The organism is Citrobacter sp. wls829 (assembly GCF_005280825.1).
Taxonomy (GTDB): domain Bacteria; phylum Pseudomonadota; class Gammaproteobacteria; order Enterobacterales; family Enterobacteriaceae; genus Citrobacter; species Citrobacter gillenii.
This window is the reverse complement of the sequence record NZ_SZWP01000075.1, coordinates 1-57,671: the sequence shown is the minus strand read 5'-3', so window position 1 is coordinate 57,671 and position 57,671 is coordinate 1. Positions and strand designations below refer to the sequence as shown.

50 protein-coding genes, 1 other RNA gene and 1 pseudogene (1 of these 52 running past the window's edge) are annotated in these 57,671 nt (G+C 53.6%); 26 read left to right on the top strand and 26 right to left on the bottom strand.

Annotation, left to right across the window (positions count from 1 at the left end; all coding sequences use genetic code 11):
• Both aroH and ppsR read right to left on the bottom strand, forming a co-directional pair.
• Positions 1-164: the 5' portion of a 3-deoxy-7-phosphoheptulonate synthase AroH gene (gene aroH / locus FDW88_RS16835; RefSeq protein WP_096757239.1), read on the bottom strand. Its footprint begins 883 nt before the window's first position; only the first 164 of its 1,047 coding nucleotides appear in the window; the start codon lies at positions 162-164; its stop codon lies off the left edge, out of view.
• A 155-nt stretch (positions 165-319) separates the two neighbouring features.
• Positions 320-1,153, bottom strand: a complete 834-nt coding sequence (gene ppsR, locus FDW88_RS16830; protein ID WP_096757238.1) for a posphoenolpyruvate synthetase regulatory kinase/phosphorylase PpsR — start codon at positions 1,151-1,153, stop codon at positions 320-322.
• Positions 1,154-1,482: 329 nt separating this feature from the next.
• Here ppsR and ppsA point away from each other — a divergent pair, with 329 nt between their 5' ends.
• Positions 1,483-3,861, top strand: a complete 2,379-nt coding sequence (gene ppsA / locus FDW88_RS16825) for a phosphoenolpyruvate synthase (RefSeq protein WP_117343008.1) — start codon at positions 1,483-1,485, stop codon at positions 3,859-3,861.
• A 93-nt stretch (positions 3,862-3,954) separates the two neighbouring features.
• Here ppsA and fadK read toward each other — a convergent pair whose 3' ends face one another.
• From fadK to FDW88_RS16800, 5 genes are all read right to left on the bottom strand, one after another.
• Positions 3,955-5,580, bottom strand: a complete 1,626-nt coding sequence (fadK, locus tag FDW88_RS16820; protein WP_137362996.1) for a medium-chain fatty-acid--CoA ligase — start codon at positions 5,578-5,580, stop codon at positions 3,955-3,957.
• An 81-nt stretch (positions 5,581-5,661) separates the two neighbouring features.
• Positions 5,662-5,955 carry a ferredoxin family protein gene (locus FDW88_RS16815; protein ID WP_137362995.1) on the bottom strand — a complete coding sequence of 98 codons (294 nt, stop codon included), beginning with the start codon at positions 5,953-5,955 and terminating at the stop codon, positions 5,662-5,664.
• A complete protein-coding gene (locus tag FDW88_RS16810; RefSeq protein WP_137362994.1) occupies positions 5,952-7,241 on the bottom strand; it encodes an FAD-dependent oxidoreductase in 1,290 nt (429 codons plus the stop codon). Before FDW88_RS16810 ends, FDW88_RS16815 begins: the two co-directional genes overlap by 4 nt.
• A gap of 58 nt (positions 7,242-7,299) precedes the next feature.
• Complete coding sequence (locus FDW88_RS16805) at positions 7,300-8,235, bottom strand: electron transfer flavoprotein subunit alpha (protein WP_137362993.1); 936 nt, start codon at positions 8,233-8,235, stop codon at positions 7,300-7,302.
• Between the two features lie 21 nt (positions 8,236-8,256).
• Entirely contained in the window at positions 8,257-9,021 is a 765-nt protein-coding gene (locus tag FDW88_RS16800) for an electron transfer flavoprotein (protein ID WP_115258645.1), read from the bottom strand.
• 507 nt (positions 9,022-9,528) lie between these two features.
• On the opposite strand from FDW88_RS16800, the gene FDW88_RS16795 reads away from it, so the two are divergent.
• Positions 9,529-10,419: an AraC family transcriptional regulator gene (locus FDW88_RS16795; protein ID WP_137362992.1), complete on the top strand. Its 891-nt coding sequence runs from the start codon at positions 9,529-9,531 to the stop codon at positions 10,417-10,419.
• Between the two features lie 53 nt (positions 10,420-10,472).
• Here the strand turns inward: FDW88_RS16795 and FDW88_RS16790 are convergent, their stop codons facing one another.
• The 7 genes from FDW88_RS16790 to FDW88_RS16760 form a co-directional block, all read right to left on the bottom strand.
• Positions 10,473-11,624 carry an acyl-CoA dehydrogenase gene (locus FDW88_RS16790; RefSeq protein WP_115258643.1) on the bottom strand — a complete coding sequence of 384 codons (1,152 nt, stop codon included), beginning with the start codon at positions 11,622-11,624 and terminating at the stop codon, positions 10,473-10,475.
• Between the two features lie 13 nt (positions 11,625-11,637).
• Positions 11,638-13,233 (bottom strand): acyl CoA:acetate/3-ketoacid CoA transferase, encoded by a 1,596-nt coding sequence (locus FDW88_RS16785; protein ID WP_137362991.1) that lies wholly within the window; start codon positions 13,231-13,233, stop codon positions 11,638-11,640.
• Between the two features lie 156 nt (positions 13,234-13,389).
• Positions 13,390-14,148, bottom strand: a complete 759-nt coding sequence (gene aroD, locus FDW88_RS16780; protein ID WP_096757228.1) for a type I 3-dehydroquinate dehydratase — start codon at positions 14,146-14,148, stop codon at positions 13,390-13,392.
• A 35-nt stretch (positions 14,149-14,183) separates the two neighbouring features.
• Positions 14,184-15,050 (bottom strand): quinate/shikimate dehydrogenase, encoded by an 867-nt coding sequence (ydiB, locus tag FDW88_RS16775; protein ID WP_115258641.1) that lies wholly within the window; start codon positions 15,048-15,050, stop codon positions 14,184-14,186.
• Positions 15,051-15,071: 21 nt separating this feature from the next.
• Positions 15,072-16,307: an MFS transporter gene (locus tag FDW88_RS16770; protein ID WP_137362990.1), complete on the bottom strand. Its 1,236-nt coding sequence runs from the start codon at positions 16,305-16,307 to the stop codon at positions 15,072-15,074.
• Between the two features lie 239 nt (positions 16,308-16,546).
• Positions 16,547-17,758 carry an MFS transporter gene (locus FDW88_RS16765; RefSeq protein ID WP_117343015.1) on the bottom strand — a complete coding sequence of 404 codons (1,212 nt, stop codon included), beginning with the start codon at positions 17,756-17,758 and terminating at the stop codon, positions 16,547-16,549.
• Between the two features lie 47 nt (positions 17,759-17,805).
• Positions 17,806-18,162, bottom strand: a complete 357-nt coding sequence (locus FDW88_RS16760; RefSeq protein ID WP_137363037.1) for a YdiL family protein — start codon at positions 18,160-18,162, stop codon at positions 17,806-17,808.
• A 272-nt stretch (positions 18,163-18,434) separates the two neighbouring features.
• Between FDW88_RS16760 and FDW88_RS16755 the strand changes: the two genes are divergently transcribed.
• On the top strand, positions 18,435-20,810 hold the full coding sequence (locus tag FDW88_RS16755; protein WP_137362989.1) for a glycoside hydrolase family 3 N-terminal domain-containing protein: 2,376 nt from the start codon (positions 18,435-18,437) through the stop codon (positions 20,808-20,810).
• Positions 20,811-20,813: 3 nt separating this feature from the next.
• Here the strand turns inward: FDW88_RS16755 and rprA are convergent.
• Together rprA and ydiK are read right to left on the bottom strand one after the other, a co-directional pair.
• Positions 20,814-20,921, bottom strand: an RNA gene (gene rprA / locus FDW88_RS16750) — antisense sRNA RprA.
• 185 nt (positions 20,922-21,106) lie between these two features.
• Positions 21,107-22,216, bottom strand: coding sequence for an AI-2E family transporter YdiK (gene ydiK, locus FDW88_RS16745; RefSeq protein ID WP_117343020.1), 1,110 nt, complete (start codon positions 22,214-22,216; stop codon positions 21,107-21,109).
• Positions 22,217-22,429: 213 nt separating this feature from the next.
• On the opposite strand from ydiK, the gene FDW88_RS16740 reads away from it, so the two are divergent.
• The 3 genes from FDW88_RS16740 to FDW88_RS16730 all read left to right on the top strand — a co-directional run bounded on the left by FDW88_RS16740 (position 22,430) and on the right by FDW88_RS16730 (position 26,159).
• On the top strand, positions 22,430-25,486 hold the full coding sequence (locus FDW88_RS16740; RefSeq protein ID WP_137362988.1) for an FAD-binding and (Fe-S)-binding domain-containing protein: 3,057 nt from the start codon (positions 22,430-22,432) through the stop codon (positions 25,484-25,486).
• A complete protein-coding gene (gene menI / locus FDW88_RS16735) occupies positions 25,483-25,893 on the top strand; it encodes a 1,4-dihydroxy-2-naphthoyl-CoA hydrolase (protein ID WP_137362987.1) in 411 nt (136 codons plus the stop codon). The genes FDW88_RS16740 and menI overlap by 4 nt, the downstream gene beginning before the upstream one ends.
• A 77-nt stretch (positions 25,894-25,970) precedes the next feature.
• Positions 25,971-26,159, top strand: coding sequence for a YdiH family protein (locus FDW88_RS16730; protein ID WP_135912127.1), 189 nt, complete (start codon positions 25,971-25,973; stop codon positions 26,157-26,159).
• 68 nt (positions 26,160-26,227) lie between these two features.
• On the opposite strand, the gene FDW88_RS16725 is transcribed toward FDW88_RS16730, so the two are convergent.
• Complete coding sequence (locus FDW88_RS16725; protein ID WP_137362986.1) at positions 26,228-27,079, bottom strand: Vmh family MBL fold metallo-hydrolase; 852 nt, start codon at positions 27,077-27,079, stop codon at positions 26,228-26,230.
• A 122-nt stretch (positions 27,080-27,201) separates the two neighbouring features.
• On the opposite strand from FDW88_RS16725, the gene FDW88_RS16720 reads away from it, so the two are divergent.
• From FDW88_RS16720 to FDW88_RS16685, 8 genes are all read left to right on the top strand, one after another.
• A complete protein-coding gene (locus FDW88_RS16720; RefSeq protein WP_115258632.1) occupies positions 27,202-28,077 on the top strand; it encodes a LysR family transcriptional regulator in 876 nt (291 codons plus the stop codon).
• 498 nt (positions 28,078-28,575) lie between these two features.
• Entirely contained in the window at positions 28,576-28,944 is a 369-nt protein-coding gene (sufA, locus tag FDW88_RS16715; RefSeq protein ID WP_115258631.1) for a Fe-S cluster assembly scaffold SufA, read from the top strand.
• A gap of 8 nt (positions 28,945-28,952) precedes the next feature.
• On the top strand, positions 28,953-30,440 hold the full coding sequence (gene sufB / locus FDW88_RS16710; protein ID WP_096757217.1) for a Fe-S cluster assembly protein SufB: 1,488 nt from the start codon (positions 28,953-28,955) through the stop codon (positions 30,438-30,440).
• A 16-nt stretch (positions 30,441-30,456) separates the two neighbouring features.
• Positions 30,457-31,203: a Fe-S cluster assembly ATPase SufC gene (gene sufC, locus FDW88_RS16705; protein ID WP_137362985.1), complete on the top strand. Its 747-nt coding sequence runs from the start codon at positions 30,457-30,459 to the stop codon at positions 31,201-31,203.
• Complete coding sequence (sufD, locus tag FDW88_RS16700) at positions 31,178-32,449, top strand: Fe-S cluster assembly protein SufD (RefSeq protein ID WP_117343023.1); 1,272 nt, start codon at positions 31,178-31,180, stop codon at positions 32,447-32,449. The genes sufC and sufD overlap by 26 nt, the downstream gene beginning before the upstream one ends.
• A complete protein-coding gene (gene sufS / locus FDW88_RS16695) occupies positions 32,446-33,666 on the top strand; it encodes a cysteine desulfurase SufS (RefSeq protein WP_137362984.1) in 1,221 nt (406 codons plus the stop codon). Before sufD ends, sufS begins: the two co-directional genes overlap by 4 nt.
• Positions 33,667-33,678: 12 nt before the next feature.
• Positions 33,679-34,095 (top strand): cysteine desulfuration protein SufE, encoded by a 417-nt coding sequence (gene sufE, locus FDW88_RS16690; protein WP_115258627.1) that lies wholly within the window; start codon positions 33,679-33,681, stop codon positions 34,093-34,095.
• 123 nt (positions 34,096-34,218) lie between these two features.
• Positions 34,219-35,220 carry a L,D-transpeptidase family protein gene (locus FDW88_RS16685; protein ID WP_115258626.1) on the top strand — a complete coding sequence of 334 codons (1,002 nt, stop codon included), beginning with the start codon at positions 34,219-34,221 and terminating at the stop codon, positions 35,218-35,220.
• Between the two features lie 69 nt (positions 35,221-35,289).
• Here FDW88_RS16685 and lpp read toward each other — a convergent pair whose 3' ends face one another.
• Positions 35,290-35,526, bottom strand: coding sequence for a murein lipoprotein Lpp (lpp, locus tag FDW88_RS16680; RefSeq protein ID WP_003029373.1), 237 nt, complete (start codon positions 35,524-35,526; stop codon positions 35,290-35,292).
• 308 nt (positions 35,527-35,834) lie between these two features.
• Positions 35,835-37,256, bottom strand: a complete 1,422-nt coding sequence (gene pykF / locus FDW88_RS16675; RefSeq protein ID WP_137362983.1) for a pyruvate kinase PykF — start codon at positions 37,254-37,256, stop codon at positions 35,835-35,837.
• A gap of 572 nt (positions 37,257-37,828) precedes the next feature.
• Between pykF and FDW88_RS16670 the strand changes: the two genes are divergently transcribed.
• Genes FDW88_RS16670 through FDW88_RS16660 form a run of 3 tightly spaced genes read left to right on the top strand, consistent with a single transcriptional unit; the run spans position 37,829 to position 40,346 of the window.
• Positions 37,829-38,851 (top strand): methionine ABC transporter ATP-binding protein, encoded by a 1,023-nt coding sequence (locus FDW88_RS16670; RefSeq protein ID WP_137362982.1) that lies wholly within the window; start codon positions 37,829-37,831, stop codon positions 38,849-38,851.
• Positions 38,844-39,512 (top strand): methionine ABC transporter permease, encoded by a 669-nt coding sequence (locus FDW88_RS16665; RefSeq protein ID WP_096757209.1) that lies wholly within the window; start codon positions 38,844-38,846, stop codon positions 39,510-39,512. The genes FDW88_RS16670 and FDW88_RS16665 overlap by 8 nt, the downstream gene beginning before the upstream one ends.
• Before the next feature lie 21 nt (positions 39,513-39,533).
• The gene (locus FDW88_RS16660; RefSeq protein WP_096757208.1) at positions 39,534-40,346 is read left to right on the top strand and encodes a MetQ/NlpA family ABC transporter substrate-binding protein; all 813 of its coding nucleotides are present in this window, start codon (positions 39,534-39,536) and stop codon (positions 40,344-40,346) included.
• Positions 40,347-40,433: 87 nt separating this feature from the next.
• On the opposite strand, the gene ttrA is transcribed toward FDW88_RS16660, so the two are convergent.
• From ttrA to ttrB, 3 genes are read right to left on the bottom strand one after another with little or no spacing between them, the layout of a single operon-like run.
• Positions 40,434-43,505, bottom strand: coding sequence for a tetrathionate reductase subunit TtrA (gene ttrA / locus FDW88_RS16655; protein WP_137362981.1), 3,072 nt, complete (start codon positions 43,503-43,505; stop codon positions 40,434-40,436).
• Complete coding sequence (ttrC, locus tag FDW88_RS16650) at positions 43,498-44,520, bottom strand: tetrathionate reductase subunit TtrC (RefSeq protein ID WP_137362980.1); 1,023 nt, start codon at positions 44,518-44,520, stop codon at positions 43,498-43,500. Before ttrC ends, ttrA begins: the two co-directional genes overlap by 8 nt.
• On the bottom strand, positions 44,521-45,255 hold the full coding sequence (ttrB, locus tag FDW88_RS16645) for a tetrathionate reductase subunit TtrB (protein ID WP_217439024.1): 735 nt from the start codon (positions 45,253-45,255) through the stop codon (positions 44,521-44,523).
• Positions 45,256-45,434: 179 nt separating this feature from the next.
• Between ttrB and ttrS the strand changes: the two genes are divergently transcribed.
• The 9 genes from ttrS to ydhT all read left to right on the top strand — a co-directional run bounded on the left by ttrS (position 45,435) and on the right by ydhT (position 54,456).
• Positions 45,435-47,216, top strand: coding sequence for a tetrathionate respiration histidine kinase TtrS (gene ttrS, locus FDW88_RS16640; RefSeq protein WP_137362979.1), 1,782 nt, complete (start codon positions 45,435-45,437; stop codon positions 47,214-47,216).
• Entirely contained in the window at positions 47,191-47,775 is a 585-nt protein-coding gene (ttrR, locus tag FDW88_RS16635; protein WP_137362978.1) for a tetrathionate respiration response regulator TtrR, read from the top strand. Before ttrS ends, ttrR begins: the two co-directional genes overlap by 26 nt.
• Before the next feature lie 93 nt (positions 47,776-47,868).
• The gene (fumD, locus tag FDW88_RS16630) at positions 47,869-48,078 is read left to right on the top strand and encodes a fumarate hydratase FumD (protein WP_096757203.1); all 210 of its coding nucleotides are present in this window, start codon (positions 47,869-47,871) and stop codon (positions 48,076-48,078) included.
• A 509-nt stretch (positions 48,079-48,587) separates the two neighbouring features.
• Positions 48,588-49,214, top strand: a complete 627-nt coding sequence (locus tag FDW88_RS16625; RefSeq protein WP_096757202.1) for a ferredoxin-like protein — start codon at positions 48,588-48,590, stop codon at positions 49,212-49,214.
• Between the two features lie 120 nt (positions 49,215-49,334).
• Entirely contained in the window at positions 49,335-51,437 is a 2,103-nt protein-coding gene (locus FDW88_RS16620; protein WP_137363036.1) for an aldehyde ferredoxin oxidoreductase, read from the top strand.
• A 10-nt stretch (positions 51,438-51,447) separates the two neighbouring features.
• Positions 51,448-52,125 carry a YdhW family putative oxidoreductase system protein gene (locus FDW88_RS16615; RefSeq protein WP_115258619.1) on the top strand — a complete coding sequence of 226 codons (678 nt, stop codon included), beginning with the start codon at positions 51,448-51,450 and terminating at the stop codon, positions 52,123-52,125.
• 64 nt (positions 52,126-52,189) lie between these two features.
• Positions 52,190-52,858, top strand: a complete 669-nt coding sequence (locus FDW88_RS16610; RefSeq protein WP_096757199.1) for a 4Fe-4S dicluster domain-containing protein — start codon at positions 52,190-52,192, stop codon at positions 52,856-52,858.
• A complete protein-coding gene (gene phsC / locus FDW88_RS16605) occupies positions 52,855-53,640 on the top strand; it encodes a thiosulfate reductase cytochrome B subunit (RefSeq protein ID WP_117343030.1) in 786 nt (261 codons plus the stop codon). The genes FDW88_RS16610 and phsC overlap by 4 nt, the downstream gene beginning before the upstream one ends.
• Before the next feature lie 3 nt (positions 53,641-53,643).
• A complete protein-coding gene (gene ydhT / locus FDW88_RS16600; RefSeq protein WP_117343031.1) occupies positions 53,644-54,456 on the top strand; it encodes a protein YdhT in 813 nt (270 codons plus the stop codon).
• Positions 54,457-54,465: 9 nt separating this feature from the next.
• Here the strand turns inward: ydhT and FDW88_RS16595 are convergent, their stop codons facing one another.
• The 4 genes and pseudogenes from FDW88_RS16595 to FDW88_RS16580 form a co-directional block, all read right to left on the bottom strand.
• On the bottom strand, positions 54,466-55,143 hold the full coding sequence (locus tag FDW88_RS16595; RefSeq protein WP_137362977.1) for an amino acid ABC transporter permease: 678 nt from the start codon (positions 55,141-55,143) through the stop codon (positions 54,466-54,468).
• Complete coding sequence (locus FDW88_RS16590) at positions 55,133-55,918, bottom strand: amino acid ABC transporter permease (protein WP_137362976.1); 786 nt, start codon at positions 55,916-55,918, stop codon at positions 55,133-55,135. Before FDW88_RS16590 ends, FDW88_RS16595 begins: the two co-directional genes overlap by 11 nt.
• Positions 55,918-56,736, bottom strand: a pseudogene (locus tag FDW88_RS16585) (amino acid ABC transporter ATP-binding protein). Before FDW88_RS16585 ends, FDW88_RS16590 begins: the two are co-directional and overlap by 1 nt.
• A 1-nt stretch (position 56,737) precedes the next feature.
• A complete protein-coding gene (locus FDW88_RS16580) occupies positions 56,738-57,571 on the bottom strand; it encodes an ABC transporter substrate-binding protein (RefSeq protein ID WP_115258614.1) in 834 nt (277 codons plus the stop codon).
• Positions 57,572-57,671: the final 100 nt, after the last annotated feature.

The window sequence follows — 57,671 nt, the reverse complement described above, 5'->3', positions numbered from 1 at the left end:
ACCAGCAAACGAGGATCTTCGCCATTCAGTATTTTTTCTATCCGGCGTCGGGAATCCGTCACGTGATGAGCGACAGAGGACGACACAGGATGCCGTTGCGCCAGCTCAGCGGGAGTGACCAGATTGTCAATACGCGCAGTACGGAGTTCATCAGTTCGGTTCATTACGTGTCTCAGAAATTTGTTGCTTCAACGGCAGGACTACCGGGAAGTGATGCGCATCACGATAAACCAATCCCTGCTGATTTCAAGTGCGAGGCGTGTCACACCTCGCAAGCCAAAGTTTATGCTAACAAAAAATGAACCATTGCACTAGCATTCTAGTACATGCGACGATTTAGTCCCATAATATCGAGGATCTTGGTGGCAATTTCTTCTACCGAATAGTTGGTACTGTTGAGCCATGGGATCTTGTTTTTACGGTATAACGCTTCAACTTCGGCTACTTCCATGCGGCACTGACGCAGCGAGGCATAACGACTGTTTTCTCTACGCTCCTCGCGGATCGCCGTCAGACGTTCTGGATCAATGGTCAGACCAAAAAGTTTGTGTTGCAGCGGTTTTAGCGACGCGGGCAGTACCAGGTTATCCATATCATCGGCAATAAAGGGGTAGTTCGCCGCCCGAATGCCAAACTGCATCGCCAGATACAGGCTGGTTGGCGTTTTACCGCAGCGGGAGACGCCGAGCAAAATAACCTGCGCCTGATCGAGGTTGCGCAACGAAATACCGTCATCGTGGGCGAGGGCGTAATCAATGGCGGCAATGCGTGCGTCGTACTTATTGAGGTTGCCGGGATTCAGTCCGTGCGTGCGATGAGCGATTGGAGTCGGGTCGAGTTTCATCTCATGTTGCAGCGGTGCGACCAGCGCCTGGACGATATCCTGACAGAAGCCCTCGCTTTGCAAAATGATTGCGCGAATCTCCGGCAATACAATGGAGTAGAACACTAACGGGCGTACGCCCGTTTGCTGGTAAATGGCGTCAATCTGGTCTTTCACCGCGCGGGCGCGGCTCTCATTTTCAACAAACGGCAGCGTAATACTGCTGATCGTAACCGGAAATTGCGACATCACTGCGTGGCCCAATACCTCTGCGGTGATGGCCGTGCCATCAGAAATATAAAATACGTGACGATCAACAGCATTATCCATTTTGCTCATCCTGGGGGCAGATATAATTCTCTGAAAGCATAAATTAAAATGCGTCAGAAGCGAATATTGTTGTCGCCATTTTATAAAATGAAACGGTATTTTTATATTTACTGAAAAGTACATTTCATTTTTCGGAACGAATGTTTAGACCGACTGTTTTTGTGGTGATCCCGTGCCGCTCGCGGGTTTGCGCAAATGCGGAAACAATCTGAAAAAATAAAAAATAAAGTTGCTTGAACGATTCACCGTTTTTTTCGCCGCGGTAAATATGCCAAGATAATTACGCAAAATTGAGTTTCCTAACCTCGTTCATATATAAGGATTGTTCGATGTCCAACAATGGCTCGTCACCGCTGGTGCTTTGGTATAACCAACTCGGCATGAATGATGTAGACAGAGTTGGAGGCAAAAATGCCTCCCTGGGTGAAATGATTACTAACCTTTCAGGTATGGGTGTTTCCGTACCGAATGGTTTTGCAACGACCGCCGATGCGTTTAACCTGTTTCTGGAGCAAAGCGGTGTAAACCAGCGCATTTATGAACTGCTGGATAAAACGGATATCGACGATGTCACCGAGCTTGCCAAAGCCGGGGCGCAGATCCGCCAGTGGATTATCGACACTCCTTTCCAGCCTGAGCTGGAAAATGCCGTCCGTGATGCCTACGCGCAGCTTTCCGCGGACGATGCCCATGCCTCTTTTGCCGTGCGCTCCTCCGCCACCGCAGAAGATATGCCTGATGCTTCATTTGCCGGTCAGCAGGAAACGTTCCTCAACGTCCAGGGCTTTGATGCCGTGCTGGTGGCCATCAAGCACGTCTTTGCTTCGCTGTTTAACGACCGTGCAATTTCTTACCGTGTGCACCAGGGTTATGACCACCGCGGCGTAGCGCTTTCTGCTGGCGTTCAGCGGATGGTGCGATCCGACCTGGCCTCTTCGGGCGTCATGTTCTCTATCGACACAGAATCTGGCTTCGATCAGGTGGTGTTTATCACCTCCGCATGGGGCTTGGGCGAAATGGTGGTGCAGGGTGCCGTTAACCCGGATGAATTCTATGTGCACAAACCGACCCTGGCGGCTAACCGTCCGGCTATCGTGCGTCGCACCATGGGTTCGAAAAAAATCCGCATGATCTACGCGCCGACCCAGGAACACGGCAAACAGGTGACGATCGAAGATGTGCCGCAGGAACAGCGCGATATTTTCTCACTGACGAACGAGGAAGTGCAGGAACTGGCGAAGCAGGCGGTGCAAATCGAGAAGCACTACGGTCGTCCGATGGACATTGAATGGGCGAAAGACGGTCACACCGGCAAGCTGTTTATTGTGCAGGCGCGTCCGGAAACCGTTCGTTCTCGCGGCCAGGTGATGGAGCGTTATACGCTGCATGCGCAGGGCAAAATCATTGCTGAAGGCCGTGCTATCGGCCACCGCATCGGTGCGGGTCCGGTAAAAGTCATTCATGACATCAGCGAAATGAACCGCATTGAACCTGGTGACGTGCTGGTTACTGACATGACCGACCCGGACTGGGAACCGATCATGAAAAAAGCGGCGGCGATTGTCACCAACCGTGGTGGTCGTACCTGTCACGCGGCAATCATCGCCCGTGAACTGGGGATCCCGGCGGTAGTAGGCTGTGGTGATGCAACCGATCGCATCACGGAAGGCGAGAATGTGACCGTCTCCTGTGCCGAAGGTGACACCGGCTACGTGTATGCCGATATGCTCGACTTTAGCGTTAAGAGTTCCAGCGTCGAAACGATGCCGGACCTGCCGTTGAAGGTGATGATGAACGTCGGTAACCCGGACCGTGCATTCGACTTCGCTTGCCTGCCAAACGAAGGTGTCGGGCTGGCGCGTCTGGAATTTATCATCAACCGCATGATTGGCGTGCATCCTCGCGCGCTGCTGGAATTTGATGACCAGACGCCGGAACTGCAAAACGAAATCCGCGGAATGATGAAAGGTTTTGATTCGCCGCGTGAATTCTACGTCGGTCGTCTGACCGAAGGGATCGCGACGCTGGGTGCGGCGTTCTATCCAAAACGCGTCATTGTGCGGATGTCAGACTTTAAGTCCAACGAGTATGCCAACCTGGTCGGCGGCGAGCGTTACGAGCCGCATGAAGAGAACCCGATGCTGGGCTTCCGCGGGGCAGGCCGTTACGTGGCAGACAGCTTCCGCGACTGCTTCGCACTCGAATGTGACGCGGTGAAACGTGTGCGCAACGAGATGGGACTGACTAACGTTGAAGTGATGGTGCCGTTTGTGCGTACCGTGGCGCAGGCCAAGGCAGTGGTGGAAGAGCTGGCTCGTCAGGGTCTGAAGCGCGGTGAAAACGGGCTGAAGATTATCATGATGTGTGAGATCCCATCCAACGCCTTGTTGGCTGAGCAGTTCCTTGAGTACTTCGACGGTTTCTCTATCGGCTCGAACGACATGACGCAGCTGGCGCTGGGGCTGGACCGTGATTCCGGCGTGGTGTCTGAACTGTTTGATGAGCGTAACGACGCGGTGAAAGCGCTGCTGTCGATGGCGATTCGCGCGGCCAAGAAACAGGGTAAATACGTGGGTATTTGCGGTCAGGGCCCCTCTGACCACGAAGACTTCGCGGCCTGGCTGATGGAAGAGGGGATCGACAGTCTGTCGCTGAACCCGGACACCGTCGTACAGACCTGGCTGAGCCTGGCGGAACTGAACAAGTAATACCCTGCCGGATGGCGGCGTAAATGCCTTATCGGCCTACGGTCAGCATTATTCGTAGGCCGGATAAGGCGCGAGAGCGTCGCCATCCGGCATTCATACCTTGCTCAGGCGCTGAATAATATCCTGACGAAGTTGATACTTCTGAATTTTACCGGCGGCGGTGCGCGGTAATTTATCGACAATCACCAGATGTTCTGGATATTTGTATTTTGCTACCCGCTTGCGGCTAAAGAAGGCCACCATCGATTCCAGCGACAGCGAGTGATGTGGCGGTTTAAGCACCACGTAAGCGCACGACCTTTCCCCTAAACGCTCGTCCGGCATTGCCACCACGCAGGCATCGTGAATATGCGGATGCTGCAATAAAATGTCCTCAACCTCACGGCTGCTGATATTTTCGCCACCGCGCACGATAATATCTTTCTTACGTCCGGTAATCTTAATGTAGCCCGCCTCGTCCATGCGGCATAAGTCACCGCTGTAGTACCAGCCGTCTTGATCCAGTGCTCTGGCAGTCATTTCGGGTTCATCAAGGTAGCCCATAAACACGTTCGGCCCGCGCGAGGCTTCTTCGCCCTCCACGCCAGGTGGCAGCGTATTACGTGCCTCGTCAACCACTTTAATTTCAACGCCCGCAGCGGCGTAGCCGTCGGTATTCATCATGTGGGAAAGCGAATCATCGAGATTCACCACTGCATGCGGTGAGCTTTCGGTCGAGCCGTAAACACTTAACAACTTAATGCCGCGCTGCTGACACTCGCGGGCAATTTTCTGCGGAATGGTGGTGCCCCCGCATAAGAAAAAGCGTAACGATGAGAGGTCGTAAGGCCGTTTTTCCACGCAGCACAGCATGTCATAGACGAAGGGCGTGGCGCCGAGGACGCAGGTACAGCGCTGTTGCTCCAGCAGTTCAAGACAGGCTGTTGGGGTAAAAATATCCAGCAGCACGCTGCGTGCGCCGATTAAAAAGGGGGCCGTGACGCCGTGCAGAAAACCGGTGGCGTGCCCCAGCGGTGCAGGCATTAAAAAAACATCCTGCCAGTTGAGGTTAAGGCGGGCGCAGTAGGCGCGTTCGCTGGCGAGAATGTTGTTATGGGTCAGCATTACTCCTTTTGGCATACCCTCTGTGCCGGAAGTGAACAGCACGGCGGCTAACGCGTCGGCGTGCACGCTAACGGTGTGGGTTAACGGGGGGGAGGTCAGAAGCTGGCTTAGCGCCAGCGAAGCAGTTGCCGGGGCCAGTTTATCCACGGCGATAATTTGTTGCAGGTGCGGCAACTGATTCTGTAAGGGCAGGATCAGATCCACCGGGCGAGTCTGTTTAAACAGGGTTGGCGCAAAGAAGAGCTTCGCCTTACATTTGTTTAGCACCCATACCAACTCTGCTTCGCGCCAGGCAGGCAGTAGCGGTACGGAAACGGCGCCGGTTTTCAGGCAAGCCAGATAAATTACGGTAAATTCACACCAGCCCGGCAACTGGAAGGCCACACGATCGCCGGGTTGAATGCCGCTGGCTAAAAACCAGGTGGCCAGGCTGCTGGCGGCGCGGTCGAGTGCGGCGTAGGTGTAGGCATCGCCGTGATTATCGACCACGGCAATTTTATCCGGTACGGCCCGGGCGGTCTGGCTCCAGTAATCGCCCAGTGAGGCATCACCCCACAGTCCTTGCTGTCGCCAGGCATGACGACGCTCGGCGTTAAACGTTAATCTGACACTCATTGCTTTGTCCCTGGATGATTGCGGCATACGTCTTGCCGGACGGCGACTGGGCCTTATCCGGCCTGCAACTGGCAATATCCGTTATCCATAACGAAAATCGATGCCAAAAGTGCCGAGCGGGTACGTCCATTGTTCAAGTATTGTTTCGCCGCACAGCACCCGACAGGTTCCGCACTCCAGACATCCGGCGGAATCGAAATGGATATTTCCGGCCTCGTCCTGCTTGTACAGCCCGGCGGGGCAGGCATAGAGCAGTTTGTGAAACTCGTTCAGATCCGGGTGGGTGGCCAGAATAATGTGCGGATGTCCTTCATCAACGTTGAATTTATTGACGCCCAGCTTGACGTCAACGTTCACGGTGTTGTCCTGGTTCATAACGCGGTCGCTCCCTTAATGCCGTCTTTCAGTAAGTTCATTAACCCAATGCGTTTTACATGGGGCATGATCCTTTTGCGCATTGGGGGCGTCGGACGTCCGTCAACGGTGAATATTTCGCTCATAATATCCGCCACCATGCGCGGGTACTGGGTGAACAGACGTGGGTTTTCCATCAGTGCCGGGATCTTGCGAAAATGCTGTAACTCATGCATGACGCAACCCTGCTCGAGGGAGCGATTGTATTCCATCAAGCTGTTGGCGGAGAAATCCTGGCGTTCTTTCGCCGCGATAGCCGTTTTCGCCGCCGCCTCTGCGGAGGCAATGGCCAAATCCATGCCACGGATCGTATACCCCAGATTCAGGCAGAAGCCGGCGGCATCGCCGACGATCATCACACCGTCATCGACCAGTTTAGGCACCATTGCCAGGCCGCCTTCTGGCACCATATGCGCCGAATATTCCAGCAGTTCACCCCCGGCAATCAGCGGACGAATGGTTGGATGCTGCTTAAAGTCTTCCAGCATTTGTGGAACGCTCTTCGTTGCGTGGGCGATATCGCCCAGCCCACAAACCAGGCCCAGAGAAATTGAATCCTGATTGGTGTACAGAAAACCACCGCCCATCAAGCCGTTTGACGGGGAACCGGCAAACAGCCAGGCCGCGCCGTCGTTGCCCGAAAGATTGAAACGGTCTGCAATGACCGCGGGCGGCAAGCCAATCAACTCTTTAACGCCGACGGCATAGTGGTGTGCTGAAGCGGGCGGGACCATGCCGAGCGAGCGACCGAGTAGGGAGTTGACGCCGTCAGCGAGGATGACGATGTTAGCCTCCAGAACATCGTCACCGGCCTGAACGCCCGTGACCTTATTACCTTCGCGGAGTAATGCATCGACGCGTACGCCTGGAATAAACTGCGCGCCAGCCTGTTCGGCTTTATCCATTAGCCACGGGTCAAAACGGCTGCGTAAAACCGTGTACGAATCCTGCGTTGCGGCCGTGTTTTTTTCACCATGAAAATCGAGCGTGACGGCGCTTTCTTCGGTTAGAAAGGAGATTTTTTCGCGCGTCACTTTGCGTTCGACAGGCGCTTCCTCGGCAAATCCTGGCATGATGCTTTCAAGGCTGTGTGCATAGAGACGCCCGCCGGTCATGTTCTTACTGCCTGCACTGTTTCCGCGCTCGATGACCAGTACGTCCAGTCCGGCTTTTGCCATTACGTAGCCAGCGACCGCTCCCGCCACGCCTGCACCAACCACAATGGCATCAAATTTTTCATCTGACATGCTTATGCTCCCTTCCCGCCGCGAGCGCAGCGGGAGATGTGGATTAAATGAGGGGGGGTTAGCGGCTTAACTGTTCGATCAGGGCCGGCACAACTTTGTAGATATCGCCCACCAGGCCGTAATCGGCATAATTAAAGATCGGCGCTTTTTTATCTTTGTTGATGGCGACGATGACTTTTGCACCATTACCGCCGACCATATGCTGGATTTGTCCGGAGATGCCCAGCGTCAGGTACAGGTCAGATTTCAGCAACACGCCGGAAACGCCAATGTAGCGTTCGCGCTCCATCCAGTTTTCGCCTTCAGCAATCGGACGGGAACAACCGACCTCTGCGCCCAGCACGGCCGCCAGTTTATGTACCATCTCCAGATCGGCTTGTGCCACCAGACCGCGGCCGACGCCCACCACGCGTTTGGCTTTGCTGAGATCCACGCTGCTCAGGGGTTTGGCGCGACGCTCCTGACACATAATTTCATGGCGAGGGGTGATGTACGGCGCAGCGGTAACAGGGCAGGTGTGTGCCGGGTTGGCCTCGCTCGACTCCAGTACGCCGGATGTAAGCGTGATAATGGCCAGCGCGCTATTGAGCTTTTCTTTGCCGAATGCCAGACCGCCATACATGCGGTGTTCAACGAACAGTGCGCCAGCATCAAGACTTACTGAGGTGGCGTCATTCACCATCGCCGCATTGAGTTGAATGCTCAGACGCGCGCCAAGGGATTTCGCGCGCTTGGTGGCGGGCATCAGCAGTAAACCGTTGTGATTTTGCAGCAGCGAAGTGAAGGTTTCGGCATAGTTTTCAATGCGCTGTAAGCCGGAAGATTGCTCAAGCACGATAATGCTATCGGCCCCCAGCGGCAGAACCTGATTTGCCTGCTCGCTACCTTGCACAATGATATGGACCTGTTCACCCCATTGACGCGCGCCGGTCATTAATTCTGCGTAGCGTTCAGCGTTATCGCTAAATACCCAGACGTTGGCTAATTTACTCATAATGTTTTCTCTCCGTTGGGCTTAATTCAGGGCTTTTTTCAGGTGGTCGGCCAGTTCAGCAATGGCGTCCGCTGAATCATTTTCCAGAATGATGCGTTTACGCTCGGTTTGTGGCGGAACCGTTATTGCCACCAGTTCCGCTAACGGCGGCACAGGCGTCCAGCCAATATCGCTGGCCTGCCAGGGGGTGACGGCTTTTTTCCCGGCGCCAAGAATGGCTTTCATTGACGGAATGCGCGGCGTGTTGATATCTGACGTGACGCAAAGCACGGCGGGGAGCGGGAGTTCAAGCACTTCGATCTCGTTCTCAAGCGTGCGCTCGACCAGAATCCGCTCACCGTGACGTTCAATCTTGCTCACCGCGTTGACGACGGGCAACTGCAGGAGTTCGCCTACCAGCAAGCCCACCTGCTGTGCATAGATATCGCCCGACCCTTCGCCGAATAACATCAGGTCACATTCGATTTTTGTTGCGGCGCAGGCCAACGCCTGGGCGGTATCTCTGGGCAGTGCATGTTCCAGTTGCGCATCCTGGACCATAAACAGGCTGTCCGGCCCGCGGGACAAGACGTCTTTACGCACTTTGGAGTTTTGCAACAGCGAGCCGCCAACCGTTAAGGCGACGATCTCGTCACCTTCTGCAGCCAGTTGCGCTGCGGCTTCGATGGCGTTTAAGTCAAATTGGCTGATTTTGGCTTCGGCTCGGTCGAAATTAAGCGAACGCTCAGGGGTAACGACAATGTCCTGTTCTTCAGGGACCAACTTAAAGCAGGTGACTATTTTCATGGCATCTCCGGTGAATCATGTTCAGATGATGACGGGGAGCGTCATTATCGGCAGTAGGGAAAGTTGACTGAAATTAGTGTGCGGCAGGTGAGGGGCATTTTCGACGGGACAATCTGTTTTCGTTTCCAACAATCTTGCAAAAAAAAGTGTCGACCGGACGCTTTACTGATAAGCGCTGATTAAATGTCATGGGGGGCGGAAATAAACAAAAAAAACGCGCAGGATGTGAAAATTGCGAAATGCATCATGTTTTTAATCAACATATGATTATTTATGTTTCTGTTATGTGAATAGTTGACGGATAAATAATAACATTTGCGATTTTTATTAATTTTAAAACGTGAATAAACTGTGCGGATAATGCCTGTTGACTATGCGTACCATCTTGCACGAGGCCCCAATAATTTTGTTTCTTCAGGGTGAAATAACGTTGTATAACATGCTCAGTCCCTTTATTTCATCGCTATTATTCATCCAAAATTATCCGGTCTTAAGGTGGAGGTTGTCATGTATCAACGATGTTTTGATAATGCCATGGAAACCCTTTTTGAGCAGGGGAAAACCCCTGTGTTTTCACGCTTCGTCATCAGCGACGATCCGAACTGGGAGTCAGGCCACCATGTCCATGACAATGAAACCGAGCTCATTTATGTCAAAAAAGGTGTCGCCAGGTTCATTATCGACTCGTCACTGTATGTTGCCCACGCCGGCGATATTGTGGTGATAGAGCAAGGCAGGCTGCATGCGGTCGCGTCTGACAGCAGCGCACCGGCTACCACCTACACTTGCGCACTGGCAGGATTCCGCTTTAACGGCTGGCAGGATAACCAACTGCTGCAGGCGCATTCGTGCCCGGTTATCAGCGTCGGACAGGGAAAGGAGGTGATTAAAAGTATTTTTAATGAACTGAGTATTATGCTGCCACGAAGCAAAAATAACCCGACCTCGACGGCTTACGCAGCTTTCGCCTATGCGTTAACCGTGCTGTATTATGAAAATTTCAAAAATGCGTACCGTTCGGAGCAGGGATATATTAAAAAAGATATCTTAATTAAAGATGTGCTGGTGTATTTAAATAACAACTTTCGGGAGAAAATTACACTTGAACAGTTGTCAAGAAAATTTCGCGCCAGCGTTAGCTACATTTGTCATGAATTTACTAAAGAGTATCGGATCTCACCGATTAATTATGTTATTCAGCGGCGAATGACGGAGGCTAAATTTTCTCTGACCAATACCGAATCATCACTGGCAGAAATTTCGTGGCGAGTGGGATATGAAAATGTCGATCACTTTGCCAAACTCTTTCAGCGCCACGTAGGCTGCTCGCCCAGCGAGTATCGCAAGCAATTTAAAAACAATCTGCTTGAGCAGGAATGCCTGATGCCGGAGATCTAATTAGCGGTTTTCTGCGTGCCCGGTAAGTTTGACGCCTACCGGGCCATTAACGCTTACTTGTTCTGGTAATCTTTCAGGATCTGACGGCCCGCAACGTAAATCATGATTTCATCCGTGCCGCCGCCAATGCGCTCACAGCGTACGTCGCGCCAGAAGCGGGACACGCGAGCCTCATCGGTATACCCCAGTCCTCCCATAATTTGAATCGCGTCGTCAATCACTTCCATCGCCGTACGCGCGCAGTACAGTTTTGCCAGCGCAGCGCTGGTCCTCAGTGATTGCTTCTGATCGGCCTGCCAGGCGACCTTCAACACCATATTGCGCATGTTTTCGATTTTAACCGCCATTAACGCCAGTTTTTCCTGGATCATCTGGTTGTGGCCGATCGGCTTGCCGAAGGCAATTCGTTGATTAGCATAACGCGCGGCATCTTCGAAGGCACACTCGGCAAAGCCGGTACTGCGTGCGGCGTTGATCAGCCGCTCCATTTCGAAGTTGTACATTACGTTAAGGAAGCCCATGCCTTCTTCGCCAACCCTATCGCTTTCGTCAACTTCAACGTCGTCGAGGTAGACTTCGCAGGTGCTTAACATGTGCCAGCCGATCTTGTGCAACGGGTTCACCTTAATACCCGGTTTACTGGAATCGACCCACCACAGCGTAAAGGCTTTCTTCGGATCTTTTGGCTCCGGGTCGCGGGCCAGTACCAGCATGTACGGGTACTCTTTAGCACCGGTAATGAACGTTTTTTGCCCGTTGAGATACACTTTGCCGTTTTTTCGCGTGTAGCTGGTGGTGGCACTGTTGTTGTCAGATCCGGCACCCGGTTCGGTTAACGCCAGCGCATATGCGGGATCACCGGTTTCCATGGTGCTTTCCGCCGTTTTGCGTAACTGCTCGGCGGAACCAAAACGGAGCATGCTGTGAATACACTGCCCGTTAGTGATTAAAAATGCCGGAGCGCCGCATTTTGACACTTCCATCAGCGCCAGCATCTGGGTGACATAATCTGCCGGTATGCCGCCGAACTCTTCCGGCACGCCCAGCATCGAAATACCGTTATCCGCAAGGGCGCGCATAAACTCTTTTGGGTAGGTGGCGGTCTGATCGCAAGTGCGGAAATATTCTTCCGGAAAATGGCTGGTGATCAGTTCGCGAATGCTGGCAAGCAGCAGCTCTTGTTCTTCAGTTAACGAAAAGTCCATTAGGGTACTCCTTTTAATTGGCTGCGTCGGGCAAGACAAAACCCATGGGGGTATTGATAAATAATCTTTCGTCCATCAGTTTTAACTCAGGAGAAATAACCGGGGTGAAATCCATTTTGTCCAGAATATCGTCTTGCAAAGAAACACCGGGGGCAATTTCTACCAAATGGAGACCATCCTCTTTTAAGGTAAAGACGGCACGTTCGGTGATGTAACGCACCTCTAATCCGCGTTCGAGAGCAATTTTTCCACTGAAGGTTATTTCAGGTAATTCACTGACGAATTTTTTCACCCGACCTTCCTGGACAATATTCAGCTTGCCGTCGGCGACGTCTGTTTTCAGACTTCCGGCAGTGAGTGTGCCGCAGAAAATAATTTTCTTGGAAGTGGCGCTAATATCGATAAATCCACCGGTGCCCATAATCTTGCCATTGAATTTATGTACGCCGACGTTGCCGTGGCTGTCCACTTCAGCAAAACTCAAATAGCACACATCCAGACCGCCGCCGTGGTAGAAATCGAACTGGGTGGTCATATCCATAATGGCACGGGTGTTAACGTTGGCACCGAAGGCAATGCCTTGCGAGGTTATCCCTCCCACTGGGCCGGTTTCGACCGTCAGAATAAAGTCGTCGGCGCAGCCTTCTTCACGAGCAACCAGACCAATACCGTCAGCGATACCGACCCCAACGTTACCCACCGCGCCTTTGCGCATTTCGAACAGGGCGCGCCTGGCCACCAGTTTGCGCTGGTTGAGCGGCAGGGCGATTTGCTGGCTGTCATCAAGGACAAAGTCGCCGGAAATAAAACGGTTAACCGGCGCCCCGCCGTACAGTTGGGTCTGATCAGGGTCAACCACCACGATGTCCACCAGATAGCCCGGGATCCGCACCGCTTTGGGGTGTAAGGTGGCTTTCTTGACCATTTTTTGTACCTGCATCATGACGATGCCGCCGTGGTTATGCACGGCCTGGGCAATCACCAGCGCATCGAGGTACATCACCTCATCCTCAAACGTGGCGTAGCCTTCGCTGTCACAGGTGGTAGCGCGAATGAAGGCGATGGTGGGCGCGATGGCCTTGTAGTAGAGGTACTCCTTGTTGTCTATCTCCACCAGTTTGATCAGATCGTCGGTGGTTACGTCATTGAGCTTGCCGCCCTGCTGGCGGGGGTCAACAAACGTGCCGATCCCAATATCACTCAGAATACCTGGCTGGTGGGCTGCGGCTGCACGCAGCGTTTGCGTCAATACGCCCTGAGGATAGTTATAGGCGGCGATTTTATTTTGTTCAGCTAAATCGGAAATGCGCGGTGATTGCCCCCAATGTCCGCATAGCGCCCATTTGACCAATCCTTCTTGTGCCAACGGGCTAATACCCCGGTCGGCGCGATCGCCCAATCCCGTCGGACTAATTAGCGATAAATTACGCGGAGTTTGACAGATTTTATATTTTTCGGCCAGTGCGCTAATTAATGTGGTGGCCTCCAGAATACCGCCGCCGGCGCCTAATACGCAGAGCGTGGCTTCATCAGGAATATAATCAACTGCATCCGCTGCCGATAATACCGGCACCCGACCGTTAATACGTTCAGGTCTGTTAAGTTTCATATAAACTCCAGGTTACACGCGTGAGGCTGCCTATCGTTTTATTCGATAAAAGAAATTTATTTATTTTAAAAATAACTAACCGTCTGCCCGATATTCAAAATAATATGAATAACAGGGCAGGGAGGTTATTTAAAACAGTACAGAAATATTTTGTTATTAAGCCTGATGCAAAATGGTCAGTACGCTGCGCAAATCGGAAACCGAGATCTGCCCGGGCGCGGAGGCTTTTTTCACCGCACCAAAGGTCGCCGCAGAACCAAAAACTTCACCCGCCAGTCGCGAAATTACGCCGGTTTTGGCCATCGACATAGTAATGATTGGGCGGTCGGCGTAGTGCTCCTGCATCTCAAGCGTAGCGCTAAGCAGCGTCAGGACATCCGTCTTGTTTTGGGGCATCAGCGCAATTTTCGGGATATCTGCGCCCAGCTCCTGCATTTTACGCAGCCGCTGGATAATCTCTTCTGCCGCCGGTGTTTTGTGGAAATCATGATTCGACATAATCACCAAGACCTGCTTCGCGTGCGCATGCTCGACGGTGGCTTTGACCTGTTCATCGCCGGTGAACAGCTCCAGATCGATCATATCCACCAGCCCGCTATCCACCGCCGCACGGTTAAGCGCAATATAGTCTGCAACAGACAGCGCCTGTTCACCGCCTTCTTTGGCGCTGCGGAAGGTGAAAAGTAGCGGCTTATCGCTCATCACGTCGCGGATCGTGCGGGCCGCTTCCAGCACCGCGTCAATGGAAGAGACATCGGCAAAGTGGTCAACACGCCATTCCAGGATGTCGAAGTCCGCGTCACGGTAGGCCAGCGCTTCGGTTTTTACCGTGGCGATGTCTTTACCCATTAACGAAACAATGATCTTCGGCGCACCCTCGCCAATCACGAGGTTTCTTACGGTTACGGTTTTCATTGATTACCCTTTAAAAATTCACAGATTGTTGCCCGTCAGGCGGCAAACCCCATAACCTGCTTAACGTATTCCAGCGGAAAATCTTTCCCGGTCCACAATTTAAACTGTTCAGCACCTTGCCATAACAACATGCCGTAACCATCAATGGTTTTGCAACCAGCACGCTGCGCCTGCTGCAGTAACTTGGTCATATGCGGATTGTAGACGCATTCGGTTACCAGCAGATCCGGGCGTAGGAGCGATTCATCGCTAACAATGGATTCGTTTTCCAGTGGTTTCATGCCGACTTTTGTGCCGTTGGTCAAAATGTCTGCGCTGGCCAGAGCCTCGGCGAAGGCCTGTTGGTCGGCCAGATCGATAACGGTCACCACACAGTCGGTGTTTTCATTCACGCGTTTGGCGAACTCAAGCGCCTTGCTAAAGAAATCATCCTGACGGTTAAACAGTTTAATCTCTTTAATGCCCTCAATGGCGGCCTGTGCGCCGATCGCGGTCGATGCACCGCCCGCGCCCAACAGTACCATGGTTTTGCCTTTTATATCGAAGCCGCTTTCCTTAATGGCGCGAATATGGCCGGTGCCGTCGGTGTTGTAGCCACGAAGATAGCCATTGTCATTGACGATGGTATTGATGGCACCGACCAGTTTAGCGGCCGGGGTTAATTCATCGACATATTCGCACGCCAGCTGTTTATTGGGCATCGAGACGCCGGTACCGCGCATCTTTAACGCTTTCAACCCTTCAATGGCACCCGCAAAGGTTGTGTTATCGACTTCAAATGCCATATAGGTAAACGGCAGTCCGGCTTTTTCCAGCGCCTTATTTTGCATTTCTGGCGACAGGCTGTGTCTGATGGGGTAGGCCATCAGGCCAATCAGTTCATATTTTGCAGTAACATCCATTTTTAACTCCTTGTGAACTCTTTATTGAAAATAACGTTCGCCCAACCGCACATCGTTTTTGGGTATATCAAATACGCGGTAGTAACGGATAAAGACGATAATGGCCGTGATAAATGCCAGCAGGGCAAAGACCAGATCGAGCAAAATAATGTATTGCAGGCCGATGTTAGACAGGTATCCGGTGATCAGCGGGATAATGAAGTTGGCAACGCCGCCCATCATCATATAAACGCTGGTGACTTTGGCTTTGCTCTTCGGGAAGAACTCCGACATCACCGAGACGCCCAGTTGTAAAATACCGCCAGCGGCAGAGAACCCGATGAGAAATGAGCCTGCGTTACAGACCAGCGGCGAGGGGTACAAATAGATCACCGCTGCTGTAATCGTTGCCAGCCCGGCGTTAAAGACGTTGGCCCAGATCGGACGGACTAATTTCTTCAACAGTGCAGCAAAAATAAACACGCAGACCAGGGAACCCATGCTGTAGTAAGAGATGGTTTTCAGCGCGTCGGCTTCGGCCATCCCGGCAAAGGCCATGGCGTATTTCGGCATCCACACCACGATGACGTAAAAGGTTGAAAATGCGGCCACGCCGAACATCACTGATGCCACACCTTCCAGCCACACCAGCGGCTTACTGTTCATCTGCGGCAGATCTTTCGCCACGCCTGCGTCCACCACTTGGCTGGGGAAGCGACTCTTGAGCAGCATTAAGGTAATCACCACGAACAGGATGCCCGGGACAATGACGGCATAGCCGTACCAGATATGATTCAATAACATGGTGCTGACAACGAGCGGGTAGATCATCTGCCCAAAAGACACCATCGCCTTCACCAGAATAACCGCCGAACCGGACGCTTTGGGGAAGCACTCCATTAACGCCGGATAGCCACCGGTATCCAGCGCGGAGTTGGCGACGCCCACACAAACCGCCAGAATAAAAGCAATCATCAGATTTGGGCTGGCGGGAATACCGAAGAAGAACAGCATATAAAGAATGACGCCTAATAGGATAATGGCCCGACGACCAAATTTATCGGAGAGTACGCCAAAGAATAAAATACTGACCAGACGGCCCAATCCAATACCGGAAATTAAATAGGCAATCCCCGCATTGTCGGTAGAAAATTTCTCTGCCAGGGAAGTCATGTTTTGTGCCAGCGTAATGACACTAATGCCATGCAGGAAATAACTGATATAAATACAGGTTATCGCCAGAAGAAATGGCGTATTAAAAGCCTTGCTCTGAGACATTTCGCATAACTCCTTGCAGATTTTAATAGGGTTCGTTTTCATCGTGATAATATTGATTGCGATGATGATGTCATTACTATACCGAGTGACGGATGCTGTACCTACATAGCATGACGCTTAAGTGACCAGGTATATTGCATAGCAAAGTGTGAAATTAATTCTTCCTGTTGCCGTTTTGCTGTTGTTTTAAATAGTCCGCAAATTATTTTGCAGACGGGGGGAACAATATTGCATCCGTGCTATTCGGCGAGTGGCGCCATTTTTAATGGATACTTTGTCGCCATGCGGCTGCGATAACCAATGAACAGTGCCAGCAAGAAGCCGATGGCAGCCATGCCGGTATCAAACCACATGATATGGGCAATGCTGGATTGTGAGAGTTTTGCCGTAATCAAGGGAATGGTGAAAGTGGCAATACTGCCCGCACTGTAATAGATCCCGGTGGCTTTCCCCTTGGCATGCGGGAAACGCGCCGCCATCAGCGTTAGCCCGATTTGCACCACGCCGCCAGCAGATGAAAAACCGATGACAAAAGCAAACGCGATCACCACCGTTGGTGTAGGGTGCAGGCAGACCGCCAGCAGAGCAATAAACGAGATGAAGGTGTAAAGCATTAACAGCGTCGGTGCGCGTTCGGCCTTCCTCGCCAGCGGGGCGGTGATCAGCACACACAGTAGCGAACCGCACGTGTAAACGCTCAACAGCTTGATGGATAACGTATAGGACATGCCAGCGACAAACTGACCGTACTGAGCCAGCCACTGGCTCACCAGGTAAAAGGTGGCCATTGAGATGTAGCCGTACAGGGTGTAGCTGCCAAGATCGATTAGGGAACAACGATGCGTAGCCATCGTTGTTTCGGGTGCTTCCTTGACGGTGGGTTGACGTCCCGGATGCGCAGGAAATCGGCAGCGAAATAAAAATATGCCGTTGGAAATCATGATGCCTGCCGCTAGCAGGAAGGACCAGCCAAACCAGCATTCGCCCCACACCAACAGGCTGATGACCATCGGCAACAGGAACTGGCCGCTGGAGACAAAGGCTTTAATCAGAATATTCGCGGTGCTGGGTGTGCGGGGAAATGCCTCCATCAGGCTGGGGTATGTTCCCGCATCGAGAAAACTGTTCGCCATCCCAGCTAAAAAACCAAACGCGTAGGCAATGTAAATATTGTGCGTATTGATAATACCCACGAAGAAACAGAGATAGCAGGTCATGCCGAGCAGGATAAACGGCCTTCGCCCATAGCGATCGGAGAGTAAACCCGCCAGTAATAAGACGCTTAATCGACCAATGCCGAGAGAAGAAATGACAATCGACACGCCTGCCGCATTGGTTTGCCACTGTTGTTCCAGTGAGGACATATTGAGGCTCATCAAAATGACCCCCATACCGTGTACCAGATAATTAAGGTACAGCCCTATCGCAGTGGAGAAATAGGTATTTTTCATAATGTGTTACTCAGCGAAGAGGCTAAAGGGTGTGGCGTCGCGGTTTCCTAGCACAAACGCTCGAGGTCATGGGCAAAAAGTTCAACTGCCGTCGATTGATAAATTTTCCAGTCGAGGAAATTATCGTCGTGATAGACCGCCTGAAAAGACATCAGGTCGGGGAAAAAACGCATCGTATTATTACCAATACGATTGTTGATTTTTTCGATGATGGCATTAATTCGCAATTTGCGCTTTGCTTTCATTTCTGCACAGCGCTGTACAATGCTCTCTGGTATATCACGATCACCATTTTCCCATTGTTGCCAGGCGGTAACATTGCCATCACCTGCAATATAAATCGCACTTTCTTCAATCGATAGCGCAAAAAGGTGGCGGAATGCCTGCAATTCGAATGCGTTCATCATGTCATCACTTAATAAAAACGGTGGAGTAGTAATAACATTACTGCGAATATTTCAACTTGAAGAGAGTCACAGTATCTTGTGCAATATTATTTGTTATTAATCTGTGAATACGACGGTGATTGACCTTTCAGGTCGCGAGTAAATCACCCCTTGCGGCCGATCACATTAACTAAATAACGTAATCCCACTGGCTATTTCCGCAATTGTTCACGTTGTCGCGCCTCTCGATACTTGTCAGAGCAATGGTTGATGGAGAGAGGGGAGTTACAATGATGAGTATTTACAAGGATGCAAAACGGCCGGTGCACGAACGCGTGACCGATTTGCTGGCGCGCATGACACCTGAAGAGAAGTTCGCACAAATGCATGCTTACTGGTTGGTGCTATCTGAAAAGGGCGACCACCGGGAACGCAGCGACATGAGTGACGAGTTTGCCGGTATGAGCGGTCAGGCGGCACTCACCGAGCGACTGAGAATGGGTGTTGGACAGATTACGCGCCCGCTGGGCACCCATATTGTTGAGGCAAAAACGGGCGTGCGGGCGGCGAATCGTTTACAAAAGATGTTAATGGAAGAGACGCGGCTGGGCATTCCCGCGCTGTTTCATGAGGAGTGCCTGGTGGGGTTGTTATGTAAAGATGCCACCCTGTTTCCCTCGTCGCTGAACTACGGTTCAACCTGGGATCCTGAACTGGTCAAGCGTGCCGCCAGGCTGATTGGCCTGGAGGCGCGTTCAACCGGATGCCGCCAGGGGCTGGCACCGGTGCTGGATGTCTCACGCGATGTCCGCTGGGGTAGGACGGAAGAAACCTTTGGTGAAGATCCATGGCTAGTGGGGGTGATGGCCTGTGCCTACGTGCAGGGCTTGCAGGGCGAAAAACGCGATGTGCTGGCGACGCTGAAGCATTATGTCGGGCATTCGTTCAGCGAAGGTGCGCGCAACCATGCGCCGGTGCATCTGGGATTCTGTGAGCTTAACGATACCTTCCTGCTGCCGTTCGAGATGGCGGTTAAATTGGCCAATGCCGGATCGGTAATGCCTGCCTATCATGATATTGATAACCAGCCGGGGCACAGTGACAATTATCTGTTAACCACCGTTTTGCGCGAGCAATGGGGATTTGATGGGATTATTGTGGCGGATTACGGTGGTGTGAGTTTGCTGCATCAGCATCATGGCGTGTCGCATGATGCTGCGCAATCTGCAGCGCTGGCCTTTAATGCCGGGTTGGACGTTGAGTTGCCGAAAGACGACTGCGCCCGCCATTTAGCTACGGCGGTTGAGCGTCGACTGATAACCATGACCAAAGTCGATGAGATTGTCTCCCGCATCCTGACGGAGAAATTCCGTCTTGGCCTGTTCGAACAGCCGTATACCGATGTGTCCGCGATTGACCTACAGTCCGATGAGGCACGCAAGGCCGCGCGTGATGTTGCCACGTGCTCGATAACGCTACTGGAAAATAACGGTATTTTGCCGCTGCAGGGCAGACCGCGCGTTGCGGTGATCGGCCCCACGGCGGACGACCCGCTGGCGCTGCTCAGTGGTTACAGCTTCCCGGTGCATCTGATCATCAGCGATATGGCTGACAGCGCCGTGCAGGTGACGACCCCGCTGGCCGCGCTGCGCCACTATCTGGGCGATGACCATATCGACTATGCGAAGGGCTGTCATATCATAGAGAAACGGTTGGCGGGCGCACCGGTGTTTCCCGGTGACAGCAGTGGTAAACCGATGCAGTCCTCCCCGGTCTCCACTGACCAACGTTTGATTCCTGAAGCGGTTGCCGTCGCCCGTCGCAACGATGTGGTGGTGTTCTGTGTCGGCGATCTGGCCGGACTTTTCCAGAGCGGCACGGTGGGAGAAGGCTCGGATACAGACAGCCTCACTCTGCCGGGTGTACAGCAACAACTACTGGAGGCTCTGGTGGCGACGGGTAAACCGGTTGTTGTGGTGATGACAGGCGGTAGGCCATACAACCTGCAGGGGCTGGAGGACCATGTCGCCGGGCTGTTAGTGGCCTGGGCGCCGGGTCAGGAAGGTGGCTGGGCTATTGCCGATGTGCTGACCGGACGGGCTGAGCCGCTGGGCAGGCTGGTGGTTAGCGTGCCGAAAAGCGCAGGTGCTATGCCCTATTACTACAATCACAAACTGAAAAGCGGCGGAACGCCGTTTGCGTTCCACTTTGGATCCCGCTATCCCTTCGGCTACGGCAAAGGCTGGACCGATTTTGCCTGTGAGGAGGTAGCAGCGCTGGCGAAGGATGTCCCGGTGGAAGGCGAGATTGCTTTGCAGGTAACGTTAAGTAACCGTGGCGAGCGCAGGGGAAGTGAAGTGGTGCAGGTGTATGTCCACGATAAAGTGGCTTCGATGGTACGCCCCGTTAAAGAGCTGAAAGCGTTTCAGCGCCTCACGCTGGAGCCCGGTGCACGCGCGACGCTGACCTTTTATGTGCCGGTGGATATGCTTAACTTCACCCGCCGGGATGGCAAACGCGTGGTTGAACCTGGCGAGTTCGACCTGATGGTCGGGAATTCATCTGCGAACATCTGGGCGAGCACGACGGTCAATGTGGTTGGTACGCTACAGATTATGCCGAAGAACTGGCAGATGATGAGCCGTTGCGTGGTGAGCTGCGAGTAAATGTTAAAAAAAAGCCCATCGTGGGAGATGGGCAAAGACTACACACAGCAATTCGTTGTTTCACTCAGGGGATTTCCATGCTTATAAATCAATGTGTTGATCTAAAGCCTTGAGACAATAGTAGGCATGTCGATTTTTCACGTCGATCAGATTCATCTCAATAGTTTAAAAACTGTAAAGAAATTGCGACACAAATGAGGGTTTTAAGGCATGAGGCGTGGGATTGGGGCAATGAGTGCTGAAGCATCAATAAGCAGCGTTAAACAATCAGGCGGCGATGCCGCCTGATTTCAGGGTTATTTGTTGTTTTCGATTTCAGCGATTTCTTCGAGGATTTCGTCCGGATCGTTACCTGGCGCCGGGGCTTCGTTCACCCAAGCGGAGAACAGACGCCAGGATACCGCCAGGACCACTGGGCCGATAAACAAGCCAATCATGCCGAAGGCAATTAACCCGCCGATGACACCCGACAGGATGAGGATCAGCGGTAAATCGGCGCCCATACGAATCAGCATCGGGCGGATTACGTTATCCAGCGTGCCGACCACGGCACTCCAGACCAGCAGCACCGTGCCCCAGGTGGAGTCCCCCGTCCAGTACAGCCAGATAATGGCCGGGATCAGCACCGGTAGAGGACCCAACTGCACCAGGCAGGACAGGATCATCAACACCGCCAGCAGCGTGGCGTACGGCACACCCGTTACCGCCAGACCAATACCCCCGAGAACGGCCTGCACCAGTGCGGTGACGACCACACCCAATGCCACCGCGCGGATCGCTTGTGCCGCCAGCAAAATAGCAGCATCACCACGCTTAGAAGCCAGGCGACAGGCGAAGTGCCGAATCCCTAATGCCACCTGCTCGCCGCGCCAGTAGAGCAGGGCGCTGAACAGCAGCATCAGGCCACAGTGCATCATAAAGCGACCAATATGCGCGGCCTGACCAACAAACCAGGTCGTTGTGGAACCGATATAAGGACGCACTTTGGCCATAATTGCCGCGCCGCCCATATCCAGCAGGCTGTGCCATGCGCCATAAATTTTGGCACCCACTAACGGAATACTGTTCAGCCACTCCAGGTCCGGCAAGGTCATATCGCCTGCGGTTACGGCATGGATCAACGGTCCGCTGCCATCAACAATACTGTTGACCAATAGCGCGATGGGAATGATAAACAAAAGGACCAGCAGCAGGGTCATTACCAGCACGGCCAGAGAACGGCGTCCCCATAACAATTTTTGTATGCGTATCAAGATAGGCCAGGTCGCAATGACCACGGTTCCAGCCCACGCAAAACCAAGGATAAAGGGCTGCACTATCCACAAACAGGCCACAATCAGGATGGCTAAAAACAGCACCGAGAGCAGCACTTGTGCGATATCCCTGGGCTGACGGAAATTTACCATAAATACTTTTTCACCTTTTCTGTACGTCAGGACGTTGACGCGACGTGAACGCTAAAACCCCACCCTATAATGATGAGCAATTTCAGCGGTTTTTAACAGGCAGATTCTGCCTTTAAATCTGCCGGGCGTATTAGAAAAAAATGTGATACAACAAACAAAGCAACACGCAAACGATTAAATTCACAACACAGACCGCAGGAAAGGGTCACTATAATGATTCCACAAATTTCTCAGGCACCTGGTGTCGTTCAACTGGTGCTTAATTTTTTGCAGGCGCTGGAGCAGCAAGGGTTTACGGGCGACACGGCAACGAGCTATGCCGATCGCCTGACAATGTCGACAGATAACAGCATTTATCAGCTTCTTCCTGATGCCGTGGTTTTTCCCCGTTCAACGGCGGATGTGGCGCTGATCGCCCGTCTGGCGGCAGAACCTCTCTTTTCCTCGTTGATTTTTACCCCGCGCGGCGGCGGCACGGGTACCAATGGTCAGGCGCTGAATCAGGGCATTATCGTGGATATGTCCCGTTATATGAGCCGCATTATTGAAATCAATCCGCAGGAGGGTTGGGTACGGGTCGAAGCCGGGGTGATAAAAGACCAGCTTAACCAGTATCTAAAGCCGTACGGCTATTTCTTCGCACCAGAATTGTCGACCAGTAACCGGGCAACGCTTGGCGGGATGATCAACACCGATGCGTCCGGACAGGGCTCGTTGGTATACGGTAAAACCTCCGACCACGTACTGGGCGTACGTGCGGTACTGATGGGCGGCGATATCCTTGATACGCAGCCGATGCCGGTGGAACTGGCTGAAATGCTCGGTAACACCAATACCACCATCGGGCGCATCTATAAGACCGTTTACCAGCGCTGCCGCGAAAATCGTCAGCTGATCGTGGATAAGTTTCCGAAGCTGAATCGGTTTTTAACCGGCTACGATCTGCGGCACGTCTTTAACGATGAGATGACCGAGTTTGATTTAACCCGCATCCTCACCGGTTCCGAGGGCACGCTGGCATTTATTACCGAGGCTCGCCTCGATATCACGCCATTGCCGAAAGTGCGGCGGCTGGTCAACGTCAAATATGACTCATTTGATTCCGCTTTGCGCAATGCCCCGGTAATGGTTGACGCGCGCGCGCTGTCGGTAGAAACCGTGGACTCCAGGGTGCTGAATCTGGCACGCGAAGACATTGTCTGGCATTCGGTTAGCGAACTGATTACCGATGTACCGAATAAAGAGATGTTGGGACTGAATATCGTCGAGTTCGCTGGTGACGACGAAGCATTGATTGATGAGCAGGTCAGCGCGTTGTGTGAACGCCTGGACGGTTTAATTGCCCGTCAGGAAGCTGGCGTTATTGGCTGGCAGCTGTGTACTGAGCTGGCGGGCGTGGAGCGTATCTACGCGATGCGCAAAAAAGCCGTCGGTCTGCTGGGTAATACAAAAGGGGCCGCCAAGCCGATTCCGTTCGCGGAGGATACCTGCGTACCGCCTGAACATCTGGCGGATTATATCACGGAGTTCCGTGCGTTGCTTGACGGCCACGGCCTGAGCTATGGCATGTTTGGTCACGTGGATGCCGGAGTGTTACACGTCAGGCCGGCGCTGGACATGTGCGATCCGCAGCAGGAATTGCTGATGAAACGCATTTCTGATGACGTGGTGGTATTGACGGCAAAATACGGCGGCCTGCTGTGGGGCGAACACGGCAAAGGATTCCGCGCGGAGTACAGTCCGGCTTTCTTTGGCGATGAATTGTACGGTGAACTGCGCAAGGTCAAGTCGGCGTTTGATCCGCAAAACCGACTGAACCCTGGTAAAATATGCCCACCGGAAGGCGTCGATGCGCCGATGATGAAGGTCGATGCGGTTAAACGCGGTACCTACGATCGCCAGATCCCACTGGCCGTAAGGCAGGAGTGGCGTGGGGCGCTGGAGTGTAACGGCAACGGGTTATGTTTTAACTTCGATGCCAACAGCCCCATGTGCCCGTCGATGAAAATCAGCATGAACCGAATTCACTCCCCCAAAGGACGCGCAACGCTGGTACGGGAATGGTTACGCCTGCTGGCTGACCGCGGCATCGATCCGGTTCGCCTGGAAAAAGAGTTACCGGAAAAAGGTGCCAGCTTGCGCACGTTAATTGCCCGCACGCGTAACAGCTGGCATGCGCGCAAGGGGGAGTACGATTTCTCGCACGAAGTCAAAGAGGCGATGTCCGGCTGTCTGGCGTGTAAAGCGTGTTCCACGCAGTGCCCTATCAAAATTGACGTCCCGGAGTTCCGCTCTCGCTTCCTGCAACTGTACCACACGCGTTATTTACGCCCGCTGCGCGATCACATGGTGGCAACCGTCGAAAGCTATGCGCCGCTAATGGCGCGTGCGCCAAAAACATTCAACTTCTTCATTAACCAGCCGCTGGTGCGTACGCTGGCCAAAAAGCATATTGGCATGGTGGATTTGCCGCTACTGTCCGCGCCGTCGTTACAACGTCAGCTGGTCGGGCACCGCTCCGCCAATATGACGCTGGAACAGCTCGAGCTATTGAGTCAGGAACAGAAAGCCCGCACTGTGCTGGTGGTCCAGGATCCGTTCACCAGCTATTACGATGCGCAGGTGGTAGCTGATTTTATCCGCTTGGTGGAAAAACTCGGTTTACAGCCGGTCCTGCTACCGTTCTCGCCTAATGGCAAGGCGCAGCACATTAAGGGCTTCTTAAACCGTTTTGCCAAAACGGCGAAAAAGACCTCTGAATTTCTCAATCGGGTGGCGACGTTGAACATCCCGATGGTCGGCGTCGATCCGGCGCTGGTATTGTGCTATCGCGATGAATACAAGCTGGCGCTTGGCGAGCAGCGTGGAGACTTCCATGTACTGTTGGTGAACGAGTGGCTGTCAACCGTCCTGGCCTCTCAGCAGCCTGCTGCTGTTGCGGGTGAGCCGTGGTATTTCTTTGGACACTGCACCGAAGTAACGGCCCTGCCGGGTGCGCCAGCGCAGTGGGCGGCCATTTTTGCCAAATTTGGCGCGCAGCTGGAAAATGTCAGTGTCGGGTGCTGCGGCATGGCGGGCACGTACGGTCATGAAGTGAAGAATCACCAGAACTCGCTGGGCATCTATGAGCTATCATGGCATCAGGCGATGCAGAGACTACCGCGCAATCGCTGTCTGGCTGCGGGATATTCTTGTCGCAGCCAGGTGAAACGCGTGGAAGGCACGGGCGTTCGCCACCCATTACAGGCACTGCTGGAGATTATTGGATGATCTGGAAACGTGAAGTTTCACTCGAGGCGCTCAATGCCATGGGTGAGGGAAATATGGTTGGTCTGCTTGATATTCGGTTTGAGCATGTTGGTGACAACACGCTGGAAGCCACGATGCCGGTGGATCACCGGACCAAACAGCCTTTCGGTTTGTTACACGGCGGCGCGTCGGTGGTGCTGGCTGAAAGCATTGGCTCGGTGGCCGGGTATTTATGCACTCAAGGTGATCAAAAAGTGGTGGGTCTTGAGGTCAATGCCAATCATATCCGCTCCGCGCGGGAAGGGCGAGTGAGAGGGGTGTGCAGCGCGCTGCATACCGGTTCTCGCCATCAGGTCTGGCAAATCGAAATCTTCGATGAGCAGGGACGGTTGTGCTGTACCTCGCGTCTGACGACCGCTATTTTGTGATGCATGTTGCGTTTGGTCATTATCTGCGCAGGGAAAGGTGCTATACTGTGCAGGTTTTGAACACAAGCGAGGATGATATGTCTACCCAATTAGACCCGGCCCAACTGGCAATAGAATTTATACGTCGTGATAACAGCGATCTTTCACCGGCTCAGTACCTGAAAAGACTGAAACAATTAGAGCTGGAGTTTGCTGATTTACTGGCGCTTTCTTCGACTGAACTCAAAGAAGAAATCTATTTTGCCTGGCGGCACGGCGTTCATTGATTCCAGTATGCTTATCGTGATGAAAACCCCGACACCTGTTCGGGGTTATTTTTTGCCTTAAATCGGGTTTACCATTTCATCTCGCCCGTATTGACCTTCGCACTCAGCTCCAGCGAGCTTTCGTCCGCAAGCCCTGGCCATGCCGCCTTCATCGTTTTAATCACATATGCAGACCCTTTTTTCGCGCCCAGCGCCTGCTCAAAAGCGTGCAAATAATCACCGGTGAAGCGGATCGCTTGATCGCCTGCCGGGCGTTCGCCGATGTAGTGACCGGGGATCACCTCGGTTGGGCGTAAGGTTTGCATTTCGCTCAGCACGTTGCGCCATGCGCGACGCTGTTCAGGAGACTGTGTGTCCGCAGTCCAGACATGAATACCGGAAGCCACGCCGGTGCCGCCGAGGATCGCCCGGTTAGCCGGGATCCAGACATAGGCCGCGTAATCATTTGAGCGGCGCAGTTCCAGCGTTTCACCATCAATGGTAAAGCGTGTCTGCGTCGTGACCTGCGGCACGATGAGCGTCGTTGGTGCGCCGTCTTTCATCTGCGGGCCCCAAAACTGCAGTTTGGCATCTTTGGTAGCACGAATGTGCTCCACGACGTGCGGTGTTGCCAAAATCTTTACCTCGGGAAAGGCGTTAACAATCGGCTGCAGACCAAAATAAAAATCCGGATCGCCGGAGGTGATCACGATGGCCTGCAGTTTTTTGCCGCTGTCGCGAATCATCTGCACCAGCTTTTCACCGTCTTTGGTGCTGAATTGCGCATCAAATAAAATGGCCTCTTTCGGGCCGGACACCAGCGTTGAGGATACCGGAAAAATAGCTTTTTCCTGGGGATTGTAGACGTCAAGCTGGAGTGGCGCGGCGAATACCGGCGAGGCAAACAGAGGTAACAGCAGGGCTAGGGCGTTCACTTTCATGGGGGATAACCTTTTGCAGATGAAATGTCTTTTTCTTGTTCTTTATTTTACGGATATTTGGATCTGTTAGAATTCCTCTATCAGGACATGCTGAGTTTCATAAAACGATCGGATGGGATGCAATGGACAGAGTCATGGCGGCAACGGTGTTTAACCACATCTGCGATTTGGGCAGCCTGAGCGCCGCAGCGCGCGCGCTGGGGCTTTCCCGTCCGATGGTCAGTCGCTACCTCGACGAGATGGAAAAATGGGCGGGTGCAAGGTTAATCCACCGTTCATCGCGTCGGCTGACCATTACGCCCGCGGGGGAAGAGGCGTTAGTGAAGACACGCTCGCTGGCGCAGCTGTCGCTGGATATCAGCGCCGCCAGCGCAGCAGAGATTCCTTCCGGCACGCTACGTGTGGCTTGTGCGCATTTTACTGCGATGCATATTTTGGCGCCGGTACTGCCCGTTTTTCTGGCGCGTTTCCCTGAACTGCGCATTGAGGTTGAGATTAACAATCAACCGGTGAGCCTGGTCGGTGAACGTATTGATGCGGCGATCCGCATTACGGATAATCCTGAACCGGGTACTATCGCCCGTCGTCTGGGTGACTGTGAGTCGGTGTTATGCGCCTCTGCGGACTACCTGCGCCAGCATGGCATTCCGCAAACCCTGGACTGTCTCGCCCAGCATAATTGCCTTTACTACAGCGGGTTTGCCGGAAAATCATGGCACTTTGATGATGAGCAGGGCAACGCTGTATCGGTGGCGATAAAGGGAAATCTCAGCGCGGGGATCTCTGCGCTATTATGTGAGTCGGCGTTGGCTGGTATGGGTATTGCGCTGGTGCCGGAACAAGAGGCGCGTGAAGGGCTGGCACGCGGCCAGTTGATCCGGCTTTTGCCCCAACTCAAGCCGCGACGTCTGCCAATTTACGGCTTATACCTGTCTCGTGAGCATCAACCGGCAGGGCTGCGTCTGCTATTGGATGCCCTGCATGAGATTCTGGTCTGAATATGTGAGCTGCGTCTGCCTGTAAATCAGACAAACCGCAGTTTGTGTTAAAAACACGGCGTCAGGTCGTGAGACTATTCTTATCGCCCCTTCAAGAGCTAAGCCATCGTGAGTGCCGGAGATAAGCGCCGGATGGGGTCGGAACCCTTAAGCCTGCTAATAGAGCAGCCTTAAGGGTTTTTTTATTGTCTGTCTGCGCTGTTTTGCACGCGGTTACCTCTATTTCTCCGTCTTTCCCCTATCTCTTAAATAGACATTTTTTATACATCTTTTTGCGTTTTACCTTGCTGAACGATTAACGGTTTGTAACCCATTATTTATCAAAGCATTGAACAAAATAATCCCTCTCTGTAAACCCTCGCCGCAGGGTCTATGCTTAATAAAAGTAACCAAAAAGGGCGGTTAACCCGAATGCCCCTGCTGAACAGGGGTTGAAGTGATAATCATTATCACTAACATGGTATTGTAGCGTGCAGGTTAATGACTCGAGGTAACCCTATGGAATTGCATTCAGGAACATTTAATCCGAACGATTTTGCATGGCGTGGGTTGACGTTAACGCCAGCCGCAGCGGCGCATATTCGTGAACTGGTGGCAAAACAGCCCGATATGCTGGGCGTGCGGTTAGGCGTGAAGCAAACAGGATGTGCGGGGTTTGGCTATGTGCTGGATACCGTCAGCCAACCGGAAAAAGACGATCTGGTGTTCGAAACCGATGGCGCCAGGCTGTATGTGCCGTTACAGGCGATGCCGTTTATTGACGGAACCGAAGTCGATTTTGTTCGTGAAGGATTAAATCAGTTATTTAAATTTCATAACCCGAAAGCCCAGAACGAATGCGGCTGTGGCGAAAGTTTTGGGGTATAGGCGGTACTATGTCGCGTAACACTGAAGCAACTGACGATGTCAACACCTGGGCTGGCGGACACCTCAATTATAAAGAGGGATTCTTCACCCAACTAAAAACTGATGAACTGGCGAAGGGCATCAATGAAGAGGTCGTGCGGGCGATTTCCGCGAAACGCAACGAACCGGACTGGATGCTGGCATTTCGCCTGGATGCGTTTAAGGCGTGGCTGACGATGGAGGAGCCGCACTGGTTAAAAGCGCATTACGATAAGCTGAATTATCAGGATTACAGCTATTACTCCGCACCTTCCTGCGGCAACTGCGATGAGACCTGCGCCTCAGAGCCGGGAGCGGTACAGCAAACGGGCGCGAATGCGTTTTTAAGTAAAGAGGTTGAGGACGCTTTCGAACAACTTGGCGTGCCGGTACGTGAAGGGCGAGAAGTGGCGGTCGATGCCATTTTTGACTCGGTATCGGTGGCGACCACCTATCGTGAAAAGCTGGCTGAACAAGGCATTATTTTCTGCTCGTTCGGTGAGGCCATTCATGATCACCCGGAACTGGTGAAAAAATATCTCGGCACGGTGGTGCCGGGCAACGACAATTTCTTTGCCGCGCTGAATGCGGCGGTTGCCTCAGACGGTACGTTTATCTATGTGCCGAAAGGCGTACGCTGCCCAATGGAGCTTTCCACCTATTTTCGTATTAATGCGGAAAAAACCGGGCAATTTGAACGCACTATCCTGGTGGCGGATGAAGGCAGCTACGTCAGCTACATTGAAGGATGTTCTGCTCCGGTGCGCGACAGCTATCAGCTGCACGCGGCGGTGGTGGAAGTGATCATCCACAAAGATGCTGAAGTGAAATACTCGACGGTGCAAAACTGGTTCCCTGGCGATGGCAACACCGGCGGCATTCTGAACTTCGTGACCAAACGTGCACTGTGTGAAGGCGAAAACAGCAAAATGTCGTGGACCCAGTCGGAAACTGGCTCGGCCATCACCTGGAAATACCCCAGCTGTATTTTGCGCGGCGATAACTCCATCGGCGAATTCTACTCCGTTGCGTTGACCAGCGGTCATCAGCAGGCCGATACCGGCACCAAGATGATCCACATCGGCAAGAACACCAAATCGACCATTATCTCGAAAGGGATCTCCGCCGGGCACAGCCAGAACAGCTATCGCGGCCTGGTAAAAATCATGCCGACGGCCACCAACGCCCGTAACTATACCCAGTGTGACTCGATGCTGATTGGTGCGGACTGCGGGGCGCACACCTTCCCGTACGTAGAGTGTCGCAACAACAGCGCCCAGCTTGAACACGAAGCCACCACCTCACGTATTGGTGAAGATCAGCTGTTCTACTGTCTGCAGCGCGGTATCAGCGAAGAAGACGCCATCTCGATGATCGTCAACGGGTTCTGTAAAGACGTGTTCTCTGAACTGCCGCTGGAGTTCGCTGTTGAAGCGCAAAAACTTCTCGCCATCAGCCTTGAACACAGCGTCGGTTAAAATTTAAGGAAAGCACATGTTAAGCATTAAAGATTTACAGGTCAGCGTCGAAGAGAAGGCGATCCTGCGCGGGCTGAGCCTGGAGGTCCGCCCGGGTGAAGTTCACGCCATTATGGGACCGAACGGTTCAGGAAAAAGCACGCTGTCGGCAACATTGGCCGGGCGTGATGATTATGCCGTCACCGGGGGAACGATGGAATTTAACGGTAAAGATTTACTGGAACTGTCGCCGGAAGACCGGGCCGGTGAAGGCATCTTTATGGCGTTTCAATACCCGGTGGAAATTCCCGGCGTCAGCAATCAGTTTTTCCTGCAAACCGCGCTTAATGCAGTGCGCGGTTACCGTGGCGAAGACGCGCTGGATCGATTCGACTTCCAGGATTTGATGGAGGAGAAAATCGCGCTGTTGAAAATGCCGGAGGATTTGCTCACCCGCTCGGTAAACGTCGGTTTCTCCGGCGGTGAGAAAAAACGCAATGATATTTTGCAGATGGCGGTGCTGGAGCCTCAGCTGTGCATTCTCGACGAGTCTGATTCGGGGTTGGATATTGATGCGCTAAAAATTGTCGCTGATGGCGTCAATTCGCTGCGCGACGGCAAGCGTTCATTCATTATTGTCACCCACTATCAGCGCATCCTCGACTATATCAAACCCGATTACGTCCATGTTTTGTATCAGGGACGCATTGTTAAGTCCGGCGATTTCACGCTGGTTAAACAGCTGGAGGAGCAAGGATATGGCTGGCTTAGTGAACAGCAGTAATGTGCTGCAGCAGTGGCATCACTTGTTTGAGTCACAGGGCGAAACCCGCTCGCAGCACGCGCAGCAGCACTTACAGCAGATGCTGCGTCTTGGGCTGCCTACGCGTAAGCATGAAGACTGGAAATACACGCCGCTGGAAGGATTAACCAGTAGCCAGTTTGTTAGTCATCTTGCCGCGATAACCCCGGCGCAGTGCGAGGCGTTAGCCGCTGGCATTGATGCTGTGCGTCTGGTGTTTGTCGACGGGCAATTCTGCGAAGCGCTTAGCGACAGCACGGACGGTAGCGGCTTTGACATTACTGTTGACGATGCGCACCTGTCGCTACCGGCACCGATTCAGCCAGAGGTTTTTCTGCATCTGACGGAAAGCCTGTCGCGCAGTGTGACGCATATCAAGGTGAAACGTAATCAGCGCCCGGCGAAACCGCTACTGTTGATGCACATCACCCAGGGAGTGGCGGGCGATGACGTCAATACCGCGCATTATCGCCACCACCTTGAACTGGCGGAGGGCGCAGAAGCCACCCTCATCGAACATTTTGTCAGCCTCAACACGCTGAAGCACTTTACCGGCGCGCGCGTTACGATGAACGTGGCGGCCAATGCCCACTTACAGCATATCAAGCTGGCGTTTGAGAACCCGGTCAGCCATCACTTCGCCCATAACGACATTCAGCTGGGCGCAGATGCTACGGCGGTGAGCCACAGTTTTTTGCTCGGCGACGCGGTGTTGCGCCATAACACCAGCACCCAACTGAACGGCGAAAACACCACGCTGCGGATTAACAGTCTGGCGATGCCGGTGAAAAACGAAGTCTGCGATACCCGCACCTGGCTTGAGCATAACAAAGGCTATTGCAACAGCCGCCAACTGCATAAAACCATCGTCAGCGATAAAGGTCGGGCGGTGTTCAATGGTCTGATCAACGTGGCGCAGCACGCGATTAAAACCGACGGACAGATGACGAACAATAATTTGCTGCTTGGTAAGCTGTCGGAAGTGGACACCAAACCGCAACTGGAAATCTATGCCGATGACGTGAAATGCAGCCACGGCGCGACGGTAGGGCGGATCGACGATGAGCAGATGTTCTATCTGCGTTCGCGTGGGATTGGCCAGCAGGATGCTCAACAGATGATTCTCTATGCGTTTGCCGCTGAGCTGACGGAAGCCCTGAGCGATGAAACGCTTAAACAACAGGTTCTGGCGCGTATAGCCCAACGCCTGCCGGGAGGCGTAGCATGACATTTCCGATTGAAAAAGTGCGGGCCGACTTTCCGGTCCTGACCCGTGAAGTGAACGGCCTGCCGCTGGCGTATCTGGACAGCGCTGCCAGCGCGCAAAAGCCGAATCAGGTGATTGATGCCGAAGCTGAGTTTTACCGCCATGGCTATGCGGCGGTTCACCGTGGTATTCATACCCTAAGCGCCCAGGCGACGGAAAAAATGGAGAATGTGCGTAAGCTGGCGTCGCTGTTTATTAATGCCCGCTCCGCTGAAGAACTGGTATTTGTGCGTGGCACGACCGAGGGCATTAATCTGGTAGCCAACAGTTGGGGCACCAGCAATGTGCGGGCGGGGGATAACATCATCATCAGTGAGATGGAACACCACGCCAACATCGTGCCATGGCAGATGCTGTGTGCCCGCGTGGGTGCTGAGCTGCGTGTCATCCCCCTGAATGCTGATGGCACCTTGCAGTTGGATACTCTGCCAACTCTGTTCGACGAACGCACCCAACTGCTGGCGATTACCCATGTATCCAACGTGCTGGGTACCGAAAACCCGTTAGCAGAGATGATTGCGCTGGCGCATCAGCACGGGGCAAAAGTGCTGGTCGATGGCGCGCAGGCGGTGATGCACCATAAAGTAGACATGCAGGCGCTGGATTGCGACTTTTATGTCTTCTCCGCCCATAAGCTGTATGGACCCACCGGCATTGGCGTGCTGTATGCCCGTGAGTCGCTGTTGCAGGAGATGCCGCCCTGGGAAGGCGGGGGCTCAATGATAGCAACGGTTAGCCTGAGCCAGGGAACCACCTGGACGAAAGCGCCGTGGCGTTTTGAAGCGGGAACGCCCAATACCGGCGGTATTATCGGCCTGGGCGCTGCCATTGAATATGTGAGTGCGCTGGGTCTGGATAACATCAGCGAGTACGAGCAGTTCATGATGTGCTACGCGCTAGAACAGCTGGCCAGTGTGCCGGATCTGACGTTGTACGGTCCGCAGGCGCGTCTGGGCGTCATCGCGTTTAACCTCGGTAAACACCACGCCTACGACGTGGGTAGTTTTCTTGATAACTACGGTATTGCCGTACGCACCGGGCACCACTGCGCCATGCCGTTGATGGCATATTATAACGTCCCTGCGATGTGCCGGGCCTCGATTGCCATGTACAACACTCAGGAAGAGGTGGATCGACTGGTAACGGGACTTAAACGTATTCATCACTTATTGGGATAACAGGGAGGGGGTATGGCTGCGCTACCGGATAAAGAAAAGTTGTTGCGTAATTTTCTGCGCTGCGCGAACTGGGAAGAGAAGTATCTGTATATCATTGAATTAGGTCAGCGTTTACCAGAATTAAATGCTGATGATCGCTGTGAGAAAAATAGTATTCAGGGCTGTCAGAGTCAGGTATGGATAACAATGCGTCAGAATGCTGACGGAATTATTGAATTACAGGGCGACAGTGATGCGGCAATTGTGAAAGGACTGATTGCTGTGGTATTCATTTTATATGATCGAATGACTGCCGAAGATATTGTGCGTTTTGATGTGCGTCCGTGGTTCGAGAAAATGGCACTGACGCAACATCTCACGCCATCGCGTTCACAGGGGCTGGAAGCGATGATTCGCGCTATTCGTACGCAAGCGGCAACTCTTAGCTAAACTGATAAAACACGTTATCCGGCAAACCTTGCAGGATAGCGCTGAGCAGATTTATGCAATGACTCGTCGGCCGGATACCGCAGCAGCCGTTATCCGGCAATAACGCCAGGGGGGTGAGTGAGTATGAAACGCGCGTCTATTATTACTCTAATGCTAATTGGCGCTTACAGCGCTATACAGGCCGCCTGGGCGGTCGATTATCCTTTGCCTGCGGCGAACAGTCGTCTTGTCGGGCAGAATCAAACCTACACCGTGCAGGAAGGCGATAAAAACTTGCAGGCAATAGCCCGCCGGTTTGATACCGCCGCGATGCTGATCCTCGAAGCGAATAATACGATCGCCCCGGTACCCAGCCCCGGCACCCTGATTACGATTCCTTCGCAACTGCTGTTACCGGATGCGCCGCGCGAAGGTATTATTGTTAATCTGGCAGAATTGCGTCTGTATTATTTCCCGCCGGGAGAGAATATTGTTCAGGTATTCCCGATTGGCATTGGTTTACAGGGACTGGAGACCCCGGTGATGGAAACTCGGGTGGGACAGAAAATCCCTAACCCTACATGGACCCCAACACCAGGCATCCGTAAGCGTTCTCTGGAGCGCGGCATTACGCTACCCCCTGTAGTGCCCGCCGGGCCCAATAACCCGTTAGGACGCTTTGCGCTGCGTCTGGCGCATGGAAACGGTGAATACCTCATCCACGGCACTAGCGCACCCGACAGTGTAGGCCTGCGCGTCAGCTCTGGCTGTATCCGCATGAACGCACCGGACATCAAAGCCCTGTTTGCTCAGGTCAGAACCGGCACGCCGGTCAGAGTGATTAATGAGCCGATAAAATACGCCATCGAGCCTAACGGCATGCGTTATGTTGAAGTGCACCGACCTTTGTCGCCAGAGGAAGAACAAAACGTACAGACCATGCCGTATGTACTGCCAGCCGGTTTTACCCAGTTTAAAGACAGTAAAGCCGTAGACCTGGGGCTGGTGGATCGGGCGCTGTATCGTCGGGCAGGTTATCCGGTTACCGTTACGGCCGGGCAGGCACCGATTGTGGCCAACGGGCCAGAGGTGAAGTCGGCACAGAATGGATTGCCAGAAGCAGGGGACGTGCGGACGATGCAGTAACAGGGAAGGAGGAATGAGGGGCAAAAAAAATGGCGCACAATGTGCGCCATTTCTATTACACAGATACTATTACTTACGGTATTTAGTAGCTGCGTTGTCCAGACGCTGGTTAGCGCGTGCTGCGTCATCTTTAGCAGCCTGAACGTCGGAACGCATTGCGTTCACGTCGTTGCTCAGCTGGTCAACTTTAGCGTTCAGAGTCTGAACGTCAGAAGACAGCTGATCGATTTTAGCATTGCTGGAGCAACCTGCCAGCAGAGTAGAACCCAGGATTACCGCGCCCAGTACCAGTTTAGTACGATTCATTATTAATACCCTCTAGATTGAGTTAATCTCCATGTAGCGTTACAAGTATTACACAAAGCTTTTTAGGTTGAGAATATTTTTTTGATGCGAATGCACTTATTTTTGATCGTTCGCTCAAAGAAGCATCGAATTGTGCAAAAACGGCTAAAAACCCGAGTGAAAACAGAAAGCTTCCATCGGATTCATCTTAGATAATCTCTAATTAGATAGTGAAATCCGATTTGATTTTTTATTAATAGTAGCTATCGCGGAAATAAAAAAAGCGCCGCAAGGGCGCTTTTTAGGCAAATTAATTCCCGATGGAATTATTACAGCACGTGAACAGATGCCGTGTTGGTGGTGCCGCTCGGTACCAGCGCACCGGAAACCATCACTACAACGTCACCTTTCTGTGCCAGGCCGCGCTCAACTAACTGCAGCGCAACTTCTTTACCCAGACGGTAGAAATCATCAGTAGAAGCGATTTCTTTCACCAGGTGCGGCACCACGCCTTTGCTGAGAACCAGCTGACGCGCAGTCACTTCGTTGGTGGTCAGCGCCAGAATGGTCGCGTTCGGGAAGTATTTACGTACGGCTTTAGCGGATTTACCACCCTGGGTCGCTACGACGATCAGCGGAGCTTCCAGTTTTTCAGCGGTTTCTACAGCACCACGGCAAACGGCTTCGGTAATACGCAGTTTGCGGTTGTCATGGCTGTTGTCCAGACGGCTGGTCATCACGCGGTCGGTACGTTCACAGATGGTTGCCATGATAGAAACGGCTTCCAGCGGGTATTTACCTTTAGCGGATTCACCAGACAGCATGACTGCATCAGTACCGTCGAGGATGGCGTTTGCCACGTCACCGGCTTCAGCACGGGTCGGACGTGGGTTTTTGATCATGGAGTCCAGCATCTGAGTCGCGGTGATAACCACTTTACGTGCGCGTACGCATTTTTCGATCATCATCTTCTGCGCGAAGATAACTTCTTCAACCGGGATTTCTACGCCCAGATCGCCACGTGCAACCATGATGCCGTCAGACGCTTCGAGGATCTCGTCGAAGTTGTTCAGGCCTTCCTGGTTTTCGATTTTGGAGATGATCTGAATGTTTTCGCCGCCGTGCGCTTTCAGGTGCTCACGAATTTCAATGACGTCAGAACGTTTACGGATAAAGGACGCAGCAACGAAGTCAACGCCTTGCTCGCAACCGAAGATCAGGTCCTGTTTGTCTTTTTCAGCCAGTGCTGGCAGCGCGATAGAAACGCCCGGCAGGTTAACGCCTTTGTTTTCGCCCAGGTCGCCGTTGTTCAGCACTTTACAGATAACTTTGTTACCTTCGATTGCGGTAACTTCCATGCCGATCAGACCATCGTCAACCAGCACGGTGTTGCCAACGGACAGGTCATTGGTGAAGCCTTCATAAGTAACAGCAACGATTTCGTTGTTACCTACGATAGATTTGTCGGTGGTGAACGTGAAGGTCTGACCCGCTTTCAGAGAAACGTCGTTACCGCCTTCCAGTTTAATGGTACGGATTTCCGGACCTTTGGTGTCGAGCAGGATGGCCGCTTTCTTGCCGGTCTTGCTCATCACGTTGCGCAAGTTCTTAATGCGCTGACCGTGTTCTGCGTAATCGCCGTGGGAGAAGTTCAGACGCATGACGTTCATGCCCGCGTCCAGCATTTTGGTTAACATCTCTTCGGATTCGGTTTTCGGACCGATGGTGCAAACAATTTTCGTCTTTTTCATGACAGTCTTAGTCTTTAAGTTGAGAAGGATATGGAAATCTGGCTTCCGTCGCGCACGGATGGGAAGCTAAACCTGAGTTACGAAAGTTGTGATGCCTCGCTCTAAGGATAGGTGACATCGAAAGAGCGTGCAGAGGAATGTGTGCTTGCGTTTCAGCCCAACGGGTAGGAGAGTTTTGTAGTCGTTGAGTTTTACAGGTCAATGTGCTGAAACCATTCAAGAGACAATTGGCGCGCATTATACGCTGAAAATTATCTAAAAGGAAAATGGAAACGGTGTTTCAAAAGCGTTCTGTGCAGTTTCACGAAAAAATATTCACGAATTTGTTCATTGCTATGGATAAAGAGGTTGTCCGCAGCGGTGGTCTGTTGCGCAACAACACGACGTTCTTCATTCCCGGCTCTTGCAAACGACAATAGTGCAAAACAGTTATTCCTTATAGTTATATCAAATTCTTTTTAATTCATATCAAAAGCCCATTTCCCTGATTACACTCGTTTGGACATCCATACTGCTAAACAGCCAAAAGCGTTAGCAGGATAACGATAAGCAGCAGCGGATACCCAAACGACATGATTGTCCTGAAAAATATTTCGAAAGTGTTTACGCCAGGCAGGCTTGCTATTACCGCTGTCGATAACGTCAACCTGACGGTTGAACAGGGACAGATTTACGGAATTATTGGCTACAGCGGTGCCGGTAAGAGCACCCTGATTCGCCTGCTTAACGGCCTTGAACAGCCAACTTCCGGCAGTGTGACCGTCAATGGTCACGATATCTCCACGGCGCGCGGGGAATCGTTACGCCAGGCACGACTGAAAATCAGCATGGTGTTTCAGCACTTTAATCTGCTGTGGTCGCGGACCGTCAGCGAAAACATTGCCTTCTCAATGCAAATCGCCGGTGTACCAAAAGCAAAAATTAAAGCACGTGTGACCGAACTGATTACATTGGTCGGGCTGGATGGTCGAGAAAACGCCTGGCCGTCGCAGCTCAGCGGTGGGCAAAAACAGCGTGTCGGGATTGCTCGTGCGCTGGCGAACAACCCGGACGTGCTGTTGTGCGACGAAGCCACTTCCGCGCTGGATCCGCAAACCACCGATCAAATCCTGGATTTGCTGCTCGATATTAACCGGCGTTTCAAATTAACCATTGTGCTGATCACCCATGAGATGCACGTGGTGCGCAAAATTTGCGATCGCGTGGCGGTGATGGAGAACGGCAAAGTGGTTGAAGAGGGCGATGTGCTCAGCGTGTTTAGCCACCCGCAGCAGCCGATCACCCGTCAGTTTGTCCGTCAGGTAAGTCAATATGCCGAGGAAGATGAGTTTAATCCGCAACTGGCAAGCGAACTCGGCGGTGCGGTGATTAAGTTAACGTTTACCGGACAGCGTACCCATCGGCCTGTGGTCGGGGAGCTGACCCTGCGCTACGGCCTGCCGTTTAACATTCTGCACGGCAAGATGACGCAAACCGCCCATGGCGCGTTTGGTCAACTGTGGGTGCACGTGGTGGCCACTGAAGAACAACTCAACAATATTCTGGCCGATCTGCGCCACAGCGACGTTGACGGCGAGGTTATCCAACATGGCTGATTCCCTGTTTCCCCATCTGAAATGGGACCAACTGTTCGCGGCAACTCAGGAAACGCTCTACATGACCGCGCTTTCCGGTGTGGCGACCTTTGTACTGGGTATTGCGCTCGGACTGGCGCTATTTCTGACCGCGCGTGGCGGCCTGTATCAGAACCGCACGCTGTACAGCGCCATCTCGTTGATCGTGAATATTTTCCGCTCAATCCCGTTCATCATTTTGATCGTGCTGCTGATCCCGGTGACCAAAACGCTGGTAGGCACCATTCTTGGTGCCAACGCCGCGCTACCCGCGCTGATCGTGGGTGCCGCACCGTTCTATGCCCGTCTGGTCGAAATTGCCCTGCGTGAAGTAGATAAAGGCGTTATTGAAGCGAGCCGCTCCATGGGGGCACGTCTGAGTACGCTTATTTTTCGGGTTTTACTGCCGGAATCATCACCCGCTCTGGTGTCCGGTATCACCGTGACGCTGATTGCCCTGGTTAGCTACAGCGCAATGGCTGGTGTGATTGGTGCCGGTGGTTTAGGGAATTTGGCTTATCTGGAAGGATTCCAGCGCAACCACAGCGACGTTACGCTGGTGGCGACGGTGACCATTCTGGTTATTGTCTTCATCATCCAGTTTTGCGGCGATGTGATCACCTCTCTGTTAGATAAACGCTAATAAAATACGGAAACCATTATCATGAAAAAATCACTGACATTACTCGCCGCCGCCACCTTAAGCGCCCTGAGCTTTGCGTCGTGGGCAGATACGCTGACCGTGGGCGCGTCCAACGTGCCGCACGCTGAGATCCTCGAACAGGCGAAACCGATCCTGGCAAAGCAGGGGATCGAGCTGGAGATTAAACCGTTCCAGGACTACATTCTGCCAAACACCGCGCTGGCGGGGCGTGAGATTGACGCCAACTACTTCCAGCATATTCCGTACCTGAACAGCGTACTGAAGGATCATGCGGGTGATAAGACCTATGATTTCGTCAGCGCCGGGGCGATTCACATTGAGCCGATTGGTATCTATTCTAAAAAGGTAAAGTCGCTGAAGGACCTGCCGGAGGGCGGAAAGATCATCATGCGTGATGCGGTGTCCGAAGAAGGTCGCATTCTGTCGATTTTCGAAAAAGAGGGTGTGATTAAGCTCAAGCCAGGCGTTGATAAAGTCACCGCGCGCATCAGCGACATCGTTGAGAACCCGAAAAAGCTGAAGTTCCTGCCTAACGTTGAAGCGGCACTGTTGCCGCAGATGTATAACAACGATGAAGGCGATGCAGTGGTGATCAACGCCAACTACGCTATCGATGCCGGGCTGGATCCGGTGAAAGATCCGATTGCTGTCGAAAGCGGCGAAAACAACCCGTATGCCAACATCATTACCGTGCATCGCGGCGATGAGAAGAAAAAGGATATTGTGGCGCTGGTTGACGCACTGCACTCAAAAGAAATTCAGGACTGGATCCGCACCAAATATAAAGGCGCGGTGATCCCGGTAAATAACTGATCCACTTTCTGCCGGGTGGCGGCTTCGCCTTACCCGGCCTACAACGTCTGTAGGCCGGGTAAAACGCAGTAGCGTTGCCATCCGGCGCTAGAGTTGCACTCGCTCGATTCTCGCCGGTAGCCCTTGGCGCACAGACGCTCCTGAGACCCAGTCCAGCCAGGTATTGGCCACCTGACGCGTCGGGTCGGCAAAACCCAAATCGTTAATATTAATCCCCGATTTAATCTTTTCATCAAACGCCATCGGCTCTCCGTCAAGCGTATGCTGTGCTGCCCCCATTTCTTTATGTCCGTAGCCATGTTCAATTGCGATAACGCCCGGCATAACGCCGTTGAGCAGGCTGACCTGCGCTTGTGCGTGTCCACCCGGCGTGATGATGCGCACCGTGTCGCCGTGTGACACACCATAACGCGCGCCGTCCTGCGGGTTGAGCGCCACCAGATTCACAGGCTTGAGATGGTGAAGACGTGGGATCACCGCCGAGGCGCTGGACATGGTATTGGACTTAAAGGAGATCATCTTCAGTGGCCATTCCTGCTGCGGAAACAATTCGTCCACCGAACGCCCGTCGGACAGGCGGGAAGGATACCAGGCCGGACAGCCGCTGTAGCGCTCGCCGGTGATCGCATGGCGGTGTGCGGCGACATCCGCGTTCCAGATTTGCAGAGGTTTCTCCCACGCATTACCGACGCGGTTATCGGTGCGGCCACTCTTATCTGGCGCAAAACGACCACCGCGCGAGTAGACAAACGCCACGCGACGAACTTCGTCGGCTTTTAGCGTGTCGGTGATGACCGGCAGGATCCGCGTCACGCCGGTCAGCGAGATATCTTCCGGCGCGGCTTCGGCGACCGGCGCCTTACCCATAAACGCAATGTTGGCGGCCAGTCGCAGGTAGTAATCTTCCGCGCGGTTCAGCGGATAGTGATTGCCCTGCGGATCGGTAATGGCGTTATCGCCAAAGCCCGGCAGCCCAATGCGTTTTGCCACCGCGATGCAAAATGACTCCATGGATGCTGGTTGGCCGTCGGCGGTTTTGCTGGTGGCGGGTGCAACAATCGGCCAGCGGGCGGTGGTGGCCTTGCTCGCCACGCCTGCCCACGGGGCGCTGAATCCCCAGCTTTCGAAGTTGTGGGTATCCGGGACAATATAGTCCGCCAGCGCGGTGGTTTCGTTCATAAAAGCATCAATGGCAATAAACAACGGCAGACGCGCCGGATCTTTGAGCTTTTCTTCCGCCACGCCACGCAACCCCGCAATGCCGTAGAACGGGTTAGTCATGTTGGAGATCCAGGCTTTTAGCGGATACGGATAGCCTTCGAGCGCCGAGACGAGTAATTCGGTCAACTGCCCGGCGACAAACGGATACCATGGGGCTTTCGCCGGGAAGGGCGATTGTCCGGCAGCCACTTTATTACGGTACTCTTCCGAGGATTCATAGGCGGTTTTACTGCGCGCGATGCTCAGGCCTTTCGGCTTCACCTTTCCGGCGAAACTGTCCATATTGTAGCGCGGTCCGTCAGTGGCACCGTTGAATTTACCGCCGCCCACAAAGACCCCGCCTTCGAGGCTGAGGTTGCCAATCAGCGCATTCAGCATCATCACCGCCCAGGCGTTGTAAAATCCGTTGCCTGCCATCATCCCGCCGTGGGTGATCACCGCCGCTTTACGCCCGTGACGGGTAAAGGCGTCCGCCAGCGCGCCTATTTTTGCCTCCGACACGCCGCACTGCTGGCTGTATTGCGCCAGTGACAGCTTTTCGGCAGACTCTTTCAGACGCTGGAATCCGCTTTTGACCGTCACGGTTTGCCCGTCGGCCAGCGTTACTTCGCGGGTCACGAACAGCTGTGCGCGTTGACAGCTGCTGGCTGCTACCATGTCACCGGCCTCGTTAACGGCCAGCGGTTCGCCAGGCGCGTCGGTGTTCAGATGGGCGAGCGTGAGATGCTGTCCGGCAAGCGTTGGGATCTCATCGGTAATCACCAGATGCGTGGCGTTGGTCCAGCTTTTTTCTCCGGCCTGTTGCATGGCCTGGACACCAGGGATGGCGAGGTAATCGGCGTTGTAACGCTGCTTTTCGATGATCCAGCGGATCATTCCCATTGCCAGCGCCGAGTCGCTCCCCGGGTGCACAGGCTGCCAGTGACCGCGATCGTCAGCCAGTACCGTGGTTAATGGCAGGGCGGGTGCGACAACGACATACTCGAAATCATTGCGTAAGCGGGCGCTGGCGAGTTGGCGAGCCTGGCGCTTAAACGGGTTGCCGGACTGCGCCGGGGAGGTGCCCATAAATAACGCGAACTCAACGTTATCCCAGTCCGGTTTGACGTGGGTGTTTTTATCCAGATCGCCCATTAGCGCGCCGGAACCGGCCCGATACGCTAGCCCACAATACGCACCGTGCGCGCCGAAGTTTTTACTACCAAAACTGTTCAGTGCGAAACGGCGGATAAACGTATCGCGTCCCTCGTCGCTGGTATTGGTGACCAGCAGTTGATTGGATTTCGGGCCAAAGCCGGGGTGCTTAGCATCTAACGGGGTGATGGGGTCGTGGATGGCCCGCAGGCCGTCAACGTGACCTTCACCAAACAGGTCGCCGCCTTCCACCACCTCTTTGATGAGCTGTTCAAAGCTGATGCGCTGCCATTTACCTTCGCCACGTTTACCGACGCGCTTCATCGGCTCCAGAATTCGCAGCGGGCTGTACAGGCCTTCGAGCAGGGTTGCGCCCCGGGCGCAGGCGGTGGAACGCGCATCAAGACCGCTTTCGCCCGCCAGTTGTTCCATTGCCGTGGCAAACGGAACCGACGAATCAATGTGATGTTCATGCGACAGTGGGTGGTAGGGGTTGCCCGCAATGCGCAGAACTTTCCCCGCTTTGCTGTCGACGCGGACCCGCACACCGCACTGGGTCCAGCAGCCGAAGCACTGGGTCATGGCGATCACCTGCTGCGGATCCTGCTGCCAGCGCGGTTGGGCGTTGGCTTCGGGGATCAGCGCATTGCCGAAGATGCGATCGCGGGTGATTTTCCCCGAGGTGCCATCCAGCAAACCGTCAATCGCGCGCTTTGCCACATCCCGATAACTCAGGCCAAAGGTCACCATCCCGCCAACGGCGAGACCAACTTTAAGCCACTGACGACGGGTTAAATTAGCCATGTTGCATTCTCCTTGCGATCGCGTTGAGGCCTTCATGAACAATAATGAGTAGCGCAACCCACAGGCCAAAGGTGCCTACAATGGCCAGCCAGCCATCTGTGCCGCCGGGCAGGGAGTACGGATTAAATTGCGCGTTAAATTTGGGGAGGGTCTGCACCTGAATCAGTATCGTCCAGCGCATCAGCCAGCACAGCGCCATGGCGCTGAAGGCCAGCGTAATACGCAGCGGTAATGACGATGGGTGACGTAACACCCATCCGCAAAGTGCCAGTGAGACAGCCCACAGCACTACCCAGCCGATGGCGTAGTACCGTGCAGACGCGGCGACATCCAGCCACTGGCGAATCGCCGAGCCGGAAAGCGTATCGCCGCTCACCCACCACGCCATCACAATGGCCAGGGCGATCAACGTGACAATCTGCCCCCATGCCAGTTTGCGCGGTAGTGTGCTGTCGCGGTTTATGCTGGCGATAAGCAGGGCGAAGAAGGTTTGCAGCGCGCTGAGGAACATCGCCAGCGGGAAGACATAGCTGAACCAGATGGGACGCGCCTGCACGACGGAGACTTCGCGGCCGGTATACACCAATAATCCAATGGCTGAGAGCGCGCTGCCCACAGCCAACCATTTAGTGACGCTGTAACTTTTATGCGTAAACCGTTTGACCTGCTGCGCCAGAAACCACAGCCCGAGAAACCCGGTGAACAACGGTAAAAACAGTGCCCCCCACGGCATCCATGACCACGGTGTCGGCCAGGCATAGAAATGCCAGACGCGCGCGGTCTGGTGCAGATCCGCGGTCAGCGCCAGCGGGGCGGTGATGGCACAGGTCAGGGCGATCAGCAGCGTCAGGTTTTCTAGCTGCGGCTGCGCTTTTTTACGCCAGTGGAGCACGCAGGCGAACAGCGCCGCGCAGGCGGCAATGCCAATGAAAAAGAAATACTGTACCGCCCAGGGCAACCAGCTTATTTCCTGCGGATGGGCCAGCACCTCTTCGATAATCAGTGAATGGGTCATTTAAACCTCCTGCCACAGAGCGGGTTGAGCACGTCCCATCAACGGGGTGACGAAGGCGTCATCTAGCCCCAGATAGAACACGTGAGGCGAGGTGCCGCTTTCCGGTTTCAGGACTTTGATGGTGTCATGGTGTTCGTGCAGCATGCGTGAAATCCGGCTGTGCGGATCGTTGATGTCGCCAATGATGCGCGCGCCGCCCACACAGGACTCCACGCAGGCCGGGAGCAGCCCGGCTTCCAGGCGGTGCACGCAAAATGTGCATTTGTCGGCGGTCTGCGTTTCATGGTTAATAAACCGAGCATCGTATGGGCAGGCTTGCACGCAGTAGGCGCAGCCCACACAGCGCGTATTGTCGACCACTACAATGCCATCTTCGCGCTGAAAGGTGGCCTGCACGGGACAAACGGGCACACAAGGTGGGTTATCGCAATGGTTACACAGGCGCGGCAGCAGCACGTTGGTGACGCTTTGCTGACCCTCAACCTGTACCTGATACTGGTTGACGTTGGTACGAAACGCGCCCTGAGGCGTCTGGTTTTCAATGGCGCAACTGACGGTACAGGCCTGACAGCCGATACACCGCCGCAGATCAATCAACATGGCGTAGCGATGCTGGCGCGACCCCTCGTGGCGTTCTGGCGAGAAGGGAAACTCGGCCTGAGCCAGGGGAACCAGGGATGCGCCTGCGGTCAGAACGCCCAGTTGCTGGAGAAACTGCCGTTTACTGCTGTCCATATTTTCTCCCGTCACAATGCAACAACGAAACATTGGTCACGCCGTTGGTTTGCGTGTGATGAATAAAGAATCTTGATGATTTACAGTGTAAAAATCGTGGCGGGGGGTACTCTATTGTGGTTAACCACATACCCGGCTTGTTGTTGATCTAAAACAACATAAATGACAGGGATAATGGCGTGAGATGTAAAGTAGTACATTGCCTGACGGTGCTGGCAGCGTTGTGGATGCTGAGCGGAGCGGCCTGGGCGCAGACATGGAACATTGGCGTCTTAGCCATGCGTGGGGAGGTCACCACACGTAATCACTGGCAGCCGCTGGAAAACCTGCTGAATCAGCAAATCGCCGGTGAACGGTTTCATATTCAACCGTTGGACCTGCATCAGATGCAAGATGCCGTGAACCGGGGAACCGTGCAGTTTGTGGTGACCAATCCGGCGCAGTTTGTGCAGTTAAACAACCGCGCAGCGCTACGCTGGCTGGCATCCTTACGCTCCACCCGCGGCGGAAAAGCGACCAGCAATGTGATTGGTAGTGCGATCCTGGTCAGGCGTGACGGAGAGATCGCGTCGGCACACGATCTGATCGGCAAAACGGTTGGGGCGATCGATGCCCAGGCATTTGGCGGCTATTTGCTGGGTTATAAAGCGCTTATCGATGCGGGATTGCGCCCGGAGCGCGATTTGCGACTGAGGTTCACGGGTTTTCCTGCCGATGCGTTAGTGTATTTATTGCGTGAGAAAGCCGTTCAGGCCGTGATTGTGCCGGTGTGTCTGCTGGAAAAAATGGATGAAGAAGGGCTGATCCATAAAGCCGATTTTAAGGTGGTGCTCAACCATCCGACGTCGATTCCCTGCCTGAGCAGCACGCCGCTTTATCCTGACTGGTCCTTCGCCGCACTGCCCGCAGTGAGTGATGAACTTGCCGATCGCGTCACCCGGGTTCTGTTTAATGCACCACAAGATGCGCCTTTTCGCTGGGGAGCTCCCGCCTCGACCCGCGAGGTCGAAACGTTACTACGTGACGTTCGTCAGCACCCGCAGCAGCGTCAACTGTGGCTGGATATCAAAAGCTGGTTTATCCAGCATCAACTGGTAATGGGGGCAGCAGCGGTGGTTCTGCTGTTGCTCACACTCAACTACATCTGGGTGATGCTGTTGGTCCGTCGTCGCGGCAGGCTGCTGGAGCGTAACAATGTGCTGTTGCGCAAGCAGGAGCAGGCACTGGAAACCGCGCGTCAGATGAGCGTCCTCGGCGAGATGACGTCCGGGTTTGCCCATGAACTTAACCAGCCGCTCTCGGCTATCCGTCACTATGCGCAAGGCTGCCTGATTCGCCTGCGCGGTCAGGATCAACAGCATCCGCTGTTACCTGCGCTTGAACAGATAGATGCTCAGGCACAGCGGGGGGCCGATACGTTGCGCAATCTGCGTCTGTGGGCCAGCCAGGCCCAGGGCAATCCAGTAATGACGGATGACTGGCAGGCGATCAACATCCGTGATGCTGTCCACCACGTGTGGCAATTATTGCGTATGACACAGCAATTCCCTGACGTCACGCTGCAAACGACGGTCAGCGCAAACTTAACGCTGACGCTGCCCAGCGTTCTGCTGGAACAAGTACTGGCAAATCTGGTGCTTAACGCCGCTCAGGCAGGGGCCAGCACGGTGTGGTTTACCGCTCAACATGAGGACGACGGTATCAGCATACAGGTACAGGATAACGCCGGGGGAATCGATGAAACTCAGCTTTATCAAGCGTTCCAACCGTTTATGACTACCCGCAAAGAAGGAATGGGGCTGGGATTGGTCATATGCCAACGCCTGGTTCGCTATGCCGGCGGCGAGATTAGCATCAACAATCAACAGGCTCCAGATGGTCGGGCGGGTGTCGCGGTAAGATTACATTTTAAGCCAACACAGAAAGGGGGCGATTGTGGCGATCATTCATCTGCTGGATGACGATGTAGCCGTCACCCAGGCCTGCGCATTTTTACTGGAAAGTCTGGGATACGAGGTCCGGTGCTGGCAGCACGGAGAAACCTTCCTGGCCGAGGTCAATCTGCATCAGGTCGGGGTTGTATTGCTGGATATGCGTATGCCGGGACTGGATGGACAAGGTGTACATGACGAGATGCTACGGCGCGGCAGCACGCTGGCGGTGGTCTTTCTTACCGGGCATGGCGATGTACCGATGGCGGTCGCGCAAATGAAACGTGGAGCGGTCGATTTTCTGCAAAAGCCGGTTTCTGCCGGACCACTTCAGGTCGCGTTGGAACATGCTCTGCAGGTTTCCATTACGGCATGCACGCGCCATGAGATTGTCGCTTGCTACCAACAGCTTACCCCAAAGGAACGCCAACTGGCCGGTCTGGTGGCACAAGGATTGATGAACCGGGAAATCGCAGATGCAATGAATATTGCGGTCCGTACCGTAGAGGTTCACCGGGCAAGAGTGATGGAAAAAATGCAGGCAGGGAGCCTGGCTGAGCTGGTTAACCGACTCCAGCAGGTTCTGTAGATTCATGACAGTTATTTGATTTTCATTGATTTTTTGTCTAATAAGCCAGACTGATATATGCTGTTGGTTTGAGCTAATGACGAGCAGGCAAATATGGGTAATCAGACCAAAGATGACGAACTGTACCGCGAGATGTGCAGAGTTGTTGGTAAAGTAGTACTGGAAATGCGCGATCTGGGACAAGAACCTAAGCATATCGTCATTGCCGGTGTACTGAGAACCACCCTCGCCAATCAGCGTGTGCAACGCAGTGAGTTAGAAAAACAGGCCATGGAGACGGTGATTAAAGCGTTAGCCGGTTAATCCTGAAAAGGGCGGTGGAGAAAGGCTACCGCCCTGTAATTCTGCCACGGTATTCTATCAATATATATAATTCATCTTTGAAAATAAAAAGTGCAGAAAATGTATTTGTCGTTATGTATTATATTATATATCGATTAAAACAAACGCTTATATTTGGAGGTGTAATCACAAATATTTGTAATGCAGATGAAATACTATTTCAACCTGCCTTAATGATAATAAATATCACTCCGCATTAATTATTCTCCTTCCCGTTTTTACTTGATAACGATCAAGGTTACAGGCTATGAATAACCACATTATTTATCCGCCTAACCCTAAAGGGTTATTCCTGTCTTGAGGGTAAAGATTCACTCCGTTTAACCACCGTCATTGATGCGATCAGGTTAGGGCAAAAATATCACGTGTTGTCGGCAACATCAGTGGCCCGATTTGGCCTGCCCGGCGCGTATAAACATGAGCACTGGATGTGTTGCTGCTACAGCGTTTGCGAAGAGGATGCGAAATAAATGAACCAGGTTGATCGTCCATTTTTAGATTGTGGTTTAACGCGACTTGAATTTCTACGGATATCAGGAAAAGGTCTGGCAGGGTTAACCATTGCCCCCGCACTGTTATCACTTTTTGGCTGTAAGCAGGAAGATGTCGATAGCGGCACTGTCGGGTTGATTAACACGCCGAAAGGAGTGCTGGTGACGCAACGCGCACGCTGCACAGGATGCCACCGCTGCGAAATTTCCTGTACGAATTATAACGATGGCGCCGTTGGCACCTTCTTTTCCCGTATCAAAATCCATCGCAACTTTTTCTTTGGTGACAACGGTGTCGGTTCCGGTGGCGGACTGTACGGCGATTTAAACTACACCGCCGATACCTGCCGCCAGTGCAAAGATCCGCAATGTATGGCTGTCTGCCCGATAGGCGCAATTACCTGGAAACAGGAAGACGGTTGTATTGCGGTGGATCACAAGCGCTGTATTGGCTGTAGCGCGTGTACCACGGCCTGTCCCTGGATGATGGCGACCGTGAATACCGAAACTAAAAAATCCTCGAAATGTGTGTTGTGTGGGGAATGCGCCAATGCTTGTCCGACTGGAGCATTAAAAATTATCGAATGGAAAGAGATTACCGTTTGATGGAAAGCAGGCTTGCCTGATACGCGCCATTAATTGCCAAAAAAATTGCCGCTATGTACAGAAATGCGGCCAGCAAAATGACGGGTATATCTATTAAACCTTCTAGCAAAGGAAAAAATGATGGCTAATGGTTGGACAGGTAATATTTTACGGGTCAATCTCACGACGGGTAATATCACCGTGGAAGATTCCAGTAAATTTAAAAAATTTGTCGGTGGGATGGGCTTTGGTTATAAAATTATGTACGACGAAGTCCCGCCAGGCACAAAACCTTTTGATGAAGGGAATAAACTGGTTTTCGCCACCGGTCCCCTCACTGGCTCGGGCGCACCCTGCAGTTCACGCGTCAATATCACCTCATTATCAACCTTTACCAAAGGTAATTTAGTCGTTGATGCCCATATGGGCGGCTTCTTTGCGGCACAAATGAAATTTGCCGGCTATGACGCGATTGTGATTGAAGGTAAGGCGGCATCGCCTGTCTGGATCAATATCAAAGACGACAAGGTCAGCATCGAAAAAGCCGACTTCCTGTGGGGCAAGGGTACACGCGCTACGACCGAAGAAATTTGTCGCATCACCAGCCCGGAAACCTGCGTCACCGCCATCGGTCAGGCGGGAGAAAATCTGGTACCTCTGTCCTGTATGATCAACAGCCGCAACCACAGCGGCGGTGCTGGCACCGGTGCGGTGATGGGCTCGAAGAACCTGAAGGCCATTGCGGTTGAAGGCACAAAAGGGGTCAACATCGCCGATCGCAAAGAGATGAAGCGGCTGAACGATTACATGATGACCGAGCTTATCGGCGCTAACAACAACCATGTGGTGCCGAGCACGCCACAGGCGTGGGCTGAATATTCATCGCCAAACTCACGCTGGACGGCGCGTAAAGGGCTGTTCTGGGGCGCGGCGGAAGGCGGCCCGATTGAAACGGGGGAAATCCCGCCAGGCAACCAAAATACCGTCGGCTTTCGTACCTACAAGTCGGTGTTCGATCTCGGACCGGCCGCAGAAAAATACACGGTCAAAATGAGCGGCTGTCACTCATGCCCGATTCGCTGTATGACCCAGCTCAACGTCCCGCGTGTTAAAGATTTTGGTGTACCGAGTACCGGTGGTAACACCTGCGTGGCGAACTTCGTGCACACCACGATTTTCCCGCACGGCCCGAAAGATTTTGACGAGAAAGATGATGGCCGCGTGGTGGGGAATCTGGTTGGCCTGAACCTGTTCGACGACTACGGTATCTGGTGTAACTACGGGCAATTGCACCGTGATTTCACCTACTGCTACGCCAAAGGCGTTTTTAAACGCGTGCTGCCGGCCGAAGAGTATGCCGAGATCCGTTGGGATCAGCTGGAAGCGGGCGATCCTAATTTTATTAAAGATTTCTACTACCGCCTGGCGCATCGCGTCGGTGAACTCAGCCACCTTGCAGATGGGTCATATGCCATTGCCGAACGCTGGAATTTAGGCGACGAGTACTGGGGCTATGCCAAAAACAAACTGTGGTCGCCGTTTGGTTTTCCTGTTCACCATGCTAACGAGGCCTCGGCACAGGTGGGGGCGATCACCAACTGCATGTTTAACCGTGACTGCATGGCGCACACCCACATCAACTTTATCGGCTCTGGTTTGCCGTTGAAATTACAGCGTGAAGTGGCGGGTGAGTTGTTTGGCTCACAGGATGCCTACGACGAAACCAAAAACTACACCCCAATCAACGCCGCCAAAATTAAATATGCCAAATGGACGCTGCTGAAGGTCTGTCTGCATAACGCCGTCACGCTGTGCAACTGGGTCTGGCCGATGACGGTGTCGCCGCTGAAGAGTCGAAACTATCGTGGGGATCTGGATCTGGAAGCGAAATTCTTCCAGGCGGTAACCGGTGATGAAACAACGCAGGCAAGCCTGGATCTCGCCGCCGAGCGTATTTTTACGTTGCACCGTGCCTATACAGTGAAACTGATGCAAACCAAAGACATGCGCAATGAGCACGATCTTATCTGCTCCTGGGTCTTCGACAAAGATCCTAAGATCCCGGTGTTTACCGAAGGGACCGACAAAATGGATCGGGAAGATATGCGCCAGTCATTGACGATGTTCTATCAGGAAATGGGCTGGGACCCGGAACTCGGCTGCCCAACGCGTGAAACCCTGAATCGCCTCGGTCTTGAGGATGTGGCAGCCGATCTGGCTGCGCAGAATCTGCTGCCGGCGTAAGGAACGCGAGATGACTAACGTGAGCGACGTTCTGGTCGCCGATGAGGAAGCGTGTATAGCGCTTCCTGATGAGGTGGATAGCCAAAAACGACAGTGGCTACAGGCGTTACACCCGGCCGTAGAGCACAGCAACACGCCGCAGGTCGAAGAGCCGGTGACGGCGGAGTCAATAATGGCGGATTTTATCCGCCAGCACTCTACGTCGGGCCAGTTGGTGGCGCGCGGTGTGTTTTTGCAGCCACCTTATTCAATGCCTGAAACAGACCTTACGCTGCTGCTGGACGCCATGCATGAGCAGGCGGGAAGTGCGGATATTACCTGCGTGCAGGGTGCGGAAGATGTGTATTTCTACTCGACGCAGACCATGACGGCTAACTATGCCGACATGTGCGTGCAGGTGGTGGAAAACGATATCTGCCGGGCGATCGCCGAGGCGGTGCGCTTTGACTGCCGAACGTATCCTCGCCCGTATAAGGTAGCCATGCTCGGACAGTCGCCGTATCACTTTGCACCTCAACAGATAGCCGCGGCGCTGACCGCCATGGAAACGCACCCGGATTACGCAGATATACGCGTTGTGGAAGCGTCGAATGCGGAACCTTATCTGTTTAGCGAGCGCTTTATGCGCTACGGCAAGGCGTACGGCCTGTGTGAATGGCTTGAGGTTGAGCAGTACCAGAACCCCTGAATTGATCAGGTAAATGTCATGGAACGTGTGGACGATCACTGTCACAGCATTAGAGGATAACCCGATGTCCTTCACCCGACGAAAATTTGTCATTGGCATGGGGACGGTGATTTTTTTCACCGGCCCAGGCCAAACCTTGTTAGCAAGTACCAAAAATACGCAAGCGGTTCGTTATGTCATGATTCATGATGAGTCATTGTGCAACGGCTGTAATATTTGTGCCCGAGCGTGCAGAAAAACCAACCATGTTCCAGCCCAGGGTAGCCGTTTGTCGATTGCCCATATTCCGGTGTCGGATAACGACAACGAAACCCTGTATCACTATTTCCGCCAGTCCTGCCAGCATTGTGACGATGCGCCCTGTATTGAGGTGTGTCCGACCGGTGCTTCCTGGCGCGATGAGAATGGGATTGTGCGGGTTGACGCCGCGCGTTGCATTGGCTGTAGCTACTGCATAGGGGCCTGTCCTTATCAGGTTCGCTATCTTAATCCGCAAACCAAAGTGGCCGACAAATGTGACTTCTGCGCCGAGTCACGTCTGGCAAAAGGCTTCCCGCCTATCTGCGTGAATGCGTGCCCGGAACATGCGCTGATATTTGGGCGCGAAGATAGTCCGCAGGTTCAGGCCTGGCTGCGCGAAAACAAGTTTTACGAGTATCAGCTGGCAGGCGCCGGGAAACCCCATCTGTATCGTCGGTTCGGTCAACATTTGATTAAAAAGGATAATGTATGAACGCGTCGCAGAATGCCGAACAGTTTCATGCGCAACTTGCGCAGTACGTCCCCTTGTTTAAGCCCGACTACTGGCCCGTCTGGCTGGTGGCTGCCGGGTTAATGCTGGTGGGGATGTGGCTGGTGCTGGCGCTACACGCCATGTTGCGCTTTCGCTCTGCCAATAAAGCGTCAGCCGGGCACGGTGAGAAAGTTTATCTGTACTCTAAGGCGGTCCGCCTGTGGCACTGGTCGAATGCGCTGCTGTTTTTACTGCTGCTGGGCAGTGGCCTGCTCAACCACTTTTCTGCCGTCAGCGCCCCGGTAATGAAAAGCCTGCATGCTGTGCACGAAATCTGTGGCTTCTTGCTGCTGGCGTGCTGGATTGGCTTTGTGCTGATCAACCTGATCGGTGGCAACGGGCATCACTATATGATTAAACGCCAGGGCTGGATTGGGCGGGCGCAACGACAGACGCGGTTTTATCTGTTTGGCATTATGCAGGGTGAGGCACACCCGTTCCCGGCATCCACGCGGTCTAAGTTCAACCCGTTACAGCAGGCGGCCTATGTCGGCGTAATGTACGGACTGTTACCGCTGTTGCTGATTTCTGGTTTGCTGTCGCTGTATCCGCAAGCGGTGGGCGATCTGTTCCCGGGTGTGCGTTACTGGTTGCTGCAGGCGCACTTTGCGCTGGCGATAGTGAGTCTGTTTTTCATTTTTGGACATCTTTATCTCTGCACCACGGGACGCACACCGGGCGAAACCTTCAGGTGCATGGTGGATGGCTATCATCGGCATTAAGCAATGATGATAACCTCTAGTGACTTACGGGCCTGGCGCGTCGGGCCCGTGTTGTACCGCTGGTTTCTGCGTTCGTTTCCGGACGGTGGCAGCTATGCGGATGTTCACCGTGCGCTTGAGCGAGAGGGTTTCGGCGACTGGGCGGACAGCCTCGTGGAATATGGCTGGTCTAAATGGTTGGATGAAGCACGTTTTGTGCAGCAGGATATTTTCGCGATGGCGCGTTTAGCCAGCCCGCAAACGGCAGACGACAATGGCAGACAGCTGGCGAGTGCAACGGACAGCGACAGCCTTGGCAGTGCAGGTGATAACGTCAAAATCGCCAGCGCCGGGTACGCCGCACAGATTGCCAGCGCGGGGTACAGCGCCCGCATTGGCAGCGTGGGGTACAATACGCATGTCGGCAGCTCCGGCAATCGCAGCAGAATTGCGGTTGCGGGAAATTCCACGCGCGTCAGCAGCGTGGGAAACGGCACGCGCATCGCCAGTACCGGCATGCGTGTGCGTATCAGTTCGTTGGGCGAGCGCAGCCGTATTGCCAGCAGCGGCGATCTCACGCAGATCGCCAGCTTTGGCCCTGAGTCAAAGATTGCTAACTGTGCTGACAATGTGCACATTATTGCCAGCGGTGAAAATGCGGTCGTTGCCAGTACCGGCGAGGTCGATTCAATCATTCTCGGCCCCGGTGGATGTGCCGCGCTTGCCTATCACGACGGGGAGAGAATGCGGTTTGCCGTTGCCATCGAGGGTGAGAATAATATCCGTGCCGGTGTGAAATACCGGCTCAACGACGACCACCAGTTCGTGGCCTGTTGAGCCGTGGCATTATTTTAGCGCGAACCGATGCCGGGCGACTTTCTCCAGCCCAAAACACAGCAGGTAGTAAACCAGTCCGGTAAAGACAAAAATCGCAGCCGGGTAAATCTGCACGCGGCTGTTCACCTGACCGGCAACCGTCGTCAGTTCAGGGACGTTGACGATAAACGCCAGCGACGTATCTTTTAGTAACCCAATAAAAATCCCCGTCAGCGATGGCAGAATATTACGCAGCACCTGTGGCAGTAAAATCAGCCACAACGTCTGAAACGGGCGAAATCCTTGAGCCACTGACGCCTCATACTGACCGCCAGGCAGCGCGTTTAAGCCCGCATACACGGAGTGCATCACCGAGGCGGCGGTAAACCAGGCTAGCGCCAGCGTGACGGTCGCCGCCCCTGGCAGATCGCTGCCTGTCAGCATGGGCAGCAGGTACCACATCCAGAAAATGACAAAAATGAGCGGAATGCCGCGAATAAACTCCGCCCAGACAAACAGTCCCTTGCGCACCAGGCCCGGGAACCGCCACGCGCAGCAGGCGAGGAGAATCCCGGCGGGCAGCGCCAGCACCGCAGCGCCAATTGCCATCAGTAACGTGAGCAGAACTCCCCCCGGCTGTCCCTGTGCCGCGCGTCCCCACAGGAGATAGTCCAGATTGTCGGTAATCACCGAAATATTAGCGATCATGCTGTGGACTCCGGATGCTCAAGATGTGGGTTTTTACCGCAGATCGCTTTGCCGGTACGGGCCGAGGGCCAAGTCGCGTGAGTAGCATTCCCAGCACAAGCCCAGTGAGCAGATACAGCCCGGTGCCGACGGCAAACGCTTCCAGTGCGTGGGCGTTATAACTCTCGATTTGCCGAACCTGGTAGGTCAGTTCAGCGAAACCAATACCGCTGGCAAGCGATGAGAGCTTCATTAAATTGAGATACTGCCCGACGATTGGCTGCCAGGCGTTCGCCAGGCCCTGAGGCAACAGAATATGCCGAAAGGCCGCCCAGGAAGAAAAACCCTGCGCCACGGCGGCTTCCCGCTGCCCGCTGGACACCGCCTGTAAACCGGAGGCGATTTCCTCCACCAAAAAAGCTGACGTAAAAATCCCCAGCCCCCAGGCCGAACAGAGAAACTCCGGCGTTAACCACCAGACCTCTCCCGGCAGAATGGACCACGGGTGCTCAGCATTGATGAAGGTAATTACCCCCCGGGGAAGCAGATTCCATGCGGCGAAATACCAGAACATCAGTTGTACCAGTAACGGCGTGTTGCGAAAAACTGAAACCCACACGCTGACCATGCCACCGGCGATGCGATTACTCGAAAGGCGCAGGCCGAGCAGTAAGATGGCCAGCAATGTGGCGAGTACGATCCCCGCCAGTGTCACCCATAGCGTGGTCAGAAAACCTGACATTATCCATTGCAGAGGTTGCCCGCTCAGCACTCCCTGCCAGTCCATTGCGTGCATTATAACGATGACTCCTGATGTAACGGGTCGAGAACTTTTTTCAGGAAGCGTCGGGTCCTTGGGTGCTGTGGGCGGGTAAAGAACGCCTCGGGGGGCGCCACTTCGAGAATGTCGCCGCCATCAATGAAAACCACCCGATCGGCAATCTCGCGGGCGAAATGCATTTCGTGAGTGACGATAATCATCGTGATGCCACTATGGGCGAGGTTTTTCATCACCAGCAGCACTTCGCCGATCATTTCGGGATCCAGCGCGGAAGTGGGTTCATCAAACAGGATGATTTGTGGGGAGGAGGCCAGGGCGCGGGCGATGGCAACGCGCTGTTGCTGACCGCCGGAAAGCTGTGCTGCGTAGGCCTCGGCTTTGTCAGCCAGTCCGACCTGTTCCAGCAGCTCAAGTGCGCGTCGTTTCGCCTCCGTTTTATTCCAGCCGTGAACATATTCCAGCGCCAGCGAGATGTTCTGCTGCGCCGTCAGATGTGCGTAAAGATTGAACTGCTGGAACACAAAACCAATGCGACTGCGTAACTGACGTAAGGTCGCGCCGCGCAGCTGGCCGATCGGGTGGTCATCAATGAAAATATCGCCCCCGCTAAGTGATTCAAGCTGATTGATCAGGCGAATAAGCGTAGATTTCCCTGAGCCGGAAGGGCCCAGAATGGTGACCACTTAACCGGGCTCCACGGTCAGGTTAACGTCATTTAACACCACCTGCGCGTCATACTGTTTATGCACATTGCGCAGCTCGACCCGCGCCTGACGCAACTGCGTAAAATCCGCAGCTGGCGCTGCGGAGCGAGGAAACAGACCTGAGAGCATATTACTTCGCTTCTATTTTAAAGGCGCGGGGCTGGGGATTTTTGGTTTCAGGCCCAAACCAGACATCGTAGATTTTGGCCGCCTGACCGGTCGACTCAAGTTTCAGCAGTTCGTCGTTTACCGCGTTTAACAGCGCCGTTTCGCCTTTTTTCACCCCTACGCCGATCTCTTCTTTACTCAGTAGGTCAGGTAAAATTTTGAAATCTGCTTTATCCGGTGCGCCACCTAACAGGCCCGCCAGAATAGTACTGTCCTGGGTGATGGCCTGAACATTGCCATTGCGCAGTGCGGTCAGCGCCAGCGGAATATCGTCGTAGGCCAGCACGCGTGACTGTGGGAAGCGCTGATGTAGCGCCTGTTCACCGGTAGTGCCTTTCACCGCGCCGATGCGTGCCTTGCTGTAATCATCAAGCTTGTCCGGGGATTTTGCGGGCACCAGGAACTGCTGTCCGGTGACAAAATAGGGGACCGAAAAGTCGATGACCTGCGCCCGCTCCGGCGTAATCGTAATATCCGCAACGATTAAATCGGCCTTACCGGATTGCAACAGCGGAATGCGGTTGGCCGGATTGGTTGCCACCAGTTCCAGTTTTACACCGAGTGATTTTGCCAGCGCTTCGGCAAAGTCCACGTCGTAGCCGACAATTTTATGTGTTTTCGCATCAACAGAGCCAAACGGTGGGTTAGCGTCGAACGTTGCGACTTTCACCACGCCTGCAGCTTTGATATCGGCCAGTTGATCGGCCTGAGCCTGCGAAGCCATCATGCCCGACGCGGACAATATGCTAAGTGCCAGGATTGATTTTTTAGCGCGCTGAATTTTCGTTGCCATCATTATATGAAATCCCTGTAGTTATTGGTTTGTGCTATTAACGCTCCCATAACTTATCGATGGCGCAAAATAAGGGTGATGCTGCCAACTTACTGATTTAGTG

Coding starts and splice junctions, on each gene's coding strand:
- ydhT (WP_117343031.1), top strand. CDS start 53,644: ATGATGATAACCTCTAGTGACTTACGGGCCTGGCGCGTCGGGCCCGTG.
- ppsR (WP_096757238.1), bottom strand. CDS start 1,153: ATGGATAATGCTGTTGATCGTCACGTATTTTATATTTCTGATGGCACG.
- phsC (WP_117343030.1), top strand. CDS start 52,855: ATGAACGCGTCGCAGAATGCCGAACAGTTTCATGCGCAACTTGCGCAG.
- ttrA (WP_137362981.1), bottom strand. CDS start 43,505: ATGGCTAATTTAACCCGTCGTCAGTGGCTTAAAGTTGGTCTCGCCGTT.
- ttrB (WP_217439024.1), bottom strand. CDS start 45,255: ATGGACAGCAGTAAACGGCAGTTTCTCCAGCAACTGGGCGTTCTGACC.
- sufC (WP_137362985.1), top strand. CDS start 30,457: ATGTTAAGCATTAAAGATTTACAGGTCAGCGTCGAAGAGAAGGCGATC.
- sufB (WP_096757217.1), top strand. CDS start 28,953: ATGTCGCGTAACACTGAAGCAACTGACGATGTCAACACCTGGGCTGGC.
- sufE (WP_115258627.1), top strand. CDS start 33,679: ATGGCTGCGCTACCGGATAAAGAAAAGTTGTTGCGTAATTTTCTGCGC.
- FDW88_RS16740 (WP_137362988.1), top strand. CDS start 22,430: ATGATTCCACAAATTTCTCAGGCACCTGGTGTCGTTCAACTGGTGCTT.
- FDW88_RS16770 (WP_137362990.1), bottom strand. CDS start 16,307: ATGTCTCAGAGCAAGGCTTTTAATACGCCATTTCTTCTGGCGATAACC.
- FDW88_RS16625 (WP_096757202.1), top strand. CDS start 48,588: ATGAACCAGGTTGATCGTCCATTTTTAGATTGTGGTTTAACGCGACTT.
- menI (WP_137362987.1), top strand. CDS start 25,483: ATGATCTGGAAACGTGAAGTTTCACTCGAGGCGCTCAATGCCATGGGT.
- FDW88_RS16790 (WP_115258643.1), bottom strand. CDS start 11,624: ATGGACTTTTCGTTAACTGAAGAACAAGAGCTGCTGCTTGCCAGCATT.
- ppsA (WP_117343008.1), top strand. CDS start 1,483: ATGTCCAACAATGGCTCGTCACCGCTGGTGCTTTGGTATAACCAACTC.
- FDW88_RS16595 (WP_137362977.1), bottom strand. CDS start 55,143: ATGATCGCTAATATTTCGGTGATTACCGACAATCTGGACTATCTCCTG.
- FDW88_RS16755 (WP_137362989.1), top strand. CDS start 18,435: ATGATGAGTATTTACAAGGATGCAAAACGGCCGGTGCACGAACGCGTG.
- fumD (WP_096757203.1), top strand. CDS start 47,869: ATGGGTAATCAGACCAAAGATGACGAACTGTACCGCGAGATGTGCAGA.
- aroD (WP_096757228.1), bottom strand. CDS start 14,148: ATGAAAACCGTAACCGTAAGAAACCTCGTGATTGGCGAGGGTGCGCCG.
- ttrC (WP_137362980.1), bottom strand. CDS start 44,520: ATGACCCATTCACTGATTATCGAAGAGGTGCTGGCCCATCCGCAGGAA.
- FDW88_RS16725 (WP_137362986.1), bottom strand. CDS start 27,079: ATGAAAGTGAACGCCCTAGCCCTGCTGTTACCTCTGTTTGCCTCGCCG.
- FDW88_RS16795 (WP_137362992.1), top strand. CDS start 9,529: ATGTATCAACGATGTTTTGATAATGCCATGGAAACCCTTTTTGAGCAG.
- FDW88_RS16730 (WP_135912127.1), top strand. CDS start 25,971: ATGTCTACCCAATTAGACCCGGCCCAACTGGCAATAGAATTTATACGT.
- ydiK (WP_117343020.1), bottom strand. CDS start 22,216: ATGGTAAATTTCCGTCAGCCCAGGGATATCGCACAAGTGCTGCTCTCG.
- FDW88_RS16670 (WP_137362982.1), top strand. CDS start 37,829: ATGATTGTCCTGAAAAATATTTCGAAAGTGTTTACGCCAGGCAGGCTT.
- FDW88_RS16785 (WP_137362991.1), bottom strand. CDS start 13,233: ATGAAACTTAACAGACCTGAACGTATTAACGGTCGGGTGCCGGTATTA.
- FDW88_RS16685 (WP_115258626.1), top strand. CDS start 34,219: ATGAAACGCGCGTCTATTATTACTCTAATGCTAATTGGCGCTTACAGC.
- FDW88_RS16590 (WP_137362976.1), bottom strand. CDS start 55,918: ATGCACGCAATGGACTGGCAGGGAGTGCTGAGCGGGCAACCTCTGCAA.
- FDW88_RS16660 (WP_096757208.1), top strand. CDS start 39,534: ATGAAAAAATCACTGACATTACTCGCCGCCGCCACCTTAAGCGCCCTG.
- ydiB (WP_115258641.1), bottom strand. CDS start 15,050: ATGGATGTTACTGCAAAATATGAACTGATTGGCCTGATGGCCTACCCC.
- FDW88_RS16610 (WP_096757199.1), top strand. CDS start 52,190: ATGTCCTTCACCCGACGAAAATTTGTCATTGGCATGGGGACGGTGATT.
- sufS (WP_137362984.1), top strand. CDS start 32,446: ATGACATTTCCGATTGAAAAAGTGCGGGCCGACTTTCCGGTCCTGACC.
- FDW88_RS16800 (WP_115258645.1), bottom strand. CDS start 9,021: ATGAAAATAGTCACCTGCTTTAAGTTGGTCCCTGAAGAACAGGACATT.
- FDW88_RS16805 (WP_137362993.1), bottom strand. CDS start 8,235: ATGAGTAAATTAGCCAACGTCTGGGTATTTAGCGATAACGCTGAACGC.
- FDW88_RS16580 (WP_115258614.1), bottom strand. CDS start 57,571: ATGATGGCAACGAAAATTCAGCGCGCTAAAAAATCAATCCTGGCACTT.
- FDW88_RS16615 (WP_115258619.1), top strand. CDS start 51,448: ATGACTAACGTGAGCGACGTTCTGGTCGCCGATGAGGAAGCGTGTATA.
- FDW88_RS16760 (WP_137363037.1), bottom strand. CDS start 18,162: ATGAACGCATTCGAATTGCAGGCATTCCGCCACCTTTTTGCGCTATCG.
- lpp (WP_003029373.1), bottom strand. CDS start 35,526: ATGAATCGTACTAAACTGGTACTGGGCGCGGTAATCCTGGGTTCTACT.
- FDW88_RS16720 (WP_115258632.1), top strand. CDS start 27,202: ATGGACAGAGTCATGGCGGCAACGGTGTTTAACCACATCTGCGATTTG.
- FDW88_RS16665 (WP_096757209.1), top strand. CDS start 38,844: ATGGCTGATTCCCTGTTTCCCCATCTGAAATGGGACCAACTGTTCGCG.
- sufD (WP_117343023.1), top strand. CDS start 31,178: ATGGCTGGCTTAGTGAACAGCAGTAATGTGCTGCAGCAGTGGCATCAC.
- sufA (WP_115258631.1), top strand. CDS start 28,576: ATGGAATTGCATTCAGGAACATTTAATCCGAACGATTTTGCATGGCGT.
- pykF (WP_137362983.1), bottom strand. CDS start 37,256: ATGAAAAAGACGAAAATTGTTTGCACCATCGGTCCGAAAACCGAATCC.
- FDW88_RS16765 (WP_117343015.1), bottom strand. CDS start 17,758: ATGAAAAATACCTATTTCTCCACTGCGATAGGGCTGTACCTTAATTAT.
- FDW88_RS16620 (WP_137363036.1), top strand. CDS start 49,335: ATGGCTAATGGTTGGACAGGTAATATTTTACGGGTCAATCTCACGACG.
- FDW88_RS16810 (WP_137362994.1), bottom strand. CDS start 7,241: ATGTCAGATGAAAAATTTGATGCCATTGTGGTTGGTGCAGGCGTGGCG.
- FDW88_RS16815 (WP_137362995.1), bottom strand. CDS start 5,955: ATGAACCAGGACAACACCGTGAACGTTGACGTCAAGCTGGGCGTCAAT.
- fadK (WP_137362996.1), bottom strand. CDS start 5,580: ATGAGTGTCAGATTAACGTTTAACGCCGAGCGTCGTCATGCCTGGCGA.